Source organism: Streptomyces sp. MUM 2J (assembly GCF_022414535.1).
Taxonomy (GTDB): Bacteria; Actinomycetota; Actinomycetes; order Streptomycetales; family Streptomycetaceae; genus Streptomyces.
Window position 1 is genome coordinate 56,133 of record NZ_JADWYM010000010.1, and the last position, 56,766, is coordinate 112,898.

The following is a 56,766-nucleotide window of genomic DNA, read 5'->3' on the forward strand; positions in this document are numbered from 1 at the left end:
GCGGCGGGAGTGCGTGCCGGGCGCCGCGACGGGGCGGACGTCGCCTGTTGCGGCACTAGCGGCCGTGGTGGCACTGGCGGTGGTGTGCGGCTGCACCGTGCAGACGGCGGACCGGGACGGGGCGACGGACGCCGGCCACCGCCCACCGGTGCACATCGACACCACCGGCCGGCCGTCCGCGCCACCCCCGCCCAGTGCCGGCCGGGGATCGGGCGACGGCAAGTCCGGCGCCGCCGCTCCCTCGCCCGCCGCACCCCCACCCGCCCTGTGGGCGCCCGGCGACAGCGGCCGGGGCGTGCGCGAACTCCAGGCCCGGCTGCGGCAGGTGGCCTGGCTCCTCGACGGGCCCACGGGGACGTACAACGACCTGACCGAGCAGGCCGTGCGGGGCTTCCAGGGCAAGCGCGGGCTGCCGCGGACCGGTTCGGTGGACAGCGTCACCTGGCAGCGGCTGCTGCGCATGACACACGAGCCGGGCCGCTGGGAGCTGTACCTGATGGGCGGTCAGCCGGCCGCCGCGCCCGATCCCCGCTGCCTGACCGGGCGGGTGCTGTGCATCAGCAAGACCAGCCGGACGCTGCGCTGGATGATTGACGGGCGGACCGTCATGACGCTTCCGGTGCGCTTCGGCGCGCAGTACACGCCCACCCGCGAGGGGGTGTTCCGCGTCTACTGGAAGTCCCGGCACCACGTCTCGACGCTGTACGACTCGCCGATGCCGTACGCGCTGTTCTTCAGCGGCGGCCAGGCCGTGCACTACTCGTACGACTTCGCGGCCCGCGGGTACGCGGGTGGCTCGCACGGGTGCATCAACGTACGGGACGAGAAGGCGATCGCGCGGCTGTTCGACGAGGTGCGCACCGGCGACAAGGTCGTCGTGTACTGGTGAGACGCCGTCCGGCCGGGAGGAAGAGGAGAAGGGCGCGGGCGGGACCGGGGGAACGTGTCCCGCCCGCGCCTTGTGCACGTGCCGTAGGTACGGGGGGAACCCCGGCTCCGTGCTACGGCCGATGACCAGTCGGCTCACTCATTACTGCGCGTGCGGCCCGGAAAACGTCACACCCCACACGGAAGAATTTCAACGAGTTGCGTTTTCGCAGGTCAGAGACGCTATCCGGGGTGGCCGCCGCCGTGGCCGCCACCGCTGTGCCCGCCGCCCCGGCCGCCGTGGGCGCCGCTCGACGCGCCGTTGCCGGTGCCGTGGCCGCCGGAACCGTGGCCGGCGCCGCTGCCGCCTCCCGGGGAGCCGGAGGTGCCGCCGTGGCCGCCCCTGCGGCGGCCCGGGCCGTCATGGTCGTCGTGGTCGTCGTCGTGGTCGTCGTCGTCGCTCTTGCCGGCGCCGCCGTTGCCGTTGCCGTTGCCGTTGCCCTCGCCCCTGCCGTTGCCGTTGCCGCCGCCCCGGGCACCCGACCCGGTGCTCCCGGTGCCGCCCGCCTGGTCCGCCTTGCCCAGGACGTCCTTGCAGTACGTCCACACGCGCCGGGCGCTGCCTGCCGCCGACTCCAGGGAGCGGCGGCGTTCGTCGCTCAGATCCCGGCCCGCCCGCAGGTCCTGGCAGGCCGCCGTGGCGCCGGGCGGGACGGTGCCGCCCGGCGCCACGGCGGACCCGCTCGGCGTGGTGGTGGCGCCGCCGGCCGCGCCGCGGGCGGTGTCCGGGCCGGCGGAACCGGTCGCGCCGCCGTCGGGCGTGGTGGTGACGCCCCGCGACGGCGCGGCCGGCCCGCGTCCGGGGGTGTCGGCGGCCGACACGGAGGCGGCGGGGCCGGGGCCGGCGGGATCTCCGAAGGGCGACGGCAGGACTCCGGTTCCGGCCGCGACCGCCACTCCGCCGACCGTGCAGACGGCGAGCGCGGCGGCCAGGCTCAGGCGCACGGAGCGGCCCCAGCGGCCCCGCCCGGAGGTGCGGCCGGTGCCGCCGAGACGGATGAGGCCGGCGTCGGAGCGGGACGCGCCCAAGTGGTGGCCGCCGGTGTGCGGGGCGGTGCCGTGGTGCTCGGCGGACCCGGTGCGGGCGGCCCGGAAGGCTGCCAACGCGGCAGCCTCACCGGGGAGTTCCGTGCTGGTCGGGGCAGGTGCGGCGGACAGGGCACCCAGGGCCTCGGCGAGGCGTTCGGCCTCGTCCCGGGCATCGGCGTCGACTGCGTCGAGCGGCTCTCCGCGCAGCAAGCGCTCTGCTGTGTCGCGGTCCAGCCACCTGTACTGCTCGTCGGCCATCACATGTCCTTCTGCGTCCGCGCGCGGCGATGCGTCACACCGGCGGACGTCACCGCACGGGCGTGCGGTTCTCGCGGGGCGGGCAGTGCGTCGGCCGATTCCGGATCGCCGTCCGAGGCGGTGCCCAGGAGTTCGGCGAGTCGTCTCAGCCCGCGGTGGGCGGCCGTACGGACGGCCCCCGGCCGCTTGCCGAGTGTCTCGGCGGCGGTCTTGGCGTCGAGGCCCATGACCACGCGCAGGACGACGGCTTCGGCCTGATCCTGCGGCAGCCGCGCGATGAGGGAGAGGGTGCGGCCCGTGGCCAGCGCCTCGATGGCCTCGCCCGCGGTGTCGGACTCGGCGGGCCAGCCGGTCAGTTCCGTCTCGTCACCGCCGACGGCGGGACGGCGGCCGCGCATCCGGACGTGGTCCAGGGCGCGGTTGCGGGCTATGCGCGCGGCCCAGCCGCGGAAGCGGTCCGCGTCCCCGCTGAACCGTGCCAGGTCGCGGGCGATCTGGAGCCAGGCCTCGGAGGCCACGTCCTCGGCGTCGAGTTCGCCGACGAGTGTCCGTACGTATCCGAGCAGCCGTGGGTGCACCGCGCGATACACAGTCCGGAACGCGGTCTCGTCCCCGTCCTGTGCCGCAAGCACCGCGGCGGTCAGCTCCGCGTCGTCCCCCAGCACCTGGTTCCTCGATCGATGGTCGCGGTTTCGAGACCGCTGGCGTCTGCGCTGATCCGGGCCCCCCGCAGTCCGGCGCGAAAGGCACGTTACGACGCGAAACCACTGCCCGTCCACGTCCGTCCAAGATGCAACTATCTCGTGATGAGGGGCCGTGCACGCAGGGTGTGACAGAAAACGCACTCTCGGCGCTGTAGAGAGTACGGGTCGCCGCGCGGCCCGTGCCGCGCGACGGCCGGGGCCTCTCCTGTGGGGGGTGGCGGCCCCGGCCGTTGCCTTGGCGGTACGCACCAGCGGCGGGCCGGAGGGCCGCCCCGTCGAAGCCGGCGGGCCTGTTCGCCCGCGGTCACCGCCCTTGGGACACGGCGCCGGGATCCTCTTCCGGCCTCGCGGACCTCCCGGACCTCTTCAGGGGCGTGCAGGGCGCTGCCGCGCGATCCCTCCGGCCGCCTTCGCTCACGTGCTCGGCAGGCCGGTCGCTCCTTTCCGGGAAGCCCCGCGCGGGGCGCGCGACCCCGGGCGGCGGCCTGCGCCCGGCGGGCGGCACACACGGGCACCGCCGGTCACCGCCGAGGTACCACGGATTCACCGCCGGGAACGGCTGATCACGGCTGCGGCAGGCTGCGTCCGACGGGATCCGCGGGGCCGATCACGTCCGGCTCCCGGTACCGCCCCGGGTCGGGGCGGGGGTCGGCGCTCCGTCGGCGCCGTTCCCGTTCCCGGCGCCCGTGCCGTTCCCGCCCGCTTCGCCGGCTCCGTCGTCCGCGCCGGTGGCGGGCGGCGTGCGGTCCGGCCTCGCGGTGGCCCGGTCGGCACCCGCGGACGGCAGGGAGGCGCCCGGGCCTGCGGACGGTACGGCCGTGGCGGTCAGGCTCGCGCAGAAGGCGTCGACCTCGTCCGCGCCGCCCGCGGCGGCCACCAGACGCTGCCAGGCCGGCGTGTCCAGCACCTGGCCCTTGGCCCTGACCTGCTCGTAGGCGTGGCAGCGGGCCTCGACGTCCGGTGCGGGGTCCGGCTGGTCCGGTCCGGGGGCAGCGGCGGAGGCAGCGGCGGAGGCGGCGGGAGCGGCGGAGGCGGCTGCCGAGGGCGCGGCGGCGGACGGCTGCTGCGCGTGGTCCGGGGCGCTGGTGCCGGGGCGCGGCCCTCCCGTGCGACCGTCGCCGTCGCCGTCCGGTGAGGCGCCGGAGCCCATCGTGGCGTAGGCGACCCCGCCCAGGGTGAGCCCCGCCGCCAGCACCGAGAGGGTGGCCCGCACCGACAGCCGTGCACGTCGCCCGCGGGGCCGCCAGTCGTCGCGGCGCCGGGTACGGGCCCGGTGGGCGCCCGTGTCCCGGGCGGTGCGGAACGCCGCCACGGCCCGCTGTTCGGCCTCGGTGTCGATGACGTCCTGCCGCACGGCCGCTGCGATCAGCGCCTCCAGACCGGCGTCGCCGCCCGCGGACGGGTGCCCGGAAACGGCGCCAGGGTGCGCATGCCGGCGGCCGGAGGTGCCGCCGCCGCTCAGCCGTTCACCCATGTCGGTTTCCGTCCCTGTCCGTGTGCGGTGTCAGTGATCCAGGTGATCTGCGTGATCAGTGTCGTCCGTGTGTCACGGACGACGGAGCGGAGCCAACCGTTCCATTCGGGCTCGTGCCCTGCCGGCCGTTGGGCGCCCGACCCACTCGATCTGCTCGATCCGTACGTGCTGCGGGCGTCACCGTCGCCGCCGGCGCCGTTCACCTCGACTCCCCCAGCGTCCGGGACGCCTCATCCGTCACACCCTCGCCCGCCTCACCAGCGATGCCGAGGTCGCGGGCGAGCCGCTTCAGCCCGCGGTAGGCCGCGGTGCGCACCGCACCGGGGCGCTTGCCGAGGACGCGCGCGGAGGCCGGGCCGTCCAGGCCGACGACCACCCGCAGCAGTACCGCCTCGGCCTGGTCGCGCGGCAGCCCGCGCACCAGTTCCAGGGCCCGTTCGGTGGAGAGCGCCTCCAGCGCCTGCTCGTGGGTGCTCTGCGGGCCGGGCAGTTCCAGGACGTCCGCCTCCAGCACCGCCGGGCGCGGCCGCACCCGCTGGCGGCGCAGATGGTCCAGGGCCCGGTGCCGGGCGATCGTCGCCGTCCAGCCGCGGAAACCCGCCCCGTCGCCCTTGAAGCGCCCCAGGTCGCGGGCGATCTCCAGCCAGGCGTCGGAGGCCACGTCCTCGGCGTCCTCCCCGACCAGGCCCCGCAGATAGCCGAGCAGACCCGGCTGCACCATCCGGTACGCGACGGCGAACGCGGCCTCGTCCCCTTCCTGGGCCCGTGCCACCGCCGTGCCCAGTTCCCCGTCGTACGCCTGCGCGCGCCGGGGCTTGCCTCCCTGGCCCAAAGACTGTCCTCGTTCGTACCGGGTTGTGGCCGCTGTCGTGCGGCCGCCGCTCGGCGTGCCCTCCGCCGTCGCCGTCCGCCACGCTTCGACCGCGGTCACGCCTACACGCTCAACAGCGTCAGATTTCACGGAAGTGTCACAGGGCGTCAGGTCTCCTCCTCGGGCCGTCCCCCGCAACGATCAACATGTCCGCCGCGCGGCGGGCGGCCGTCCGCGCCTCCTCGCCGGCTGCGCTCGCCGGGACCGCCCCTTCCCGCTCGGCATCGGGGCCGGCCGCCGGTGCTCCTGATGTCCCAGCGCGCGGGACGCCCGGACCGTCACGGTCCCTGAGGTGCCACACGCCGCTCAGGCCCCTCGGGTCACGGACATGCGCACGTCTCCGCGGAGCGCGGGAGGGGCCGCGGGGGTGGCGGCGTGAGGCCGCGCGAAGGGGCCTGCGGCGGCCGAGTGACGTTTCCGGGTGCCCGTCCGCTGTGGAAGTGCTGTCCGAGTCACCCACCGCGCCGCCTCCACCTCCTCTGACGGGCAGCGCGGTGGGCCCCGCCGTCCGCCGCCCCCGCCCCCGCGCCTTCCGCGGGGCGCGGGGGCGGCGGACTCCGCTCCTCCCGCCGCGCCGTTCGTCTCCCCCCGGAACAGCGCGGCGGGAAACGGCCCTCCCCCCGTGCCGCACCCCCGCCCCAGCCGCGCGGCTCCGCCCCGGAGAAGCCGTAGACCACCGAGAGCATGCCGGCCGAGCCGAGCAGCGCGCCCGGTACGTCCAGGTGGGCGTCGGAGTGCCGTTGACCGGGTGCGAGCAGCACCACGGCGCCCGCGAAGGCGATCAGCGCGACGGGCACGTTGACGTACAGGCACCAGCGCCGGTTCAGGTACTCGGTGAGGAAGCCGCCCGCGAGCGGTCCGACCGCCGCGCCCGCGCCGACGATCGCGCCGAACGCCCTTCCGCGGTCCCGGGGACCGGTGGAGGCCGTCGCGAGCAGCGACAGCGCCGATGTCGCGAGCAGCGCGGCGAAGACGCCCCGGAGGGCGCCGTCGCCGGGGCGCGTGCCGCCGCGGAGCCGGATCCGCTCCGTCGAACCGCCCCCGGGGGACGGGGAGACGTCAGGAAGCCGCCCTCCTCCCCGGAGCCGTCGGGAAGCCGTCCCGGAGCGTCAGCGGGCGCTCGCCGTGGCGTCGCGGCACAGCAGCCGGAGGGATCCCTGCCCGGCGAAGCAGCGGCGGGCCTCCTCGACGGGGTCCCAGAGCCTGCCGTCCGGGGTGCGGATCCAGTGGTCGTCGCCGGCCGACCACCACTCGGCGCCGGTCTGCCGGGCGACGACCTCCCCGGCGTAGGCGCCGAAGCCGCGCAGCACGTGCTCCACGGCGGCGTACGGCGCGCCCTCGCGCCGTATCTCGTCGATCATCCGGTCCACCCGCCACAGGCTCTGCGCCGAGTAGTCGAGATACAGCCGTGCGCCCTCGCGCATGGCCGCCACCGTGTCCGCCGCCCACCGCGCGGGCTTCGCCGCGGCCGTGGGCCTGGTCTCCTGCAATGTCGCCTGCCGTGTCGTCACATGTCGAAGAGCGGCTGACCGTGGGCATTCGTCACCGCCCGCCCGAAGGCGTCCCCGGCCGGCGGCGACACGGCCCCGCCCCTCCGCCGGCGATCGCCGCCCCGGGCCACCTGCGGGGATCGTTTCCGAAGTGACGGATCCCGGCGCCCGCACGCTCTGCTGACAGTTGGCTTCCTCTCCCGCCCGGCGGCGGGAGGTTCCAGCGGTCGCCCGCTGGGGTTCCCGCTTCACCGACGACCGGCCCGTCCGGGAGGAGTCCCGCTTGAGGTCTCACACCGTCTCCACAGGCAGACGCCGCCGGCCCGGCGGCCAGGATGTCGCGTGCCGCGTTCACCTCACGGTCGTGCACGGCACCACACACGCGCCTCCGCTCCCGGACGTTCGGCGGCCCTGTCCCGCGGGCCGTGCCGCAGGCGGCCCCGCACGGCCCGCCGGACCGGAACCAGCGGCCGGTCGCCACGAGCTCACACCCACACCCGTACCGGCGGGGGTCGGCCGATGGACGGTGGACACCGGTCCACCCCGCAGGCGAACCCCCTTTCCCCGCTCCGCTGGACCTTCGCTTCGTCCCTGGCCCGAAGGCGGGAGTAGCCACGAAGGAGCGACCCGATGAGCGAGTACTTCCACCTCCGCGCGGTACCGCCGTCGGCGCTGCGCAACAGCACCACCTGGATGCAGCGGCTGTTCGAGGACGACTGGGAGACGGTGCGTGAGCGGATCGGCCGGCACCGCGAGGAGATGCTGGACGGCCGCTACCTCGACCACGCCCTGCTCTACGCAGGACCCGGCCGCCGCCGGGGCGACTTCCCCGGCGCACAGGTCGTCCTCGGCGGGCGGCCCCTGCCCCACCCCGCCCCGGGCAGGCCACCGTTCCGCGTGCTGACCGCGGCCCAGGCGCAACGGGTCGCCTCGTTCCTCGCGGCGGCGGACTTCGACGCGCTGTGGCACCCGGCGCGCGCCGCGCTGCTCCCCCGCTACGGCGGCAGCGATGCGGAGCCCTGGACCCGTGGTGTCTTCGCCTCGGCGCACCGGGACCTGAGGGCGTTCTACGAGCAGACGGCGCTGTCCGGCGACGCGGTGGTGAAGTGGGTGCTTGTCTAGGCTCCCCGACGGTCCTCAGCCGAGCCCGCGGGCCCGGCGGGACACCACGGCCCGCAGGACCCGGCGCCCCTCGGTGGACACCTCCAGGGCCCGGCGCAGTCCGGTCGGCCCGTGCCCGGCCAGCACCTCCAGGACGGTGACCTGGCGGCGCAGCTCGGCGGCGACGAGGGGGGACATGCCGTCCGTGCGGCCCTCGCGGCGGGCATCGACGCTGCCCGTGTCCTCGGCGGGGTCGAGCAGCCGGTGGATCTGGAGGGAGGCCACCGAGCAGGCGTCGGCCCACAGCCGCATCCCGTCGGCGAACGGCTCGTCGGGCGCGGCGGAGAGCATCCGCCGGGCCAGCTGGACGGGCTCGTCCGTGGCGGGCTCCTCCGATCCGGCGAGCTTCCCGCGCACCTGTTCCAGGGCGATGCCCCAGGCGTCGTCACCGACGCCCTCCGCGAGGCTGCCCCACAGCGGTCGCAGTGTCTCGTCGTCACCACCCAGCAGCGGCACGCACCGATCCAAACAAGCCAACCCGCTCGCGGCCAGCCCGCGGTCGTCGGCCTGAGAGATGAGGTCCACCAGGCTCATCCACGCCTCCCTAGACGGGGCGCCGTCCCTATACGGAGCCCGCACTTCCCCTTACTGCGTGCAACGCTCCCGTAGTGTCACACGACCACCACGCCGAGTCGGCCGATCCAGCGGAAGAATACGTTTTCGGCCAATCGTCCGGACCTGGCGTTCAGCACGGCGGAGAGGCGGTCCGGCCCGGACGCGGCGCACACCGGATCACCCCGGCGCACGCCGGTTCGCCGCACGCCGGGTCACCGCGCCGCGCATGACCCGGCCGGGGACCGGGTCACCGGCGCGCCGCCCACGGAGGGGCCGGGCCGGGCGCGACCGGCAGGGCGCTCAGCCCAGCCGGTCGGCGAGCGCCCGGAACTCCGCCCAGGTCAGCGCCGGTTTGTCCGGATTCCACAGCTTCTGCACGGTGGCCCGCAGCGGCATCCGGATACCGGCCGCGACCTGGGCCTGCGTCTGGCTGCCGGCCAGGTCGCACCAGACCGCGAAGGTCCCGCCGAGGATCTGGCCGTCGTAGGCGGCCGGCACGGCCGTCGTGCCCCGCAGCACCCGGGGCGTCCACTGCTCGTAGATCCGCTGCCCCGTCGGATAGACGAAGGTCTGCGGCTCCCCGAGCACGTAGTACAGGAACTCGTCGTTGTAGTTGATCACCTTCCGCCCGGCCCCCAGGTACTCCACCGGCTGCCGGGCCCCGATCTCCTTGCCGGTCCAGTAGGCGACCTGGATGTCCTCGGCCGGCCGCACGGACGTGTTCCGGAGGAAGCCGTCGTTCCACGCCCGCGGGGTGCGGCCGTGGGCGCGGACGGTGTCGGCACGGTCGTTGACCCACCCGGTGGCCAGGTCGGCGACGGTCGCGCCGGAGCCGTAGGCCTCGCGGGCGGCCGTGGCGAGCTGCGGGTAGGAGGCCGCGGGGTCGGACACGGTCAGCGCCCGGTACTCGTCGCCGCCGAGGTGCCAGTCCGCGCCGGGGAAGAGACCGGCGTACTCGTTCAGCAGGTCGTCGATGATCGTGGCCGACTTCTCCTTGGAGATGTCGATGGCCCCGCGCGCGGCCAGGCCCCGCACGTTGCGCAACTGGAGGTCGGGGTGGGCGGCGAGGACGGCGCCGAGGTGCCCCGGGGAGTCGATCTCCGGCACGACGGCCATGTGACGGGCCGCGGCGAGATCGACGATCTTCTTGACCTGCGCCTTGGTCAGATGGTCCTTGGACACGACCTCGGGGTGGGTGTCGGAGGCGATCCGGAAGCCCTGGTCGTCGGAGAAGTGCAGCCCCAGCTGGTTGAACTTCAGGTCGCCCAGCTCGCGCACCCGGTCCTCGATCCAGTCCGCGCTGAAGGGCTTGCGGGCGATGTCCAGCATGAACCCGCGCACCGGTTTCGCCGGCTCGTCCCGCACGACGCCCTCCGGGGCGCTGCCGCCGCCGTGCACCTCCTGCTTGAGGGTGCGCGTTCCGTAGAAGACGCCGGCCTCGCCCGGCCCGCTGATGACGACCCGCCCGTCGCGCACCGTCATGGTGTACGACTCCGGGTCGGCACCCTTGTCGCCGCCGAGCTCCAGCCGCACGTCCCCGGCGCGCGCGTCGTCCGACTCGCCCGCGTAGGCCAGCCCCAGCTCGCCCGCGACGAGCCGCCCCTCGTCGGCGAGCTTCGGGTCGCCGACGACCACCCGTTCCCCGCTCGCGGGCCGCCACCCCGGCCCGCGGGCCGGGGTGTGGGACCGTACGGCCGGGATCGTGCGGGGCGCCTTGGACAGCGGATAGGTCCGCGTGGGGCCCGGGGTCGGGGACGCCGCCGTCCCGTCGGCGCGCGGCGACGCGCCGTCGGACGGCTGCCGCGTGGCGGTCGCCGAGGACGTACCGCCGCCGGCGGCGGCCCACACGCCGATACCCACCCCGAGCGCGATCGTCCCGGCGGTCACCGCCGCGACGACCAGTCGCCTCTGCTTCACCTTGTTCGCCGGGGCCCGGCGCCTGTGCTGGCTCACGGCGTCAACCTACGTCCCTGGCGTTCGAGCGGTCGTCCACCACATGTTCCGAAACTCTCCTGTTCGAGTGAAATTCGGGCAGCCGTCGGAGACGGCATGAGCACGGTCTTATAACGTGAGACCTCGCGTCTCACACCATCCCCTGCCACACCACACGTGCCACGAGGACTCACGCTGCCAGCGCACCGTCTTCCCCATCCTCCGGGCCGCCTGGCCCTGCCGGGACTCCCCGAGCAGCCGCGCATCACCCCACCACCATCGCGGACCCCCCTCGACGTGTTCAACACGGCGCCCGCCGAGGAGGCCCGGCGGACCCTGTTCGCCTGCCTGCGGAGCAGCCGGTGGGTCCACCGGCTCGCCGCCCACCGCCCCTATCCGGACCTGGGCGCGCTCGTCGCGGCCTCCGACGAGGCGGCGTACGACCTGACCCCCGGCGACCTGGCCGAGGCACTGGCGGGCGAGTCGATGCCCACCCTGCCCGCGGACACCTACGAGGCGGCCCACACCGCCCTGAGCGCGGCGCACGCCGCCTACGAGGCCCGCTTCGGGCACGCCTTCGTCGTCTGTCTGGACGGCGTGACCCGGCAGGAGGCCCTCGACCACGTCCTGGCGGGCATCCGGTCACGCCTGGCGAACGACGCCGAGGAGGAGCGGGTGGTCGCGGCGGAGGAGCTGCGGCGCCTGGCGGGACAACGCCTGGTGAGGCGCCTCGGCGGCGGGGGGCGGTAGGAGCCTCCCGTCCGCGGGCGGAACGGCTCCGGACGGCCGGGCCGGCGGCGCGTCCCGCGCCGGACAGCCGCCCCCGCACACCCGGACGGCGGCCACTTCGCCCCGGGCGGTGACACCGGCCGCATCCGAACGGCGGCGAACCGTCGTATAACCGGACAGCCCCTTCCAGAAGCAGCCGCAGGATAGCCCGTCCGGTGCCAGTTTGATCACACAGGTAGGCCCGCTGTAAGCACCACAGGCACACGTCGCTACGATGCTGGGGGCCGGTGGACCGTACCCGGCCGGGCCCGACCGACACCGACGCCGGCGCGGCCCCCACCCCGCTCCCGGAGGAAACTTCCGTGCCGGCTGGAACGCTGTACCGCGGCCGGGAAGGAATGTGGTCCTGGGTGGCTCACCGAGTCACCGGCGTCCTCATTTTCTTCTTCCTGTTCGTTCACGTGCTGGACACCGCTCTCGTGCGTGTCTCCCCCGAGGACTACGACAAGGTCGTAGCCACCTACAAGACGCCGATCGTCGCCGTACTCGAGTACGGCCTCGTCGCCGCCATCCTCTTCCACGCGCTCAACGGCCTGCGTGTCATCGCCGTCGACTTCTGGTCGAAGGGCCCCCGCTACCAGAAGCAGATGCTCTGGTCCGTCGTGGGCCTGTGGGTCGTGCTGATGCTCGGGGCGATCTACCCCGTTCTCGGCCACGCCGCTCGTGAACTGTTCGGGAGCTGACGCCAATGTCCACGACTGAAACCACCGCTTCGGGGATCGGCCCGGTCGAGGGCGGGTCCGGCTACACCGTCGACAACCCGGCGCCCCTCATCGAGGCCCCGCGCAAGCGCACGAAGAAGACCCCGAAGTCCACCCGGGGCAACTTCGAGCTGGCGGCCTGGCTCTTCATGCGCCTGTCGGGTGTGGTGCTGGTCGTCCTCGTCATCGGGCACCTGCTGATCCAGCTGGTCCTCGACGGCGGCGTCAGCAAGATCGGCTTCGCCTTCGTGGCCGGGCGCTGGGCCTCGCCGTTCTGGCAGGTCTGGGACCTGTCGATGCTGTGGCTGGCGATGCTGCACGGCACCAACGGCCTGCGCACCGTCATCAACGACTACGCGGAGCGGGCGAACACCCGTCTGTGGCTGAAGGCCCTGCTCTACACCGCCGCGGTCTTCACCATCCTGCTGGGCACGCTGGTGATCTTCACCTTCGACCCGAACATCCGCTAGGCACGGGGCTGAGGTAAACCACTCATGAAGATCCACAAGTACGACACCGTCATCGTCGGCGCCGGCGGCGCCGGTATGCGGGCCGCCATCGAGGCGACCAAGCGCAGCCGCACCGCGGTGCTGACGAAGCTCTACCCCACCCGGTCCCACACGGGCGCCGCGCAGGGCGGCATGGCCGCCGCGCTGGCCAACGTGGAGGAGGACAACTGGGAGTGGCACACCTTCGACACGATCAAGGGCGGTGACTACCTGGTCGACCAGGACGCCGCCGAGATCCTGGCGAAGGAGGCCATCGACTCCGTCCTCGACCTGGAGAAGATGGGCCTGCCGTTCAACCGGACACCCAACGGGACGATCGACCAGCGCCGCTTCGGCGGGCACTCCCGCAACCACGGCGAGGCCCCCGTCCGCCGCTCCTGCTACGCGGCCGACCGCACCGGCCACATGATCCTCCAGACGCTGTACCAGAACTGCGTCAAGGAGGGCGTGGAGTTCTTCAACGAGTTCTACGTCCTCGACCAGCTGATCACCGAGGTCGACGGCGTCCGGACGTCCGCCGGTGTGGTGGCGTACGAGCTGGCGACCGGTGAGATCCACGTCTTCCAGGCGAAGTCCGTGATCTACGCCTCCGGTGGCTGCGGCAAGTTCTTCAAGGTGACGTCCAACGCGCACACGCTGACCGGTGACGGCCAGGCAGCGGTGTACCGGCGGGGCCTCCCGCTGGAGGACATGGAGTTCTTCCAGTTCCACCCGACCGGCATCTGGCGCATGGGCATCCTGCTGACGGAGGGCGCCCGCGGTGAGGGCGGAATCCTCCGCAACAAGGACGGCGAGCGCTTCATGGAGAAGTACGCGCCGGTCATGAAGGACCTCGCCTCCCGCGACGTCGTCTCCCGCTCCATCTACACGGAGATCCGCGAGGGCCGCGGCTGCGGCCCCGAGGGCGACCACGTCTACCTCGACCTGACCCACCTGCCGCCGGAGCAGCTGGACGCCAAGCTGCCCGACATCACCGAGTTCGCGCGCACGTACCTCGGCATCGAGCCCTACACGGACCCGATCCCGATCCAGCCGACCGCGCACTACGCCATGGGCGGCATCCCGACCAACGTCGAGGGTGAGGTCCTGGCGGACAACACCACCGTCGTCCCCGGCCTGTACGCGGCCGGCGAGGTCGCCTGCGTGTCCGTGCACGGCGCCAACCGCCTCGGCACCAACTCGCTTCTGGACATCAACGTGTTCGGCCGCCGGGCCGGCATCTCGGCCGCGGAGTACGCGCAGACGGCGGACTTCGTCGAGCTGCCGGAGAACCCCGCCGAGCAGGTCGTCGCGCAGATCGAGCAGCTGCGCGGCTCCACGGGCACCGAGCGGGTGGCGCAGCTGCGCCGCGAGCTCCAGGAGACCATGGACGCCAACGTCATGGTGTTCCGCACCGAGCAGACGATCAAGACGGCCGTCGACAAGATCGCCGAGCTGCGCGCGCGTTTCCGGAACGTGGCGATCCAGGACAAGGGCAAGCGGTTCAACACGGACCTGCTGGAGGCCATCGAGCTGGGCAACCTGCTCGACCTGGCCGAGGTCATGGCGGTGTCGGCACTGGCCCGCAAGGAGTCCCGCGGCGGTCACTACCGCGAGGACTACCCCAACCGCGACGACGTCAACTTCATGCGCCACACCATGGCGTACCGCGAGGTCGGCGCCGACGGAACCGATTCCATCCGTCTCGACTACAAGCCGGTCGTCCAGACCCGCTACCAGCCGATGGAGCGTAAGTACTGATGGCTACCCCTGTTCTGGACAAGGTCGAGGCGGAGTCCGCGGCCTCCCCGTACATCACGGTCACCTTCCGGATCCGCCGGTTCAACCCGGAGGTCTCGGGCGAGGCGACCTGGGAAGACTTCCAGCTGGAGATCGACCCGAAGGAGCGCGTCCTCGACGGCCTCCACAAGATCAAGTGGGACCTGGACGGCACGCTGACCTTCCGCCGGTCCTGCGCGCACGGCATCTGCGGTTCCGACGCGATGCGGATCAACGGCAAGAACCGCCTCGCGTGCAAGACGCTGATCAAGGACATCAACCCCGAGAAGCCGATCACGGTCGAGCCCATCAAGGGCCTGACGGTCCTGAAGGACCTGGTCGTCGACATGGAGCCGTTCTTCCAGGCGTACCGGGACGTGATGCCCTTCCTGATCGCGAAGGACACCAACGAGCCGACGCGCGAGCGGCTGCAGACGGCGGAGGACCGGGAGCGCTTCGACGACACCACGAAGTGCATCCTGTGCGCAGCCTGCACCTCCTCGTGCCCGGTCTTCTGGAACGACGGCCAGTACTTCGGCCCGGCCGCCATCGTCAACGCTCACCGCTTCATCTTCGACTCGCGTGACGATGCCGCCGAGCAGCGCCTGGAGATCCTCAACGACCGCGACGGCGTCTGGCGCTGCCGCACGACCTTCAACTGCACGGACGCCTGCCCGCGCGGTATCGAGGTCACGAAGGCGATCGCCGAGGTCAAGCGCGCGCTGATCACGCGCCGCTACTGACCTTCCGCGGCATGCGAGAGGGCCCCGCCCGGGTGGACGACACCGGGGCGGGGCCCTCTCGCATGCCGCGGAAGCCACGGTCACGTCCGGCCGGTTCGGGCGCTGTCCTGGGTGAACGCCCAAAGGACGCGTCAATCGTCGTCCCCCTTCCCGATGAGGAGTTCGTCCCCGGCAGGGAAGCGGGCGGTGCCGCCCTTCTCCTTGCGGTGACGGCAGGGTGCCGTGGTCGAGCATCGTCGCCGGCTTCCCGACCTGTGTCACGCGTCCTCGTCCCACCTGGGCGTCCGTGTGTCACCCGAGAGAACTCCCGCTGCGCGGAGCCGACTTGCACGGCTCATGCACAACGGCCGGGTACGGGAGGCGCGGAGCGGGACGATGGGGCGCAACGGACGTCGAGCGGGGAGGACGCACGGGATGAGCGCGTCCAGGATTCCCGGACCCGGTACGAACGTTGCCGTCTGCCGCACGGCGCGCGGCCTCGGACGCCCCGCCGCTGCGCCCTGAGGACCTGCCACGCGAACTGACGGCGCTGAACGAACACCGCTGCCGCCCCGGGCTGGGGGCGGTTCTTCAGAAGCCGCCCGGCACGCTGACGAGGTGGACCAGCTATGCGCACGCCACGCAGTCGGCGGCCGCCTGGACCCGCGTGGGTCACGACCTGTCCTCTGCCCCGGGTCTTGCCGGGGATCCTGGTGACCTGGATGCTCGCAGGCCCGAGCAATGCTCCTGGGGTTCCGAGCAGTTGTCATCGGTCGTCACGGGCCGCTGCCGAGCGGTCTCGGACGGTCCGGACGGGGGGACCTCCCGGCGGCGTGATTCTACGGCTCCCTCCTCAGGCTGTCCCCCGATGGGCGATCCGCCGGAAACGGGCTTACGGTCGAACGTAAGGGCTGCCCTGAGACGTAGCCCACACGCGTCGACCCCCTCACAGCACCAACAGGAGACGACTGCCATGGCCACAGCATCTGAGACCCCTGTCCTGGACACCATCGCCGCGATGACGGTCGACTCGATTGAGCGGTGCGGGCTAGCCCCGGAAACGCTCCTGCTGACCCGCATCGCGGCGCTCGCCGCTTCGGACGCCCCGCCGATCTCGTACGTTGCCCACATCGACCCCGCCATCCAGACCGGCCTGACCGCCGAGCAGGTGCAGGATGTCCTGGTCGCCATCGCTCCTGTCGTGGGTACGGCCCGCGTCATGGCGGCAGCCGGCAACCTCGCCAAAGCCCTCGGTATGACGATCGCAGTCGCCGACGCCGAGACCCAGGGCCCCGGGTAGAGGCCTCGCCCGAGGTCCACGGCCGACGGCCGCGCCGACCCCCGATGCCTGCTGCCCGGCCGACGGCCGGGCAGCACCGGCAGAAGCGCGTATCCGTCGCCCAGACGGACCGGCCAGCCCCCCCCTGATGCCGCCGAACTCCCGTCGCCGCCTGCCTCATGGCTCTCAAGCGGAGGCCGGAGAGGATTCGGTTCCGTGCAGACCTGCTCGCCGGGTGCCAGCCGAGACCGGCCTCGTGATCCGCCCCGGGTGTTCAGCCGAGCGAGCCGAACTGACACAGAGTGCGAGAAAGGTGCACCTGGGATGCGAGGGCGCGACCGCCGAGGTCGTGTCCCCGCAAGGAACAGGTGCACCTTTCTCGGTGCGCGGGCGCAAAAGGTGGGCGGTGGCGGGCCGGTGCGCGCACCGCACCGGCCGACATCACGACCGCAATCACCGGTTCCGGGCCGGTGCGCTTCTATTCTGACGGTATGTCAGATGACGAGTCGTACGAGCTGCTCGGGTTCGACAACGTGCTGCTGCCCGTCGGGGACCTGGGGCAGGCCGTCGGGTTCTACGAGCGGGCCGGGTTCACCGTCGGGTTCCGGTTCGACGAGGCGGGCATCGCGCTGCTGCGGGTCGGCGGGGAGGCGCCCGGCGTGCTGCTGCGGCAGGAGGACGGGCTGTGCCGCCGGCCGCCGCCGTGGGCCTCACCCCGGTTGTGGATCGAGGTGCCGGACGCGCGGGCGGCGGCGGGGCGGCTGGCCGCGACCGGGATCCCGCCACTGGAGGAACCGTTCTCCGCGGCGACCGGATGGACCGTCGAGATCGCGGATCCATGGGGCAACGTCCTCGGCTTCACGGACTACAGCAAGCGCCCGGAGCTGGGCCGCAGGGCCTGAGCCGGAAGGCGGGCCCCCTGCTCCGACATCGAGTTGAACGCGTTCAAAAACAGGTCTACAGTCACCGTGTCAGAGTTTTGAACGCGTTCAAGAAGGGGTGGGGCGCGTGGACCGCACTGTCATCGCCTATGTCATCTACCTGGCCGTCAGCATCGCCCTGACGGTCTGGGTGGCCCGGACACTCAGCCGCAACGGGCGGGTCTTCCTGGCCGACGTGCTGCACGGCAACGAGAAACTCGCCGAGGCGGTCAACCACCTGCTGGTGGTCGGCTTCTACCTCGTCAACCTCGGCTTCGTCGCGCTGTACCTGAGCGACGACGACACCATCGAGAACACCCGCGGCATCTTCGAGGCCCTGTCGGCCAAGCTCGGCGTGGTGCTGCTGGTCCTCGGCGTGATGCACCTGGGCAACGTGTACGTGCTCAACCGGATGCGGCGGCGCGGGGTGATGGAGCGGGAGCAGGTGCCGCCGGTCGCCCCGCAGCAGTGGGTCGCCCCGTCGCCCGGAGCGTGAGGCCCGTGACCACCACGGCGGCCCGCGCCCCCGTCCCGGTGCGCGGGCTCACCGTCCTCTACGACGCCGGGTGCGCCCTGTGCACGTTCCTGCGCGACTGGCTGGCCCGGCAGCCGCAGTTGGTGCCGCTGGAGCTGGTGCCCGCCGGATCGCAGGAGGCCCGTCGCCGCTTCGCGGACCTGGACCACCGGGCCACGCGGGAGGAGGTCACCGTCGTCGGCGACGCCGGGCAGGTCTACCGCGGCGCCGCCGCATGGATCGTCGTGCTGTGGGCGCTGCGGAGGCACCGCCCGCTGGCGCACCGGCTCGCCGCCGGCCCGGGGGCGCGGCTCGCCAGGGCGGCCGTGCTGACCGCGGCACGGTGGCGGGAGGTACAGCACGGCGGAGGGGCCCGCCGGAGCGGGGACGGGTGGGCCGGCACCCCCTCCGAAGGGGCGTACGCCCCCTCCGCCGGCCGGACGGGCGCCGGCCCCGCCACGGGCTGTTCGGGCGGGGGCTGCCCGACTGGTTAGGCTCTCTTCCCGTGCCCGCGAAATCCCTGCCCGCCAAGAACGACGGCCCCGACGAGACGGCCGGCCCCAGCAAGTCCGAACAGACCCGTGCGCTGATCCTGGAGACGGCCATGCGGCTGTTCCGCGAGCGGGGATACGACCGGACGACCATGCGGGCCATCGCCCAGGAGGCGGGGGTCTCCGTCGGCAACGCCTACTACTACTTCGCGGGCAAGGAGCACCTGATCCAGGGCTTCTACGACCGGATCGCCGCCGAGCACCGGGCCGCGGTCCGCGGGATCCTGGACCAGGAGACCGACCTGGAGACCCGGCTCGCGGGAGTGCTGCGGGCCTGGCTGGACGTGGCGGCGCCCTACCACGAGTTCGCCGTCCAGTTCTTCAAGAACGCCGCCGACCCCGACAGCCCGCTCAGCCCCTTCTCGCAGGAGTCGGAGCACGCGCGGCTGGAGGCCATCTCCGTCCACCGCGAGGTGCTGGCCGGGGCACGGCGGACGAAGGTCCCCGAGGAGCTGCGGGACGTCCTGCCCGAGCTGATGTGGCTGTCCCAGATGGGGCTCGTGCTGTACTGGATCTTCGACCGCACGGAGGGACGGGAACGCAGCTACCGGCTCGCGGAGCGGGGAGCGCGCCTGACCGCGCGCGGGGTGGCGCTGGCCCGGTTCCGGGTGCTGCGGCCCCTGGTGCAGGAGGTGCACGAGCTGTTCACGGACTTCCTGCCCGGCATGACGAGGGTCCTCCCGGACCCCGGGCGCGGGGGAACGGCCACCGGGTGACCGCCGCCTCGTCCGGGCCGCTCGCCCCGGCGGCGGACGGCACGCCGGGCGGGCGGTGCGCACGGGCGATGCGGATCGGCCCGACGGGTGACAGTGGGGAGCGCGGGTGTTCCGCGGTCAGCCCGGGGAGGAAGGGTGGCCCACGTGGTCGACGATGCTCGGGCGGTGGTCGTGATGGGTGTGCCCGGCGCCGGCACGCCCACCGCCGGCTCCAGGAGTGCCACCCCGGATCCACCGCACCCTGACGAACCGGCCGCCACGGTCGACGCGTCCGGTACCGCGGAGCAGGCCGTGCCGGCCGCGCGGGAAGCCGTGCTCGGGCCGGACGGGTGACCGTGCCGCCCCGGCCGGACGGGCCGAGCCCGGGGCCGCACCGCCGTGCCGCCCGGCCACCCCGCCGCTCCGCCACCGCGCCGCCCGTCCGCCGTACGGCGGAGGGCCCCGCCGTCGCACCGGCGGGCCCGCGCGGACGGCGACCGCGACGACACCCCGGCACAGGAGGTCCGGATGGATCTGGTCCACTTCCGCATGGTCGTGCCGCCCGAGCTCACCCGGCCGGCCGTCGACCTGCTCTCCCCCCACGAACTCGTCCTCAACCTCGTGGTCCTGAGGGCGGCCGGGGCCTCGGGCGCCGACGCGATCGAGTGCGACGTGGTCAAGGGCGCCGCGAACACCCTGCTGGACGGCCTGCGCGGGCTCGGCGTCGACCGGGCGGGGTCCATCGCCGTCGACGGCGTCGACCTGATGTTCTCGCACCGCGCCGAGGAGATCGAGGCCGGCCGGCCGAGCGTCCTCGTGCACTCCCCGCTGTGGGCCTCGGTCGAGGCCCACATCCGGGAGGAGGGGACCTATCCGCCGTCCTTCTACCTGTTCCTGGTGATCGCCGGGCTCATCGGTTCGGTCGGCATCATGACGAACTCACAGATCCTCATCGTGGCGGCCATGGTGGTCGGTCCCGAGTACCACGCGATCACCAGCATCGCCCTCGGCCTGGACCGCCGGGACCGGCGCCGGATCCAGGACGGGACGCGCGCGCTGACGGCCGGGTTCCTGCTGGCCATCACGGTCACGCTGGCCTTCGCCGCGGTGTCGCGCGCGATCGGCCTGCAGTCCCGTGCCTTCGATGCGGGACTGCGGCCCGTGTCCCACCTCATCGACACCCCCGACGCCTTCTCCCTGACCGTGGCCGTCCTCGCCGGCATCGTCGGGATCGTGTCGCTGACCGAGGCGCGCGCCAGCACCCTGCTCGGCGTGTTCATCTCCGTGACCACCATCCCCGCCGCCTCGGACGTCGCCGTCTCGCTCGCGTTCGCCGACTGGGGGGAGGCCCGGGGCTCGCTGGTCCAGCTGCTGGCCAACGTGGTCGTGCTCGTGGTGGTCGGAGTTCTCACGCTGCGTCTGCAACGCCGGCTGTGGCACCGGGCGGCCCGCCGCGCCGACGGGCGGACGCGGCGGTAGCCGCCGGCGTGCGGCGGCGCGGACTCTGCCGGGGGCGCGCCGCCTCGGCGGGAGCGGCCATCACGGTGGGGCGGCGGCCGTCCGGCTGCCCGCCGGGCGCGCCGCGGGGCGGAACCTTCGCGAGGGAGCCCCGAGCCCCAGCAGGTCGGGCGAAGCCCACGGCGGTGCGGTCGGCCCCGGGCAGGGTGCGGGCCGGTCAGCCGGCGGGCGGGGCGGGGCCGAGGAGGACCAGCGTGTCGCCGGGCGCCGCGCCGCCGGGCTGCGCGTCGGTGACGGGCTCCAGCCGGCCGTCGCGGTACACCAGGAACAGGGCGTCGTGTCCCGGAGGGCGGGGCGCCGACGCGGGCTGCACGTGGAACCGGGCGCCGCGCCCGTGACGGTCCACCAGCGCCTCGCGGGCCAGGCCGGGGCCGAACAGGGTGGTGCCGCCGGTGTAGGGGGCGACGACGCCCTGGCTGCCGGGCGGCGGGCCGACCCGGTAGATGGGGCCGTCGACGCTGTCCGCCATGACGACGGAGGCGAGGGCGTTGAAGTCGTCGTCGTCCGTGAGCAGATAGACGGCGGTCACGCCCTCCAGCACGGCCTGCGGATCCGTGGCGGTGGTCATCAGCTCTCCGGCGGCCGACTCGATGCCCGCCTCCTCGACCCTGGCCCGCTCCTCGGCCAGGCCCGCCCACATCAGCACGTCGACTCCGGCGCCGTGCAGCGCCCGTGCGAGATCGACGGCCCACGGCGCACCGCCCACCAGGAGCGGGCGGGCGCGCGTGGGCCCGGCGACGCCGAGCCGGACGGACAGGGGTCTCGCGGTCAGGCCGTAGACGACGACGGTTCCGACGATCACCAGGAAGACCACGGGGAGGATCTTGTCGGCGCCGCGCAGTCCCGCGGAGACGAGCGAGCCGGAGAAGGTCGTGGCGGTGGACGCGGCGACGATGCCGCGGGGGGCCATCCAGCCGACGAAGGCGCGTTCGGGCAGGGAGAGGTCCGTGCGGGCGCAGGACACCACGGTCGCCAGGGGGCGGACCACGGCGACGAGCAGGGCGACGAGGACGAGCGTGGGCAGCAGGACCGGGACGAGGGACTCCGGCGTCACGGTGGCCGAGATGGTGAGGAACAGCAGGCCGATGATCAGCTGGACGAGGGTCTCGAAGAAGGGTCTGCGGGCGGGCATGTCGAATCGGGGCAGGTTCGCGACGGTCAGCCCGGTGACGATCGCCGCGATGAGTCCGGTGTCGTCGAACGCGATGTCGCAGCCGGCGGCGACCACGACGACGGTGGCGAGCTGGGCGAGGGTGCCGAGGGTCTCGCCGAGCCGCAGCCACCGCAGGGCGAACCACAACAGGGCGACGCCGACGGCACCGCCGACGAGCCCGACGGCGATGCCGGCGAGGAACGACCCGAACCGGAAGTGGCCGCTGCGCAGCCCGCCGGAGACGATGGAGTGGAAGGCGACGGCGCCGAGGATGCCCCCGACGGGGTCGATGAGGGTGCCCTCCCACATCAGCACCCGCCGCACCCGGACCGAGGGCCTCACGTGCTCCAGCAGCGGTCCGACGACGGTCGGCCCGGACACCACGAGAATGACGCCGATCATGCTCGCCACGGCCACCGGGACGTCGAACAGCATCGGGCCCAGGCCCAGCACGGTCCCCCAGGTGAGGATCACGCCGAGGGCCATGAGCCGGACGACGACCCTGCGGGTCGCGCGCTTGAGACCGCGCAGGTCCAGGCCCAGTGCGGCGTCGTAGAGGATGAGTGCCACGGACACCGACACCACGGGCGAGAAGGTGTCCCCCAGCAGTTCGTCGGGGTGGACGACGTCGGTGAGGGCACCGACGGTGAAGCCGGCGGGCAGCAGCAGGATCAGGGCCGGGATTCGGAGCCTGGTCGCGAGGATCTGGCATCCGACGGCGAGGCCCACGGTCAGCCCGATGCCCAGCAGGATGTCGTTGTCGCTCACCCGCGCCTCGCCTCCCGGTGCGCGCCCGCACGATCCGGGTCCTCGGCCGGGCCGGACGGCGCCGTCGCCGGTGGGTCCGTGCGCGGGGGGACGCGAGTTCCCCGGCGGGAGGCGGCGGCCCGGGCGGGGCCGGTCATCCGCCGGTGGCGTGAGCGGGGAAGGCGTGGGCGGGGCCGATTCCGCGCGGTGCGCCCTCGGTGGAACTCACGATGTGCTGCTCCTCCACTACGTGCCGGCTCGGCCGGGACCTGGCCCGGAGGGTTCAGCCGTCAGACAAGCATCGTGGTGGGGTGCGGGCATCCCGGGCGGGACCGCGTTGCGCCGCCCGGCCGAGCAACTTCGCCCGGGCGGGAGCGAGCGGCGGGCGCGCGGCCCGGGGACGCGGTGGCGGGACGTGCGTTGCCGGGGCCCCGGCAACGGGAAGCGCGGTGCCGGAAAGCCGCCGTGCCGGGGACCACGAGGCCACAGGACGGGGTGCCGAGGGCCGCGGTGCCGGGAAGCGCGCTGGTCCCGCACCAGGGGTGCGGGACCAGTGTGGCCGGCGGGGTGCCGGCGAAGGCATGATCCGCCGTCAGATCCAGTTCAGGGTCCACAGCCGGAACACGCCGCTGCCGTCCGTCAGGTACTGGCCGCCACCGACGTCCTCGCTGGTGACGACGTACTCCTTGCTCTGCCAGAGCGGGATGGCCGGGACGTCCTCGGCGATGTCCTCCTGCAGCGTGCGGAAGTCGTCGGCGGCCCGGCCGCGGTCGGCGTACTGCTGAGAGGACTTGATCAGCCGGTCGACGGCCTTGCTGCTGTATCCGGTGTTCATCGTGCCGTCGGTACCGACAAGGGGCCCGGCGAAGGTGTCCGGGTCCGGGTAGTCGGCGACCCAGCCGACGGCGTAGGCGTCGAGTTTGCCGGTGGCCCAGCGCTTCTGGAAGTCGGTCCACTTGTAGCCCTTGACCGTCACCCTGAACAGTCCGGACTCCTCCAGCTGGCGCTTGATCTCCTTCGCCTCCTGCGCGACGGTGCCGCTGCCGGTGCCGTAGCCGTAGGTGAACCGGACGGGCAGCTCGACGCCGGCCTCGGTGAGCAGCTCGCGCGCCTTGTCCGCGTCCCGCTTCGGGTAGGCGTCGAAGAACGACGTGGTGTGGCCGACCAGTCCGGTCGGGATCAGCGAGTAGAGCGGATCCACGGTGCCGTCGTACACGGTGGCGGCCAGGCGCTCCCGGTCGATCAGCCAGGCGATGGCCCGGCGGACGCGGGTGTCGTGCAGCGGGGAGTCCTTGCGGGTGTTGAAGTACAGGTTGCGGATGTCGGAGCTGTCGGCCTCGGAGACCCGCTTGCCCGGGTCGCTCGGGTTGAGGCCGGCCAGGATGTCCGGCGGGAGCTGCCGGGTGGCGACCTGGACCTCCTTGGCCTCCCAGGCCGTGTTCAGCGCCTTGGGGTCCGCGTAGTACCGCAGCTCCACGGGGTTGCCGGCTGTCTTGGCGGCGCCCTTGTAGTGCGAGTTGGGCGACAGCTGCGCCGAGGAGCCCTTGTCGTACGACGTGAGCGTGTACGGCCCGGTGCCGTCGACGCCCGAGTCGGTGCGCAGTACGCCGGCCGGGTAGCGCTCGGAGTCCACGATGGAGCCGGCGCCGGTGGCCACCTTGAACGGCCAGGTCGCGTCCGGCGATGCCAGGTGGAAGGTCACCTTCAGCCCCTTGGCGTCCACCGAGGCGAGGGTGGAGAGCAGGGCGGCCGGACCGACGTCGGAGTTGATCTTCTTGACCCGGTCGAAGGAGAACTTCACGTCCTGCGCCGTCACTTGACGCCCGCTGGGGAAGGTCAGCCCCTCCCGCAGGGTGCAGCGGTACGTCGTCAGGCTGCCGGCGTCGAAGGAGCAGCTCGTGGCCGCGTCCGGGACCGGCTGGATGCCGCCGGGCTCGTAGGTCAGCAGCGACTGGTAGACGTTGCTGAACAGGGCCCATGAGCCGGCGTCGTAGGCGCCGGCCGGGTCGAGCGACGTGATGCTGTCCGTCGTACCGACCACGATGGTCTTGCCGTTGCCCTGTTCGGACGGCAGCAGTTGCCAGCCGCCCACGGCGGCGGCCGTCAGGACCAGTACCGCCAACAGGATCCGCATGCGAAGCGATCGCATGAGTAGTTGTCCTCCCCGGCCCGGAACGGGCCCCGCGTGCGTGCCACTCCCCCGTGGCGGCCACCTCCCCTGGTGGCGTCGCTCACCCAATCACGCAGCCTTCACATACAGGAAAGCAGGTCTGTTGAAACAAAAAATACCGTTTCGGCGGGGCATCACCCCCCGCCGCCGGCCGGGCCCTTGGCGCAGCGACAGCGCGTGAAGGAGCCCTTCCCCGGTGCCGTTCCCGTCAGTTGTGCGAGAGGGGTTGCCCGCCGATGCAGGTGTTCATCAGTGCCGTCGCCCCGAGAAGGTGCGGCCGCCCGGCCTGTTCGCAACCGCCGCAGCGCCGCTTGCACCGGTGACGCGCCATCAGTTCGTCTGCGCCGGGAGCGGGTCCGCGACCGGGCCGGTGGAGGGCTGTCGCTCGTTCCCGGCGACGCGGGCTGCGCCGCGGGCACGGGCGTGGACCTGGCGGCCGTCCGGCGGGACGGCGGCGCGGGGCCCCTCTCAGGCGCGGCGCGAGGCCAGCTCGATCACGGTGATGTCGGACGGCGCCCCCACCCGGGTCGGCGGCCCCCAGGCACCCGCGCCGCGGGAGACGTACAGCTGCGTGTCGCCGTAGCGTTCCAGGCCCGCGACGGTGGGGTTGGCCGCCCGGGCGATCAGACTGCCGGGCCACAGCTGGCCGCCGTGGGTGTGGCCGGACAGCTGGAGGTCGACGCCGTGCCGGACGGCCTCGTGGATCTGCACGGGCTGGTGGGCGAGCAGCACGCACGCGCGCGCGGTGTCGCGGTCGCCGAGGGCGCGGGCGAAGTCGGGCCCGTGGCCCTCGCTCTCGCCCTGCACGTCGTTGACGCCGGCCAGATCGAACCAGGGCAGTTCGGTGCGGGCGTTCTCCAACGGGCGCAGACCGAGACGCCGCACCTCCTCCACCCACTGTTCGGCGCCGGAGAAGTACTCGTGGTTGCCGGTGACGAAGAAGCTGCCATGACGTGCCGTCAGCTGCGTGAGCGGGGCGGCCGCCGGGCCGAGGTCCTTGACGCTGCCGTCGACCAGGTCGCCGACGACGGCGATCAGGTCGGGCCGGGTGGCGTTGATCGTGTCGACGACCTTCTGCGCGAAGCCGCGGCCCAGCACCGGGCTGAGGTGGATGTCGCTGACCACGGCGATGCGGTACCCGTGGGCGGCCCGCGGCAGTTTGGCCAGCGGTACGGTGACCCGCTTCACGGACGGTCCGCGCAGCACGCCGTAGGTACCGTAGCCGACCGTGCCGACGGCCGCGGCGGCCGCGGTGCCGGCGACCACGCGGGAGACGAACAGCCGGCGGGTGGGGTCGGCCGGGGGCTGCGGGGGCGGCGGCTGCGGCGCCGGTTCCCTCGGTGCGGACTCCCTCGGTGCGGACTCCCTCGGCGGCACTCCCGCCGGGACGGGCGCCGCGCTCGGCAGGACCGCCCCGGCGGTACGGGCCTGCCGAGCCGGCAGGCGCCGCAGCAGCGGCCGGAGGGCCTCACCGGCCAGGACGGCCAGCAGCAGGTACAGCGACAGGGCCAGCCACAGGAAGCCCGGCCAGGCCAGGACCCGCTGGAGGAGGAAGGGGGCGCCGGTGCGTTCGGCGACCAGCGCGCCGACGGCGGACGCCCAGCCGGCCGCGAGGACCAGCGCGCCCGCGCGGCGCACCGGGCCCGGACCGCGGGTGGTGTCCCGGACCAGGCGCCGCCACAGGTAGAGGTTGGCCGTCCCGAGGACGGCCAGGACGAGCAGCGCGGCCAGCAGGAAGACGATGATCACTGTGACGTCCGCCCCGTTCCCCTGTCCTTGCGTGCCTTTCCTGCGCCTGCCGTCGAGCCGGCGCTATGACGCGCGGCGCAGTGCGCGCAGTCCGCGCAACCCGATGACCCCGATGGCCGTCCCCAATACGAAGGAAACGACGGCGAGCAGCAGGTGCACCCAGAAGTACGCCGTGGGGTGGCCGTCGTCGAACGCGAGCCCGCTGCTGTCCTTGACGAGGTTTTTGACGAAAGTGACCCAGATGACCCAGCTCCACACCCCGAAGGCGAGCAGGAACCAGGAGACGGGGCGGCTGAGCTTCATACGTTCAGTATCACCGCCGGGTCTGCGCCGCCGTCCCCGGGGTGGGGCGCGCGGGGCCGATCGGGGCGGGGTGCCTGGGACCGCGCGGGGCGCGGCGGGTACGTTCTCGGTCGTGCCCGCACCCACGAAGAGCCTCGGGCGATCCCTGCTGGTCGCCTCCGCCGCCCTGCTGTCCCTGCCGCTGACCGCCCCGGCGGCCCTGGCGGCCCCGAGCCCGAGCCCGAGCTCTTCGGCAAGCCCTTCGGCGACTCCGCCGGCCGGCATGTCGACCGTGGGCGGTGTGCGTCTGGGACGGCCGGGCACCCAGGTCGACCCGGCCGCCGGTGTGCCGGTCATCCCCAAGGACATCAGCGCCCGTTCGTGGATCGTCGCCGACGCCGAGTCCGGCGAGGTGCTCGGCTCCCACAACGCGCACTGGCGGCTGGCCCCGGCGAGCACGCTGAAGATGCTGTTCGCCGACACGGTGCTGCCGAAGTTCCCGAGCACCGTGAAGCACCGGGTGACCGCCGACGACCTGGCGGGCATCGGCGCCGGCTCCAGCATGGTCGGGATAAAGGAGAACGAGACCTACACCGTCCACGACCTGTGGCTCGGGGTGTTCCTGCGGTCCGGCAACGACGCCGTGCACGTGCTGTCGGCGATGAACGGGGGCGTCACCGAGACCGTCCGGGAGATGAACGAGCACGCCGAGGAGCTCCAGGCCCTCGACACGCACGTGGTCACCCCCGACGGCTACGACGCCGAGAAGCAGGTCTCCTCCGCCTACGACCTGACCCTGTTCGCCCGTTCCGGGCTGCAGAAGAAGGACTTCCGCGAGTACTGCTCGACGGTGCGCGCCCAGTTCCCCGGGGAGACGAAGAAGGACGAGGAGGGCAGGGAGTCCCGCAAGTCCTTCGAGATCCAGAACACCAACCGGCTGCTGAGCGGCACGGATTCCGACACCCCGGTCTACCAGGGCATCGCGGGGGTGAAGAACGGCTACACCACCAACGCGGGCAACACGTTCACCGGCGTCGCCGAACGGAACGGCCATGTGCTGCTCGTCACGGTGATGCACCCGGAGAAGCACGACCACAACGAGGCCTACAAGGAGACCGCCCAGCTCTTCGACTGGGGCTTCCAGGCGGTCGGCAAGGTGAAGCCGGTGGGCGAGCTGGTGGCGCCGAGGGGTGCGCAGTCCGGCGCCCGGGCCGGCGCGGACGCCTCCCCCGGCACGACGGGCGACGCCGGCGACGGGTCGGCGGCGCCCGCGCACGCCGGCACCGCCACGGGCCGCGGCGCCGGCGGTGCCGGGATCGCGATGGCGATCACCGGCGGGGTGCTGGTGCTGCTCGCGGGCGGCGTGTTCCTGGTCAACCGTCGTTGGCCGCTGCCGGATCTGGTACGTCGCCACCGGTGACGGCGTCCGCTGCGATCTCGGGAGCCTCTGCGTTCTCGGCGTCTTCGGCGTCTTCGGCCTCCCCGGCGCCGCCGGCGTCCTCGGCCGTCCTGCTCGGCGTGGCCGTCCAGGAGGCGGAGTACAGCACCAGTCTCGAGGTGAAGTTGATCCACAGCAGCAGCGCCACGGGCACGCCGAACGCGCCGTACATGCTCTTCGCCGCCACACCCTGGATGTAGCTGCTGAGCAGCAGCTTGAGCAGTTCGAACCCGACCGCGCCGATCAGCGCCGCCACGACCAGGCGCCGCCGCGGCGGTTCGACACCGGGCAGCAGCGTCAGCACGTACAGCAGGAGCAGGAAGTCGGCGAGCACGGCGACGGCGAACGCGGCGATGTGCAGCAGGATGCCGCCCCAGCCGGACCGGTCGATGCCGAGCTGGTCGGTGATCCAGCCGATCAGCGCCGAGGCGACGGTGGAGGCGGCGAGGGTGACCAGGACGGCGCCGCCGAAGCCGAGCAGGACACCCATGTCCTTGGCCTTGCCCAGGAACACGTTCTGCTCCTCGTCCGGCAGCTCCCACACCGCGCGCAGGCAGTCCCGCATCTGGCCGACCCAGCCGATACCGGTGAGCAGCAGCAGGACGCCGGCGATGAGGCCGACGGTACCGGCGTTGTCGACGAGGCCGCCGATGTCGAGCTGGTCGGAGATGCCGGGCACCTGATCGGCGATCTTGTCCTGGAGGTCCTGCGTCTGGGCGTCGCTGAGCGTGGCGGCGGCGATCGCGGCGGCCAGGGTGAGCAGCGGGAAGAGCGCCACGAAGCTGATGAACGTCATCGCCGCGGCCAGTCGCGTCCACTTCACCCGGCTCAGGCGCTCGTACGAGCGCCACGCGTGCGTGGCCATCGCGCGCGGCACGTAGGGCCCGATGACGGGGAGCTTCTTCAGCCAGTCCATGATCCGCTTCTCCCCTGCTCATGTCCCACCCATGTCCCTGTTCCCCCGGATCCCGCCCCGCCTCAGTCTCCCCGAATCCCGCCCCCGCCCCATTTCTCCCCGAATCCCGCCCCGCCCCAGTTCCCCCCGAATCCCGCCGGTGGCCGAGTTCCGCCGACCCCCGCCCGTGGCCCGGGCGGCAGCCAATGAATCGCCCATTTCGGGGAGGCGGCGAACAAGTCACTACGCAAGTGAACCAAACCCCCTCAAACGGACGATACCGTCGGTCCATGTCTGCACCTCACACCGTCCCCGTCACCGGGTGGGGCCGCACCGCTCCCACGGCCGCCCGGCTGATCCGCCCGCGCAGCTACGAAGAGGCGGTCACCGCCGTACGGCAGTGCGGGGTCCGGGGCGGCATCGCGCGAGGGCTGGGGAGGGCGTACGGGGACGCGGCCCAGAACGCGGGCGGCGCGGTACTGGACATGACGGGCCTGGACCGCATCCACGCCATCGATGCCGACGACGGCGCCGTCCTGTGCGACGCGGGCGTCTCCCTGCACCGGCTGATGGAGGTGCTGCTGCCGCTCGGCTGGTTCGTGCCGGTCACCCCCGGCACCCGCCAGGTCACCGTCGGCGGCGCGGTCGGCGCGGACGTCCACGGCCGGAACCACCACGTCTCGGGATCCTTCTCCCGCCATGTGCTGTCCTTCGAACTGCTCACGGCCGACGGCGGCGTCCACAACGTCACCCGCGACACCCCGCTGTTCGACGCCACGTGCGGCGGCATGGGCCTGACCGGCGTCATCCTGACCGTCACCCTCCGGCTCCAGCCGGTTCAGACGGCACTGATGTCCGTCGACACGGAGCGCGCCGCCGACCTCGACGACCTGATGGCCCGGATGACCGCCACCGACCACCGCTACCGCTACTCCGTGGCCTGGATCGACCTGCTGGCGCGCGGCGCGGCCCTGGGGCGCGCGGTCCTCACCCGCGGCGACCACGCGGCCCTGGACGCCCTGCCCGAGGGCACGCACGCCCGGCGGCACCCCCTGGCCTTCCGCATCTCACGGCTGCCCGCACCGCCCCCGGTGCTGCCGGACGGGCTGCTGACCCGCCGGGCCGTGAGCTGGTTCAACGAGCTGTGGTACCGCAAGGCGCCCCGCGCGCGCACCGGCGAGCTGCAGAGGATCTCCACCTATTTCCATCCGCTCGACGGGGTGCCGCACTGGAACCGGGTCTACGGCAGAGGCGGTCTGGTGCCGTACCAGTTCGTCGTCGGGGACGGCCGGGAGGACGCCCTGCGCCGCATCGTGGGCCGTATCGCGCAGCGCCGTTTCCCGTCCTTCCCCGCCGTCCTCAAACGCTTCGGCCAGGGCGACCCGGGCTGGCTGTCCTTCCCCGTGCCCGGGTGGACGCTGGCGCTGGACGTCCCGGCCGGGCTGCCGGGCCTCGGCACGTTCCTCGACGAGCTGGACGAGGAGGTCGCCTCGGCCGGGGGGAGGGTCTACCTGGCCCGGGACTCCCGGCTGCGCCCCGATCTGCTCGCCGCGATGTATCCGAGGCTCGACGACTTCCGGCAGCTGCGCGCGCAGCTGGACCCGCGCGGCGTGTTCGTCTCCGACCTGGCCCGCCGCCTCGCCCTGTAGGCGGCCGGCCGGCTCCCCCGACCAGTCCGATCCGCCCCGCCGGCCGCCGCGGCACGCGGCAGCCGCCGGGCACCCGGCACCACCCCAGAACCCTCCCTCACCCTCCGGGCCCTCCGGAGACGCCTCAGGAGCTGTCGTGAAGGACGCCTTCGGTCTCCCCCAGTCCCTGCTCGTCCTCGGCGGCACGTCCAGGATCGCGCTGGCCACCACGCGCCGCCTGGTCGCGCGCCGCACCCGCACGGTGTGGCTGGCGGGCCGCCCCTCCCCCGCCCTGGACCGGGCCGCCGGGGAGCTGCGCGCCCTCGGCGCGGACGTGCGGACCGTCGACTTCGACGCGCTCGACCCCGACTCCCACGAGACGGTGCTCGGCAAGGTCTTCGCCGAGGGCGACATCGACCTGGTACTGCTCGCCTTCGGCGTCCTCGGCGACCAGGCGCACGACGAACGCGATCCGTCCGCGGCCGCGCGCGTCGCGCAGACCAACTACACCGGCGCGGTGGCGGCGGGCCTGGTGAGCGCGCAGGCTCTCCAGGCGCAGGGCCACGGCTCCCTGGTGGTGCTCTCGTCGGTCGCCGGGGAGCGGGCCCGCCGCGGCGACTTCATCTACGGCTCCAGCAAGGCGGGCCTGGACGCCTTCGCGCAGGGTCTGGGCGACGCGCTGCACGGCACCGGCGTGCACGTGATGGTCGTACGCCCCGGGTCCGTGCGCGCCGGGAGCGCGGCGGGCGGCCGCCGGACGCCGCTGGACAGCACGCCCGAGGAGATCGCCGCGGCGATCGAGCTGGGGCTGCGACGGCGGGCGGAGACGGTGTGGGTGCCGGGCGCCCTGCGGGCGGTCACGGCGGCGCTGCGCCACCTGCCGCGGGGGGTGTTCAGGCGACTGCCGCTCCCGCTGTGACGGACGGGGACGCGGCCCGTCGCCCTCGCCCGCGTCACGACCGGACGGGAGCGTGCCGGTGGGCGGCGGCGCGGGCGGGCGGCCCGCCCTCGCTCCGTCCTGCGGGGCGCTCAGCGGCTGGGGATCGTGCCCCGGTCCATGCAGCCGCCCTGGGGCGGCACCACCGAGCCGCCGAAGGGGAACTCACGCAGCTTGCGCCAGACGCCGTCGGCCCCCTGCTCGTACAGGGCGAACCCGGTGCACGGCCAGTCGGCCTCGTAGCCGGCGAGCTCGGCGTGGGCGCGGTCCATCGCCGCCTCGTCGATGCCGTGCGCCACGGTGACGTGCGGGTGGTAGGGGAACTGCAGCTCGCGGGCGACGGGACCGGAGGCCTCGCGGATCCGCGTCTGGAGCCGGGCGCACTCCTCGCCGCCCTCGACGACCCGCACGAACACCACCGGCGACAGCGGACGGAAGGTGCCGGTACCGCACAGCCGCATGGGAAAGGGCCGCCCCGCCGCCGCGACCTTCGTCAGATGCGCCTCGGCGGCCGGGAGCAGGACCTCGTCGATCTCCGTCGGCGGCAGCAGGGTGACGTGCGTGGGGATACCGAAGGCAGCGGCGTCGCCGAAGCCCGCGCGCAGCTGTTGGAGCAGGCTGCCGTGAGGCTCCGGGACCGCGATCGACACACCGATCGTTACGGTCCCCACGTCGTCTCCTGTCGTCAGATCGCCCGGCCGCCCCGGGCAGGGGTGGCTGCCGGGGCAGCTTCGGCTATCGACTGTACGGCGCGCGCCGCCCTGTGGGACGGTCCGGGCCGTGTGCTGTACAGCTCAGTGGGGGTCAGTGCTTGGCGGGCAGGAAGCCCACCTTGTCGTAGGCCTGCGCCAGCGTCTCCGCGGCGACGGCGCGCGCCTTCTCCGCCCCCTTGGCCAGGATCGAGTCCAGCGACTCGGGGTCGTCCAGGTACTGCTGGGTGCGCTCCCTGAACGGCGTCACGAACTCGACCATGATCTCGGCGAGGTCCGTCTTGAGCGCACCGTACATCTTGCCCTCGTACGCCCGCTCCAGCTCGGCGACCGATGTGCCGGTGAGGGTGGAGTAGATGGTGAGCAGGTTCGACACGCCGGGCTTGGCGTCCACGTCGTAGCGGATGACCGTGTCGGTGTCGGTGACGGCGCTCTTGACCTTCTTCGCCGTCGTCTTCGGCTCGTCGAGCAGGTTGATCAGGCCCTTCGGCGTGGACGCCGACTTGCTCATCTTGATCGACGGGTCCTGGAGGTCGTAGATCTTCGCCGTCTCCCTGAGGATGTACGGCTTCGGCACGGTGAAGGTGGCGCCGAAGCGGCCGTTGAAGCGCTCGGCGAGGTCGCGGGTGAGTTCGATGTGCTGGCGCTGGTCCTCGCCGACGGGCACCTCGTGGGCCTGGTACAGCAGGATGTCGGCGACCTGGAGGATCGGATAGGTGAACAGGCCGACGGAGGCGCGGTCGGCGCCCTGCTTGGCGGACTTGTCCTTGAACTGGGTCATGCGGGAGGCTTCGCCGAACCCGGTGAGGCAGTTCATGACCCAGGCGAGCTGGGCGTGCTCGGGGACGTGGCTCTGGACGAAGAGCGTGCAGCGCTCCGGGTCGAGTCCGGCGGCCAGCAGCTGGGCGGCGGCCAGGCGCGTGTTGGCGCGCAGCTCCCGCGGGTCCTGCGGGACCGTGATGGCGTGCAGGTCGACCACCATGTAGAACGCGTCGTGGGACTCCTGCAGCGCCACCCACTGGCGGACGGCGCCGAGGTAGTTGCCGAGGTGGAACGAGCCTGCGGTGGGCTGGATCCCGGACAGCACGCGGGGACGATCAGAGGCCATGCCGTCCATTCTCGCAGAGAGCGGGTGCCGGTCCGGAACTGGTCGGGAACAGCTGGGAACCGAATCGTCTCCGGCGGTGTAACAAGGGCGTGAGGCCGCGGGAGGGGCACGAGAGGCAGGAGGGTGTGCCGTATGCGTGAGTGGCGACGCGGGGGCGGACGGGACCGGGGGCGCGGGCGGTGGTGCGGCGGGCGCTCCGGGAGGCAGGGCGCAGGCGCCCGCGGGCGCGCCGTCTTACGCGGGGTGCTGCCGGCGTCGGCGGCCGTGGCACTGTGCCTCGGTCCGGCGGCGGCGAGCGCACTCGCCCGGGAGCCCGACGGGCGCACGATGCCCGGCCCGGCCCGGGTGACGGGGGCCGGGACGGGGCGGACGACGGCGCCACGGGCCGCGGAGCCGGGGGGCGCCGGGCTGCGCGATCTGCTGAAGCCGCCGTACTCGGGCACGGAGCCGGTCCCCGCGCCCTGGGCGGACGGCCGCCGCCCGGCGGTGCGGGTGATCGTGCTGCGGGAGTGGAGCGGAGTCGGCGCCCGGCCGCAGCGCGGCCGGGCCCCGGGCGAGGAGCTGACGGGGCTGCTCGGCCGGGCGCCCGCCGCCACGGGTGCCGGGGGCGACGGGGCGCCGGACGGAGCGTGGTGTGCCCTGCCGGGGCTGGCCCTGGGCCTGGCGCTGGGCGCGGGCGGCACGGCGCTGGTGCGCCGGGCGGCGAGCCGCCCGGGGGCCCGGCCGCCGGGGTACGAGGGGCCGGGGCAGGAGCTGATCGATCTGTGAGGTCCGGGGTGCGCGCGCCCCGGACCGGGCCCCCGGTTCCCCGGCCCGGTGCGTGCGGGATCCGGGGACCGAGGGCGGCCGGGACCGGTCAGCCCAGGTCGATCTCCGGGTAGAGGGGGAAGCCGGCGACGAGGTCGCCGGCCCGGCGGGAGATCTCGTCGGCGATCTTGGCATCGAGGACGTGGGACGCCTTGGAGGGGGCGCCGGACCTGGTGGTGCCGGGCTCGGCGGCCGCCAGGACGCGGTCGATGAGCGCGGCGACCTCGTCCATCTCGGCGGTGCCCAGGCCGCGGGTGGTCAGGGCGGGGGTGCCGACGCGGATGCCGGAGGTGTACCAGGCGCCGTTGGGGTCGGCCGGGATGGCGTTGCGGTTGGTGACGATGCCGGAGTCGAGGAGCGCCTGCTCGGCCTGGCGGCCGGTGAGGCCGTAGGAGGAGGCGACGTCGATCAGGTTGAGGTGGTTGTCCGTGCCCCCGGTGACCAGGGTCGCTCCGCGCCGCATCAGTCCCTCGGCCAGGGCGCGGGAGTTGACGACGATGCGCTGGGCGTAGTCGCGGAAGGAGGGCCGGCGGGCCTCGGCGAGGGCGACGGCCTTGGCGGCCATGACGTGCGGGAGGGGACCGCCGAGGACCATCGGGCAGCCGCGGTCGACCTGGTCCCTGAGGGAGTCGTCGCACAGGACCATGCCGCCGCGCGGGCCGCGCAGCGACTTGTGGGTGGTGGTCGTGACGATCTGGGCGTGCGGGACCGGGTCGAAGTCCCCGGTGAGGACCTTGCCCGCGACCAGGCCGGCGAAGTGGGCCATGTCGACCATGAGCGTGGCGCCGACCTCGTCGGCGATCTCCCGCATGATCCGGAAGTTCACCAGGCGCGGGTAGGCCGAGTAGCCGGCGACGACGATCAGCGGCTTGAACGCGCGGGCCTGGGCGCGCAGCGCCTCGTAGTCGATGAGACCGGTGGCCGGGTCGGTGCCGTAGGAGCGCTGGTCGAACATCTTGCCGGAGATGTTCGGGCGGAAGCCGTGGGTGAGGTGGCCGCCGGCGTCCAGGGACATGCCGAGCATGCGCTGGTTGCCGAACGCCTGCCGCAGTTCGGCCCAGTCGGCGTCGGTGAGGTCGTTGATCTGGCGGACGCCGGTCCGCTCCAGGAAGGGCACCTCGACGCGGTCGGCGAGGATCGCCCAGAAGGCGACGAGGTTGGCGTCGATGCCGGAGTGCGGCTGGACGTAGGCGTGCCGGGCGCCGAAGAGTTCGCGGGCGTGCTCGGCGGCGAGGGACTCGACGGTGTCCACGTTGCGGCAGCCGGCGTAGAAGCGACGGCCGACGGTGCCCTCGGCGTACTTGTCGCTGAACCAGTTGCCCATCGCCAGCAGGGTGGCCGGGGAGGCGTAGTTCTCGGAGGCGATCAGCTTGAGCATCTCGCGCTGGTCACCGACCTCCTGGCGGATCGCGTCGGCGACCCGGGGCTCGACGGCGCCGATGACGTCGAGGGCGGCACGGTAGGCGGTGGACTCGGTGGAGAGAGGTTCGGCTGGCATGGAGGACCTCCGGACGTCGGCGTTCAGCGTTCACGGTACGGCCCAGGCGCACGGCACTGTGTCACTCGGGCCGCTCCCCGATGGTCCGTCCCATCCCAGCGCGCCAGTCACGACCCGGCCGCCAGCCTACCGGGGGCCGCACGGGCAAAGATCCCCCGTCCACCATGCGGGCGAGGCGCCGGACATGCGGAAGGTCCCCCGGCCGCGACGGGCCGGGGGACCTTCGGTGGAGCGCTGGGCAGGCCTTGCACCTGCATCTCCCCGCAGGAAGCGGGGCGTCTTTCCTTGGACCACCAACGCAGCATCAGCCGCCACCCGATCGGGTGACCGGCTCAAGATCCAGTGTAGCGCACACTCCGTCAGAGGATCACGTGCGGCAGGAACCGGGCGTACGCGTCCGTCACCAGACCGGAGGACTCGCGGATGCCGAGGCCGGCCGGCTCCTCCCCGACCACCCAGGCGCCGAGGACGACGTGGTGGCCGTCGAAGGCGGGCAGCGGGGCCAGTTGCTGGTAGCAGCAGGCCTCCTCCCGTGCGACCGGTGCGGTGCCGGGGGCGTGCACGGTGACGCCCGCGCCCTCGCGGCCCAGCAGCGGCTTGGCCACGTACCCCTGGCGGGCGGCGAGTCCGCGGGGGCCGTCCAGGTGCGCGGGCAGGAGGTTGGGGTGGCCGGGGTAGAGGTCCCACAGGATCGCCAGCAGGGCCTTGTTGCTCAGGAGCATCTTCCAGGCCGGCTCGATCCACAGGGTGCTGCCCGTGCCGCCGCCGTTGTCGAGGGTGGAGAGGACGTGGTCGGCGAAGCGGTCCTCGGTCATCCACTCCCACGGGTACAGCTTGAAGCAGCTGCGGATGAAGCGGAGCCGCCGGTCGACGAAACGGCCGGACAGCGGGTCCCAGCCGATCTCCTCCATGGAGATCCAGTCGGTGTCCAGGCCGGCCTGCTCGGCGGTCTCCTTGAGGTAGGCGACCGTCATGAGGTCCTCGCCGAGTTCGTCGGCACTGGAGTGCGCGAAGTGCAGCGGTCCGCCCGGCGGAAGGAGGGTGCCCTGCTCCTTCCAGGCGGCGACGAGGCGCTCGTGGAGGGAGTTCCACTGGTCGGCGTCCGGGAAGCGGTCCTCCATCCAGAACCACTGCGGGGACGCGGCCTCCACCAGGGAGGTGGGGGTGTCGGCGTTGTACTCCAGGAGCTTCGCCGGCTCGGTGCCGTCGTAGCGCAGGTCGAACCGGCCGTAGACGGAGGGGAGTTCGGCGCGCCGGTGCCAGGCCTCGGCGACCGCGGCGGCGAGGCGGGGGTCGGTGATGCCGAGGTCGGCGAAACGGTTCTCCGTGACGATGTGGTCCGCCGCGGCCAGGCACATCCGGTGCAGTTCCCCGACGGTCCGCTCCAGCGCCTCGACCTCGGCGAGGGAGAAGGAGTAGTAGGCGCTCTCGTCCCAGTAGGGGCGCAGGGAGTCGTCGGGGTGGCGGGTCAGGGGATAGATCAGGCCCTGTTCCTCGACGATCCGCTGCCAGCCGGGGCGCGGGGTGATGGTGTGTCGCCTCACGGGTCGGCGCCCTCAGCCGCCGGAGCCGGACTTGCCGCCGCCGAAACCGCCGCGGTCGACACGGCTGCTGCCGCCGGAGCCGCCCTTGCCGGGCCTGACGAAGGAACCGCCGCTCACGAAGCCGTTCTTCTTGCTGCCGCCGTAGTACCAGGAACCGGTGGACTTCGCCCCGCTCGACGAGCAGTTCTTGTCGGAGACGACCCGGTAGCCGTTGGAGAGGGTGTAACTGCCCGGATCCACACAGCGCTTGTCCGGATCGGAGGAACACGCGGTGAGCGCGGCGGCGAGCAGGCCCATGCCCCCGAGCGCGACCGTGGTCGACCGTAGTTGCCGGCGTGCGTCCGCCATGTTCGTCTCCCCGTCGGTGTGCCGTGACGCGCCGCGGGCGCGTCCCGCGCGGCACGTTGCGGTGCGGTGCCGACGGGCGCGGTCACCGCGGCGGTGCGCCGTTCTCGGCGGCCCAGCCTAGGGCAACACCCGGCACAGGGCCTCCAGAGCCCCGTTCCACGTGTGGTCGGGCGGCGTCCCGTAGCCGACGACGAGGGCGTCCGTACGGGGGCCGGCGCCGGCCAGCGGGTGGCGGAAGCGGGCGAGACCGGGTACGGCGAGGCCCTGCCAGGCGGCGGCCCGGACGACCGACTGCTCGGTGCCGGGTGGGAGGCGCAGCACTGCGTGCAGCCCGGCCGCGATGCCGGTGACCGCCACCCGGGGCGCCCGTTCGGCGAGGGCGGCGACGAGGGCGTCCCGGCGGCGCCGGTAGCGCAGCCGGGCGGCGCGGACGTGGCGGTCGTAGGCACCCGAGGAGAGGAACTCGGCGAGGGTCAGCTGGTCGAGGACGCCGACCGAGCCGGCACCGCCGCGTTCGAGCACCTCCGCTACCAGCGACGGCGGCAGCACCATCCAGCCCAGGCGCAGTCCCGGGGCGAGGGACTTGCTGGCGGTGCCGAGGTAGACCACGTGGTCGGGATCGAGGTCCTGGAGCGCGCCGACGGGCTGGCGGTCGTAGCGGAACTCGCCGTCGTAGTCGTCTTCCAGGATCAGTCCGCCCGTCCGCCGTGCCCAGTCGACGGCGGCGGCGCGGTGCCCGGGGTGCAGGGCGCCGCCGAGCGGGAACTGGTGGGAGGGGTTCAGCAGGACCGCGCGGGCGTCGCCGAGACCGTCGACGCGGGTGCCGCGGTCGTCGTGCGGCAGCGGGGTGGTGGCCAGGCCGGAGCGGGCCACCAGGTCCCAGTGGATGTCCAGGCCGTACGGCTCGACGGCGAGGGTGCGCAGGCCGCGCGCGAGCAGCACCTCGGTCAGCAGCATCAGGCCGCCCGCGAAGCCGTTGCAGACGACGATGCGGTCGGGGTCGGCGCGCACGCCCCGGGCGCGGGCGAGGTAGCCGGCGAGCGCGGTGCGCAGTTCGACGCGCCCACGGGGGTCGCCGTAGCCGAGGGCGTCGCCGGGGGCGGCCGAGAGGGCGCGGCGCGCGGCGCGCAGCCACTCGGCGCGCGGGAACGAGGCCAGGTCGGGGGTGCCGGGGTAGAGGTTGTACGCCGGCCGGCCCGGCTCGCGGCGCCGTGGGGCGGACCGCTGCGGGCGGCGGGGCGCGGCCGCCCGCTCCGCCACGCGGGTGCCGGAGCCCTGACGGGCGGTCAGCCAGCCCTCGGCGACCAGGTCGGCGTAGGCGTCGGCGACCGTGTTGCGGGCGATGCCCAGGTCGGCGGCGAGGGAGCGGGAGGACGGCAGCCGGGTGCCGGGGGCGAGGCGCCCGGTGCGGACCGCCTCGCGCAGGGCGTCGGTCAGGCCGCGCCGCACGCCCGGTCCGGCCGGTGCCACATGGAGGTCGATGCCGAAAGCGGCCCATGGTTTCGCCATGGAAATGGACCATACTCCTGGGCTTCTTGCCTCCTAGGGTCGAGGACATGACGACGACCACGCAGAACGCACGGACCACGCAGACCTCGCGGACCGCAGGGGCCCCGGCCGGCACGGCGGCAGACGCGTACGCCCCCGAGGCCGCCCCCCGCCTGAACTGGGCCGAGCACGCCCCGCAGGTCTACAAGGCGATGGTCCGCCTGGACGGCGCCGCCAGGCAGGACCTGGACCCCAAACTGCACGAGCTGGTGAAGATCCGCGCCTCGCAGATCAACCACTGCGCCTTCTGCCTCGACATGCACACCAAGGACGCGCTGGCGGCCGGCGAGAGCATCGAGCGGATCGTGCAGCTCGACGCCTGGGAGGAGTCCCGGCACTTCTACACGGTCAAGGAGCTCGCCGCCCTGGAACTGACCGAGGCCGTCACGGTGCTGACCGACGGCTCCGTGCCGGACGAGGTGTACGCCCGCGCCGCCGCGCACTTCGAGGAGGCGGAGCTGGCCCAGCTGATCGCCGCGATCACGGTGATCAACGCCTGGAACCGGTTCGCGGTGACGTGCCGGATGACCCCCGGTCACTACCGGCCGGGCCAGTACGCGTGACGGCCGGCCACCGGGACGGGGAGCAGAACGTGACGACGGGGACCGAGACGTTCCGGGCCCTGCACCGAAGCCGGCCGCCGGGCGACCCGCTCGTGCTGCCCGGCCCCTGGGACGCCGCCTCCGCCCAGGTCTTCGTGGCGGCCGGGTTCCCGGCACTGGCGACGCCCAGCGCCGGCATCGCCGCCGCCCTCGGGTACGAGGACGGGCGGACCCCGGCCGACGAGATGTTCGCGGCGGTGGCCAGGATCGCGCGGGCCGTGGACGTGCCGGTGTCCGCGGACGTGGAGGGCGGCTACGGGTTCGCGCCGAAGGAGCTGGTGGAACGGCTGCTGGAGGCCGGCGCGGTGGGCTGCAACCTGGAGGATTCCGAGGGCGGGGTCCTCAAGGACCCCCGGCGGCACGCCGAGTGGCTCGCCGAGGTGCGGGGGGCGGCCGGTGACCGGCTGTTCGTCAACGCCCGCATCGACACGTTCCTGCACGGGGCCGGCGACCCGGACCGCACCATCGAGCGGGCCGCCCTGTACGTCGCGGCGGGCGCCGACTGCGTCTACCCGATCCTCGCCCCGGTGGGCCTGCTGCCGCTGCTGCGGGCCGGGATCGAGGGCCCCCTCAACGTCTTCGCCCGGTACGGCGAAGGCCCCTCCCCCGCCGAGCTGGGCGAGGGAGGGGCCACGCGGGTCACCTTCGGGCCGGGGCTGCTGCACGCCGCGTCGGACGCGCTGCGGGTGGCCGCCGCCCGGATCCGGGGATGACGGCGGCCCGGGACCGGGGCGCGAACGCCCGGTCCCGGGCACGGGTCCGCCCGGGACCGGGCGGGGGAGCCGGAACACCGCGGGCGAGCCCGCACCACCGCCGGGGCGACGGCCACCGGGATCCGGGGCCGCCCGCGGCGTTCCCGCCGGCTGCTACTTCGGCAGCCAGGCCTTCCAGACGTCCGGGTTGGCCTTGACCCACTGCTCGGCGGCCTTCTCGGAGCTCAGCTTCTTGTCCGCGATCAGCGCCGCGACCTCGTTCTGCTGCTCGTTGGTCCAGTTGAAGTTCTTGAGGAACTCCGCGGCCTTCTCGTTGTTCTTGGCGAAGTCCGCGCCCAGGTACTTCTGCAGCGGGGTCTTGGCGTAGCCGCAGGCCACCTTGGCGGCGTCGGCGTCGCAGCCGTCGGTGTACTCCGGCAGCTTCACCTCCACCAGGTCGATCTGCGAGTTGAGCCACTGCGGCGTCCACCAGTAGCTGATGAACGGCTTCTTGGCCTTGTAGTCCTCGCGGATCTGGGTGATCTGCGCGGCCTCGGAACCGGCGTAGACCGTCTTGAGGTCCAGCTTCAGGTTCTTGATGAGGGCGTCGTCGTTGGTGGTGTAGGACGGCGAGCCCTCCAGCAGCTGGCCCTTGTCGCCGCTCTCCGCGGTCTTGAACAGGCTCGCGTACTTGTTGAGGTTCTTGGAGTCGACGATGTCCGGGTGCTGCTCGGCGAGGTACTTCGGTATGAACCAGCCGATGTGACCGGTGACGCCGAGGTCGCCGCCCTTGACGACGGACTTCTTGTCGTCGACGTACAGCTTGACCTTCTTCGGCGCGCCGCCCCAGTCCTCCAGGATCGCGTCGGCCTTGCCGCTGTTCAGCGCGTCGAACGCGACCGACTCGTCGAGCTGGGTCAGCTTGACCTTGGTGTCGAGCTCGTTCTCCAGGATGTACTTGGCGACGGCCGCGTTGGCCTCGGCACCGACCCACGACGGCACCGCGATGGTCACCGAGTCGGAGCCGCCGCTGCTGGAGGAACCGCCGGTCTTGGCGGCGCCGCAGGCGCTCACCGAAGCGACGCCGAGGACGAGGACGGACGCGGTGGCCGCGCGCAGGAGGGTCTTTCTGTTCATCATGTGCGTGTTTCTCTACTTTCCGACGGGCAGGTGGGGTCCTGCTGAACGGTTTGGTACGGGGTATGTGGGGGGCGGCTGGGCGCGCCGGCTAGCGGCCGGCGGCACGCTTGCCCGAACGCTGGGTGGCGCGGTCCAGGACCAGGCCGAGCAGCACGATCGCCACACCGGCGGTCAGGCCGAGGCCGAGCTGGCTCTTCTGCAAGCCCTTGACGACGTCGTAGCCGAGGGCGCCTGAGCCGACGAAACCGCCGACGATGACCATGGCCAGCACCAGCACGACGCCCTGGTTGAGCGCGAGCATCAGTGAGGGCCGGGCCAGCGGTACCTGCACCTGGCGGATCTGCTGGAAGGTGCTCGCGCCCATGGAGCGGGCGGCCTCCAGCGTGGCGCCGTCGACCTGGCGCAGGCCCTGCGTGGTGATCCGGACGACGGCGGGCAGCGCGTACAGCACGGCCGCGGCGACGGCGGCGGAGCGGCCCACGTTGAACAGGGCCACCACCGGGATCAGGTAGATGAACTGCGGCAGGGTCTGCATGGTGTCCAGCAGGGGGCGCAGCATGCGCTCCAGCAACGGCACCCGCGCCGCGACCACACCGATGGCGAAGCCGAGCACGAGGGTGACGACGACGCCCGCGATCGCCTGCGACAGGGTGTCCAGGGAGTGGTTCCACACACCGATGACACCGACGCCGGCCATCGCGGCGGCGGCCGTGCACATCGCCCCCCAGCCGCCCGCGACCAGGGCGAAGCCGGCGGCCAGCAGCACCAGCAGCCACCACGGGGTGGCGGTCAGGGTGTCACGGATCGGGTCGAGCACCCAGGTGGTGAAGTTCGCCGCCCAGGTACGGGTGCCGCCCACGACGGGCACACCCTCGGCAAGGTGGTCGGTGAACCAGCCGACGGCCTGGTTCACCGGCTGCGCGATGTCCACGATCCAGGCCTCGGGCCACTCGGCGATCAGCGACAGCCACCCGGCCGTGCCCAGGACGACGCCGGTGGCGGCCGCCACGACCCAGCCCCGCGCACCGTGCAGCCAGGGGGAGCCGGCCGGGGCGGAGCCCCCGCCCAGGCGCTCACCGGCGACGGCGGTGATGCGGTCCAGCCACACGGCCAGCAGCACGATCGGGATGCCCGCGGCGAGCGCCGAGCCGACGTCGACGGTGGACAGCGCGCGGAAGACCTCTTCACCCAGGCCGCCGGCACCGATCACCGACGCGATGGTGACCATGGACAGCGCCATCATGATGGTCTGGTTCAGGCCGAGGAGGATCTCCTTGCGGGCCAGCGGCAGCCGCGCGGTCAGCAGCCGCTGCACCGGGCTGGTGCCCAGCGACTCGGCCGCCTCCATCACGCCGGTGTCCGCACCGCGCAGGCCGAGCGAGGTGAGCCGCGCCATCGGCGGGGCGGCGTAGATGATCGTCGCGATCAGCGCGGACGGCACGCCGATGTCGAACAGCAGCACCAGCGGCAGCAGGTAGGCGAACGCCGGCATGATCTGCATGGTGTCCAGGACCGGCCGCAGGATCCGCTCGAAGCGGTCCGACAGTCCGGCGCCCAGTCCGAGCAGCGCGCCGATGACGGCGGAGACGGCGACCGCGACCGACATCAGGGCCAGGGTCTCCATGGTGGCTTCCCACATGCCCAGCAGGCCGCACGCGGCGAAAGCGATGAAGGTGATCCCGGCGAGCTTCAGCCCGCGCCGGTCCCTCAGACCGCCGATGCGCCAGGACAGCAGGACGGCGACGACGATCACCGGGGCCCAGCCGGCGGTCTCCAGCAGGTCGGTCATCCAGGTGACCGAGCTGTCGGCCCAGTTGCTCAGGTGCAGCAGGAAGTACAGGAAGACCGGGTTGGTGTCCCTGTTGTGCACGACCCAGGTGTAGGCGTCGTCGAGCGGCGTCTTGACGTCGACGGTGAGCGCCTTGGGCCAGTCCCCGCTGCCCCACAGCAGGGCGGCGAGCGGCACCAGTACGGCCGCGGCGACCAGCAGCGGCAGCAGCCGGCGCACCACCGGACGGGTCAGCGGCGATCTGCGCACGGCCCCGGTGGATTCCTTGGCCGGTTCGACCGGCGTCGGCGGCGGGACGGAGGTGGCGACGGCACTCATGCGCTCCACCCCCGGCCATGGCTGTCGGTGTGCTGCGGGTGGATGCGCATCAGGCGGCCACCTCCTCGCGGTCCAGACCGGCGACGACACGCAGCAGGGCGACGTGGTCCACCTGGCCCAGGCAGTGGCCGTCCTCGACCACGCAGGCGGCGCGGCCGCTGCGGGCGACGGTCTCGATGGCGTCCGCGACGACCGTGCCGGGGGTGAGGGCACCGGGGTGCTCCGGGTCCTCGCAGCCGCCGGGGCGCATGGCCGTGCGGACGGTGATGACCTGCTCGCGCGGCACGTCACGGACGAAGTCGCGCACGTAGTCGTCGGCGGGCGAGCCGACGATCTGCTCGGGGGTGCCGAGCTGCACGATCTGGCCGTCGCGCATCAGGGCGATACGGTCGCCGACGCGCAGTGCCTCGCTGAGGTCGTGGGTGATGAAGACCATGGTGCGGCCCTCCTCGTGGTGCAGGCGGATGACCTCCTCCTGCATGTCGCGCCGGATCAGCGGGTCGAGCGCGCTGAACGGCTCGTCGAAGAGCAGCACCTCGGGGTCGGCGGCGAGCGCGCGGGCCAGGCCGACGCGCTGCTGCTGGCCGCCGGAGAGCTGGCCGGGGCGGCGCTGCTCCAGGCCTTCGAGACCGACCTTCGCGACCATCTCGGCGGCCCGCTCGCGCCGCTCGGCCTTGGGCATGCCCTGGATCTCCAGGCCGTAGGCGACGTTGTCCAGGACGGAGCGGTGCGGCAGCAGACCGAAGTGCTGGAACACCATGGCCGCGCGGTGCCGGCGCAGCTCGCGCAGCCGGTTCCTGTCCATGGCGAGGACGTCCTCGCCGTCGATCTCCAGCGTGCCGGAGGTCGGTTCGATGAGCCGCGTCAGGCAGCGCACGAGGGTGGACTTGCCGGAGCCGGACAGGCCCATGACGACGAAGACCTCGCCCTTGTGGACGTCGAAGGAGACGTCCCGGACGGCGGCGGTGCAGCCGGTGGCGGCGCGCAGCTCGGACTGGGACATGTCCTGGTACTCGGCATTGCCGGGGACGCGGTCGGCCTTCGGCCCGAACACCTTCCACAGGTTGCGGACGCCGAAGACGGGGGGCGTTCCGGCCGTGTCCGCGGGGGCGGTGTCCTTGTCGAGGACGGTCTTGGCGGGGTGGGGTATGCCGCTCATCAGGCCTGGTTCCCTTCGCTGGTGTCGGCCAGTAGTTCGGCTGCCTTCTCGCCGACCATGAGTACGCCGATCATCGGATTCACCGCGGGCAGGGTGGGGAAGACGGACGCGTCCACGACGCGGATGCCCTCCAGCCCTCGGACCTTCAACTCGGGGTCCACGACGGCGAGTTCATCGTCGGCGGCGCCCATTCGGCAAGTGCCCGCCGGGTGGTAGACGGTGTGGTGCGCCTTGCGCAGCACCTCGCTGAGCTGTTCGTCGTCGGTGATGTCGGGACCGGGGAAGACCTCCCGCTCCAGCCAGCCGGCGAAGGGCTCCGTCTTCGCGATCTCCCGGGCGATCCTCACGCCGTCGACGAGGGTCTGCGCGTCGTGGCCGTCCTCGTCGGTGAAGTAGCGGAAGTCCAGCGCGGGCTTGACCTCCGGGTCGGCGCTGGTCAGGTAGACCCGGCCGCGGGCGCGGGACCTGGGGATGTTCGGGGTCATCGACACGCCGTGCGCGGGGCGTTCGTAGCCCAGTCGCTCGGGGTTGTCGGTGAACGGGTTCTGGTAGAAGTGGAACATCAGGTCGGGCAGGTCCTGCCCGACGTCCCGGCGCACGAACAGCGCGGCGTCGGAGTCCATCGCGGAGTTCTCCGGCAGCGGCCGGTTCGTCTCCCACACGATCACCGACTCGGGGTGGTCCTGGAGGTTCTCACCCACGCCCGGCAGGTCGTGCACGACCGGGATGCCCAGCTCCTGGAGGTCCTTCTGCGGGCCGATGCCGGACAGCAGCAGCAGTCGCGGCGAGTCGACGGCCCCGGCGCAGACGACGACCTCGCGGCGGGCGGTGACGAGCTGCTCGGTGCCGTCCGCGGTGCGCACCCGCACGCCGGTGGCGCGCTTGCCGTCCATCTCCAGCTTGTACGCCCAGGTCTCCAGCATCAGCGTGAGGTGGGGGCGGTCGCCGGCCTCCATGTGCGGGTGGAGGTAGGCGACGGAAGCGGAGGAGCGTTTGTTGTTCTCCGGGTGGTAGGCGACGTCCAGGAAGCCGACGCCGTCGTGGAAGGGCTTGTCGTTGAAGCCGACCACCTCGGGGACGCCGGTGACGGTCTTCGACGCCTCGATCCAGTCCTTGGCGATGTCGTTCTGGTCCTGGTCGGCGACGCGCACGATGTTGTTGCGCAGCCGCGCGTAGTAGGCCTCCATCTGCACGGCACCCCAGCCGGTGGCACCCGCGGCCTCCCACTCGTCCCAGTCGGACGGCAGCGGCTTGAAGGCGATCAGGGTGTTGTGCGAGGAGCAGCCGCCGAGCACCTTGGCGCGGCTGTGCAGGATGTGGGAGTTGCCGTGGGGCTGCTCGACGGCCGTGTACTCGTAGTCGAGGTCGCCACCGAGCAGGCCCGTCCAGCGTCGCAGGGTGAGGACGTCCTCGCGGTCGATGTCGGTGGGGCCGCCCTCGATGACGGCGACGGTGACGTCGGCGTTCTCGGTCAGCCGGGAGGCGATGACGGAGCCGGCGGTGCCGCCGCCCACGATGACGTAGTCGTACTCCAGTGCGTTCTGCGGGTTCTGTGGGTTCTGCTGCATGTGGTGGTACTCCAGAGGGACGTGGGGTGACGGCGGGCTCCGGCGGCCGGCGTCAACCCGCGAACCACCGCACCGGCTGCGGCGCGAGGTTCTGATAGACGTGCTTGGCCTCGCGGTACTCGGCGAGGCCCGCAGGGCCGAGTTCGCGGCCCGTGCCGCTCTTGCCGAAGCCGCCCCACTCCGCCTGCGGGAGGTAGGGATGGAAGTCGTTGATCCAGACGGTGCCGTGGCGCAGACGTCCGGCGACCCGGCGGGCCCGGCCCGGGTCGGTCGTCCACACGGCTCCCGCCAGGCCGTACTCGGTGTCGTTGGCGAGGGCCACGGCCTCGTCCTCGGTGCGGAAGGTCTCGACGGTGAGGACCGGACCGAAGACCTCCTCGCGGACGGCCTTCATCTCGCGGTGGCAGTGGTCGAGGACGGTCGGCTCGTAGAAGTAGCCGCCGGCCGGCCGCTCGGGGGCGGGATCCGGGCGCTTGCCTCCGCAGCGCAGGACGGCGCCCTCGGCGAGTGCGGAGGCGACGTACGCCTCGGTCCTCGCCCGCTGCTGCTCCGAGACCATCGGGCCGACCTCTACGCCGTCCTCGGTGCCGCGGCCGAGCCGGATCCGCTCGGCGCGGCGGGCGAGTTCGGCGACGAAGCGGTCGCGGACCGACTCCTCGACGATGAGCCGGCCGCCGGCGGAGCAGACCTGACCGCTGTGGATGAAGGCGGCGTTGAGGGCCTGGTCGACGGCGGTGTCGAAACCTTCCTTCGTCGCGCAGGCGTCGGCGAAGACGACGTTGGGGTTCTTGCCGCCGAGTTCGAGGGCGACCTTCTTGACGGTCGGGGCCGCGGCCTGGGCGACCTTGACGCCGCTGACCAGGCCGCCGGTGAAGGAGACCAGGTCGACGCCGGGGTGCTCGGAGAGCCGGGCGCCGACCGAATGGCCCGGACCGGTCACGATGTTGGCGACACCGGCGGGCAGACCGGCCTCGGCGAGCAGGCCGATGAGGGCGACCGTCGTCAGGGGCGTGATCTCGCTCGGCTTGATGACGAAGGTGTTGCCGGCGGCCAGGGCCGGGGCGATCTTCCAGCTGGCCTGGAGCAGGGGGTAGTTCCAGGGCGTGATCAGCGCGCAGACACCGACGGGCTCGTGCACGACGACGCTGTGGACGTCCGGGGAGCCGGCGTCGACGACCCGGCCGGGAGCCTCGGCGGCCACGAGGTCGGCGAAGTAGCGGAAGGCGTCGGCGACGCAGTCGATGTCGATGCGGCCCTCTTCGAGGGTCTTGCCCGCGTCGCGGCTCTCCAGCAGCCCGAGTTCCTCGCGGTCGCGGACCAGGAGGTCGGCGACGAGACGGAGCAGCGCGGCGCGCTCACCGGCGGGCGTGCGCGGCCAGTCGCCCTCGTCGAAGGCGCGACGGGCTGCCTCGACCGCGAGGTCGGCGTCCTTCTCGCCGCCCTCGGCGACCACGGCGAACGGCTCGCCGTCCGCGGGGTCGAGGATCTCGCGCGTGGCGCCGGAGGCGGCGGCCAGCCACTGACCTGCCACGTGGATGCTCTGCCGCGCCTGATGTTCCGTTGAACCCACCATGCTGGGTATTGCCTTCCGTTGCTGTTCCGTGCCCATGAGCCACAGACCTGTGTCCACGGAGCCGGGAGCGCCTTCCCGGGAATCGGCGGTGCATGCGTCATCGGCGGCGACTTTTTTTCGCTCGGCCGGACATATGGGCATGTGTCCGCCGGACACCCGGACAAAGGTACGCAATTGACTCTGCGTGTCGGCGGCATCACCAGAACGTCACAAAGGCCACTTCAGCGGGGCCAGAGTCACCTGCCCCACCCCCTCGATCGCATGCGCGATCGGCGTCCGAAAGTGCGCAGCATCACTCCGCGCTCGGACAAATGGGGCAAAACGTACGCCGGTTTGGTGAGATGCGCCACGGAGGACGACGGAATGCCCGACCTGGAGCCGGTCGGCGCGGTCCCGGGCGGGGTCCCGCTGCAGCGGCCGCCGCCCTCCTGCCGTTCCCCCGGGGCTACGGTGCGCAGACCGATCCCGTCGGGCAGAAGGACCTCAGGGCCTCGGTGAGCGGGGCGCGCACCGCGGCGGCGGCGAGGCTCTCCGGACCGCTGGCGCGGATGGCGTACAGGGTGCCGTCGACGGCCTGGAAGCGGTGGTCGACGACGTGCCGGGCACCGAGGCCGGCATCGTCGTAGCGGTAGGTGAGTTCGGCCCAGGTGGCGCCCGAGGTCCGCTCCAGCGGACGGTAGCCGGGCTGCCGGGAGAAGCCGTATCCGGGGTCGTTCTCGGCGAGGTCCAGCGACTGCGCCGGGGTCGGCTCCGACAGGGCGAAGATCTGGAGCTGGCGGCCGTCGCCCGGGGAGTCGTAGAACACCACCGGCGCCTTCTCGCCCTGCTTCTGCCGACGGGTCCAGCCCTCGGGCACGTCGAGGGCGTAGCCCACGGGGTCGAGGGCACGGCGGTATCCGGCGGGCGGCTCGTCGGGCCCGTCCGGGCCCGCGGCCCGCGGGGTCTGCGGCGTGGCATCCCCGGCTCCGGAACCGGTTCCGGGGTCCGCCCCGGCTCCGGCACCGGGGGCGGTCCCGTCCGCGGTCCTGGTGGCGGTCACGGGCGCGGTCGCCGGGGGCGTGGCGATGGTGCCGGGCGCGTCGGCGCGGGTCAGGTACCAGACGCCGGCGCCCGCCCCCGCACCGACCACGGCCGTCATCACCAGCCCCAGCAGCATCGCCCGCATCCGGCGCGGGGAGGCACCGGCGGGACCGTACGCCGCCGGGGGCCGGGGCTGCCCCGGTACGCCTCCGGCCGGTGGGGCGGGGGGCGGCCACGGCGGAGGCGGCGCTTCGGCCGACCGGGTCTCGGCGTACGGCCACGGCGGGGGCGGGGCCCCGCCGGTCTGCGTCTCGGCGGACGCCCACGGCGGCGGTGCCGGTTCCTGCGGGTGCCAGGGCGCACGGCCCTGCTCCTCGCTCGGTCCGTGTTCCGCCCCGGACCCGGACGTCCCGGATCCCTGACCGCCGTACCCGTCCCATCCACTCATCACGCGCCCCCCGGATCACCCTGCGTACTCCGACGGTAGCGGCGAAAAAGGCCACGGGCCCCGTTCCGGCGGAAACCGGAACGGGGCCCGTGCAGGCTCGTGACACAAGCCGTGCGGAAACGAACGCGGTCGGCTCAGATCAGGCCGAGGGCGCGGACCGCCTCACGCTCCTCCGCGAGCTCCTGGACGGAGGCGTCGATGCGGGTGCGGGAGAACTCGTTGATCTCCAGGCCCTGGACGATCTCGTACCGGCCGTCCTTGCAGGTGACCGGGAAGGAGGAGATCAGGCCCTCGGGCACGCCGTAGGAGCCGTCCGACGGGATGCCCATGGAGACCCAGTCGCCCTCGGCGGTGCCGTTGACCCAGGTGTGGACGTGGTCGATGGCCGCGTTGGCGGCGGAGGCGGCGGAGGAGGCGCCGCGGGCCTCGATGATCGCCGCACCGCGCTTGGCGACGGTCGGGATGAAGTCCTCGGCCAGCCACTTCTCGTCGTTGACGACCTCGGCGGCGTTCTTGCCCGCGATCGTGGCGTGGAAGATGTCCGGGTACTGCGTGGCGGAGTGGTTGCCCCAGATCGTCAGGCGCTTGATGTCGGCGACCGTGGAGCCGGTCCTCTTCGCCAGCTGGGTCAGCGCGCGGTTGTGGTCCAGACGGGTCATCGCGGTGAAGCGCTCCGCCGGTACGTCCGGCGCGGCGGCCTGCGCGATGAGCGCGTTGGTGTTGGCCGGGTTGCCGACGACGAGGACCTTGACGTCGTCCGCGGCGTGGTCGTTGATGGCCTTGCCCTGCGGCTTGAAGATGCCGCCGTTGGCCTCCAGCAGGTCGCCGCGCTCCATGCCCTTGGTGCGGGGGCGGGCACCGACGAGGAGGGCGACGTTGGCGCCGTCGAAGGCGACGTTCGGGTCGTCGCTGATCTCGATGCCCTTCAGGAGCGGGAACGCGCAGTCGTCCAGCTCCATCGCCGTGCCCTCGGCGGCCTTCAGCGCCGGGGTGATCTCCAGGAGGCGCAGCCTGACCGGCACGTCCGCGCCGAGCAGCTGGCCGGAGGCGATGCGGAAGAGCAGGGCGTAACCGATCTGGCCGGCCGCGCCGGTGACGGTGACGTTCACGGGAGTGCGGGTCATGGCGTTCTCCGTATGACAGCTGGCGGTGGGGCGTCCCTGCCCCGGGGGTTCGGATGATCGATCTCTTGGCGTCAAGAGATATCCGCGGGTCAGGCTATCGCGCATCGGGTATGGCGGTCGGCCGGGTCCCTGTGGCCCACCCCACAGCCCGCACCACCGGGTGACGTCCTTTCGGACACGCCGCAGGAGCGGCCGCCGGTCCGGAGGCGGAGGGGACACCGCGGGCGCCCGGCGGACACGCCGTTGCGCTCCCGCCGCGGGGTACGGGTCGCAGGGGCACGGGCACGGGTCGCCTGCCCGCGATCGCCGTGGTCATGAGGACCGCAGCGGGCGGCGTCCCCGGCCTGGCGGTCCGCGGGCCTGCCCGCGGTACGCCCGCCCCCACCCGGGCGGTCTCCGCGCCCGGGTGCCAGTGCCGCACCAGGCGACGTTCGCCCCCCGTCGCGGCGCTAGTGCCGCAACAGGCAACGTCCGCCCCGTCGCGGCACTAGGGAGTGCACCCCTTCTGCCCGGAGGCCAGGGTCGCGCACGCCGTGGCGTCGCCCGCGTCCCGCACGGCCACCATCGGCGTGTACGCGATCGTGTCCCCGGCGACGGTGATGGCGTCCCTCTGACTGGCGCTGCCCGCGGTGACCTCGACCGAGTCGCCCTGCACCGCACGGGTGACACGGCCCCAGGCCGCACCGCAGGTCCTGCTGTAGCGGACCTCCAGGACGGTCGTGCCGACGGTCACCGTCTTGGCGGTGGTGACCAGGTCGCCGCTGCACCCCATGAGTTCGGCGTCCTGGCCGCTGCACGTGTCGCCGCTGCACTTGACCCCGGGCGGCAGGGTCGCGTTCGTGGCGGCGGTCGGGGACGGCGGGGCGTTCTCGGCCCGGTCCTTCGCACCACTCCCGCCACCGGTCAGGAAGAACACCCCACCCGCCACGACGAGCACGCCGACGAGACCGGCGAGGAACATCACCAGCCGCCGCTTGACGGGTCCGGAACCGCCGTCCACCGAGCGTGCGTCGCGCGGGGGTTCGCCGTACGGACCCGGTGGCACCGGTGTCCCGGCCGGCCCCTCCGGGTGTCCGCCGGCCCGGGACGGGCCCCCGTACCCGGCCAGACCCCACGAGTTGCCGCCCGGGGAAGCCGGGGAGCCCGCGGGGCCGCCGTACGGGTCCGGCGTGCCCGGCACCGCGTCCCGCACGTCCGCGTCGGGTGCCATCGGCCGCGGCGGCATCGTCGGGGCGACGCCCGCCGGTCCCGCCACGCCGGGCGTGACGGTCGTGCCGCCGCCCGCGCGGGCCACCCTGCCGTTGCGCCCGCCGGCCGCCGGAGCGCCGTCCGCCTCGCCGAGCGCCGCACGCGCCTGGGAGATGCGGATGGCCTCCATGGTCATGTCGTGGCGCATCTCCGAGCGGCTCCAGGCGCGCTCGGCGAGCTCCCACATCGTGGTCAGATGCACCGGATTGGTCCCGGTGACCTCGGCCAGCGCGACGATCGCGCCCTTGGGCGCGAGGAGCCGGCCGTTGAGGTAGCGATCCCAGGACGTCTTGCTGTAGCCCGTGCGGTCGGCGATCGCCGCGACGCTCAGGCCGCTGCGGTCCACGAGCCGCCGCAACTGGCCCGCGAACTCCCTGACCTGCGGATCCAGTCCATCCGGCAAGGCCCTCCAACGAGGCATTACTTCCCCCTCTTCCCCCCCATGTGTGCTGAATCGTCCCCCGTGCGGGGCGCCCGCTGCCGAGTTCCCGTTCCGGCTACCCGCAGGGATGCGCGTACCAAGGATCTCAGTTCCCGGGGCGGGGGCGCACAAGAGCGCCCGGGCCGCGGGCATGCGCCGTCGTACGCCGGGCGGGGCGCGTCCAGTCCGACGGCCCGCGGGTTCCCGGCCGTGTGCACCGCGTCGCGGGGGAACCGGACGGCACCGCCGCACGAACCGGCCGGGATGGCGGCGCCGCCGTCGCCCCGCCCGCCCGGGCCGCCCCGCTCATCCGGCCGCCACGGCGCCGACGACAGCGGTCAGCAGCAGTGCGAGCAGCAGCAGGACCGCCCAGAGCAACAGGCTTACGGACGGCGGTTGCTGTTCCGGACGGGGCGGTGGCGGTTCCGGCCGCTCCCACCACGGGACAGTGGGGTCCTCCTGGTAGTCGCCCTCCGCCCCGGGCCGCAGCGGTTCGGGCCGCGGCCAGTCCTCCATGGCCAGTTCCCAGCGCACGGCGAGGCGTTCGGCGTCCGCGGGGTCCAGTCCGGCCACCTCGGCGAGTGCGGCGACGGCCTGGCGGGGCGGGGGCTGGACGGCGTTGAGGTAGCGCTGCCACGACGACTTGCTGTAGGCGGTGCGCGCGCCGAGGGCGGCCAGGCTCAGCCCGGTGCCGTCCTTGAGGTCCCGCAACCGTGTGACGAGGTGCCGCGCCTGGGGCGGCAGCCCGTCCGGCAGTTGCTGCCAGCCGCCCATCGCCCACCTCCACGGCGTCGCCCGCCACTCCGCGCTCCGTTCGAGGGACGCGGCGGCGCACAGAAGCGGTTCCCCGGCCGGGTGTGCGCACCTGTGGCAGGGTGAGGACACCGTAGCGGAATAGTCACTTCCGCGTCACAGCCCTCTGACAGCCGTTGAACAGGCCCTTCACGCTTTGCGAGCGTGGCAGTGGGCGCGGCCCGCCCCCCTCGGGGGAGGGGACGGCCCGCTCCCCGCCCGGCCGGCCGCCCGTGCCGGGAGCGCCCGGATCGGCAGCCGGGTCCGGGAGCCCCGGCCCGCACGGAAACGGCCCGCACGCCCCACGACGGGGGGTGCGGGCCGGCGCCACGCGGTGGTTCAGCTCTCCACCGTGAAGTGCAGCGTGTCCTTCAGGAACGGGATTTCCAGCCACGGGTGGGGCTGCGCCATCATCGCCAGCAGGGTGATGGCCAGGCCCAGCACACCGTAGGTGACGATGTCGGTGAAACGGGACCGCACCGCGAGCATGCCCACGCTGGGCAGTGTCCAGCGCATCGCGGCCCCGGCGAGCAGCGCGAGCCCGATCAGCAGGGTGCCGACGCGGAACACGTCCACCGCGGTCAGCAGCAGGCCCACCCCGACCGCGCCCAGCACGGCCAGCACCGGCCACTGCCTGGCCGGTGCCGGGGCGTCCTTGGGCGCGGCCCGCCCGCCGCCCTCGGGGCGGGCGGTGTCCCGTGTGAACCTGGGGAACCGGCGGCTGGTGCGCCTCGGTGCCGGGCCGGCCGCCGTCCGCCCCGCGGGCTGTTCCTCAGCCGACACTGCGCTCCGCCGCCTCGACCACGTTGACGAGCAGCTGCGCCCGGGTCATCGGACCGACACCGCCGGGATTCGGGGAGAGGAAGCCGGCCACCTCGGCGACGTCCGGGTGGACATCACCGACGATCCTGCCGTCGGCGTTGCGGGAGACACCGACGTCGAGGACGGCCGCACCGGGCTTGACGTCCTCGGGGCGGACCAGGTGCGCGGAGCCGGCCGCGGCGATGACGATGTCGGCGCGCCTGAGGTGGGCCGACAGGTCCCGGGTGCCGGTGTGACACTGGGTCACGGTCGCGTTCTCGCTGCGCCGGGTCAGCAGCAGCGGCATCGGGCGGCCGATGGTCACACCGCGGCCGACGACGACGACCTCGGCGCCCTTGAGCTCCACGCCGTAGCGGCGCAGCAGGGTGAGGATGCCGTTGGGCGTGCAGGGCAGCGGCGCCGGCTCGCCCAGGACGAGGCGGCCGAGGTTCATCGGGTGCAGGCCGTCGGCGTCCTTGGCCGGGTCCATCAGCTCCAGGATGCGGTTCTCGTCGATGCCCTTCGGCAGCGGCAGCTGGACGATGTAGCCCGTGCAGGCCGGGTCCTCGTTCAGCTCGCGGACGACCGCCTCGATCTCCTCCTGGGTGGCCGTGGCGGGCAGTTCGCGCTGGATGGAGGCGATGCCGACCTGGGCGCAGTCGCGGTGCTTGCCCGCGACGTACTTCTGGCTGCCGGGGTCGTCCCCGACGAGGATCGTGCCGAGGCCGGGCGTGACCCCCTTCTCCTTCAGCGCCGCCACGCGGGCGGTCAGATCGGACTTGATCGCGGCTGCGGTGGCCTTGCCATCGAGAATCTGGGCGGTCATGGCCCCATCCTCCCGGATGACCGCCTCCCGGTTCCAATCCGGGGTACCGCCAGGACTGCCCGACTTGATCGCTGATGTTGCACTTGCACAACACATACGGAATGCCGCTGGACAAGTAATGCGTGGCTAAAGAACGATGAGTCCACAGTGCCGCGGGCAGTACCGGGGGGACGGACCGCATCTGTAGTACTTCCTCCGACCTTGCCGCGCGTCCCCGCACTCGGGCAAACGGAGGAAGGACCGCCCATGAGTTTCGGCGACCCGAACAACCCCTACGGGCAGCCGCCCCAGCAGCCACCGGCCGCTCCCGGCTACGGCTACCCCCAGCAACCGCCGCCCGCCCCCGGTGTACCTCCGCAGGGCTACGGCTACCCGCAGCAGCCGGCCTACCCGGGCTTCCCCGGTGCGAACACGGTCCCGCAGACCATGCCGGGCCTGATGGTCACCGCGCGGGTGATGCTGTACATCGTGGCCGCCGTGCAGATCCTCATCGGCCTCTTCGCCGTGTACTTCGCCGCGACGATCAACGACGTGTCCAACGCGGGCGAGGACAGCTTCGGCAGCAACCCCCTGTCCGACCTCGGGCACGACGGCGCGGGCATCGTCTTCGTCATCGCACTGCTCTTCCTCGGGCTCGCCACCCTGTCGATCACGCTGGGCGTGAAGTTCACCCGCGGCGGGCAGGGCATCCGCATCACGACGATGATCTACGGCATCCTGGGCGCGCTCGTCGGCGTGCTGATCCTGATCGGCGCGGCGAACCAGGGCTCCAGCAGCGGCCTGGTCTCCGCGCTGCTGTGGATGAGCTTCGGCGGCATCATGGCCGCGGCGATGATCGCCCCGTCGGGTTCCGCCTGGTTCGCCCGGCCGCGCTACTGACCGCGCACCGGCGGCCGTACGGTTCGCGCCGTCCGTCCCACAGGGCCGTGTCTCACCCGTTCGAGGGGGACACGGCCCTGGGACGTCGCCCTGGTCCGGCAGCGGTGGCTGCCGGGAGCGCCGCTGCGGCTCAGTGGAAGAAGTGGCGCGTCCCGGTGAAGTACATCGTGACGCCGGCCTTCCTGGCGGCCTCCACCACCAGCTCGTCGCGGATCGATCCGCCCGGCTGGACGATGGCGCGGACACCGGCGGCGATCAGGATCTCCGGACCGTCGGGGAACGGGAAGAACGCGTCCGACGCGGCGTAGGAGCCGCGGGCCCGCTCCTCCCCGGCCCGCTCGACGGCCAGCTTGCAGGAGTCGACCCGGTTGACCTGGCCCATGCCGACACCGACCGAGGCGCCGTCCTTGGCGAGCAGGATGGCGTTGGACTTCACCGCGCGGCAGGCCTTCCAGGCGAAGGCCAGGTCCTTCAGCTCCTCGGCGGAGAGGGCCTCGCCGCTGGCCAGCGTCCAGGTGGCCGGGTCGTCGCCGTCGGCCTGGAGGCGGTCGGCGACCTGGAGCAGCACACCGCCGTCGACCGGCTTGGACTCCAGCCGGCCGGACGGCCCGTGCGGGGTGCGCAGCACCCGGATGTTCTTCTTCTTGGTGAGGGCCTCCAGGGCCCCTTCCTCGTAGTCCGGGGCGACGATGACCTCGGTGAAGATCTCCGCGACCTGCGCCGCCATCTCCTTGCTGACCGGGCGGTTGACGGCGATGACGCCGCCGAACGCGGACAGCGGGTCGCAGGCGTGCGCCTTGCGGTGGGCCTCGGCGACGTCCGCACCGACGGCGATGCCGCACGGGTTGGCGTGCTTGATGACGGCGACGGCCGGCTCGGCGTGGTCGTACGCGGCACGGAGCGCGGCGTCCGTGTCCGTGTAGTTGTTGTACGACATCTCCTTGCCGTGCAGTTGCTCGGCGTCCGCGAGGCCGCCGGTGCCGTCCACGTAGAGGGCGGCCTGCTGGTGCGGGTTCTCGCCGTAGCGCAGGGTGGAGCGGCGCTCGTGGGTCGCTCCCAGGAAGTCCGGGAAGCCGGACTCGTCGACCGGGGCGTAGGAGGAGGCGAACCAGCCCGCCACGGCCACGTCGTAGGCCGCCGTGTGCTGGAAGGCCTCCGCGGCCAGGCGCTTGCGGGCCGCGAGGTCGAAGCCGCCGTCCTGCACGGCCGCCAGGACGTCGGCGTAGCGGGCGGGGCTGGTGACGACCGCGACGGACGGGTGGTTCTTGGCGGCGGCGCGCACCATCGACGGGCCACCGATGTCGATCTGCTCGACGCACTCGTCGTCCGAGGCGCCCGAGGCGACGGTCTCGCGGAACGGGTAGAGGTTGACGACGACGAGGTCGAAGGGGGCCACGCCCAGTTCGTCCAGCTGCTGCCGGTGGCTGTCGAGGCGCAGGTCGGCGAG

General features: G+C 73.1%; 52 protein-coding genes, 1 pseudogene and 1 riboswitch (1 of these 54 cut by a window edge). Of the genes and pseudogenes, 21 read left to right on the plus strand and 32 right to left on the minus strand.

Annotated elements, in window-relative coordinates; translation table 11 throughout:
• The first annotated feature begins 64 nt into the window (after positions 1 to 64).
• Complete coding sequence (locus I3F54_RS11975) at positions 65 to 889, plus strand: L,D-transpeptidase family protein (protein WP_308373413.1); 825 nt, start codon at positions 65 to 67, stop codon at positions 887 to 889.
• Between the two features lie 221 nt (positions 890 to 1,110).
• Here I3F54_RS11975 and I3F54_RS11980 read toward each other — a convergent pair whose 3' ends face one another.
• The 7 genes and pseudogenes from I3F54_RS11980 to I3F54_RS12010 all read right to left on the minus strand — a co-directional run.
• Positions 1,111 to 2,214: a hypothetical protein gene (locus tag I3F54_RS11980; RefSeq protein WP_240118672.1), complete on the minus strand. Its 1,104-nt coding sequence runs from the start codon at positions 2,212 to 2,214 to the stop codon at positions 1,111 to 1,113.
• Positions 2,214 to 2,879, minus strand: coding sequence for an RNA polymerase sigma factor (locus I3F54_RS11985; RefSeq protein WP_240118673.1), 666 nt, complete (start codon positions 2,877 to 2,879; stop codon positions 2,214 to 2,216). Before I3F54_RS11985 ends, I3F54_RS11980 begins: the two co-directional genes overlap by 1 nt.
• A gap of 646 nt (positions 2,880 to 3,525) precedes the next feature.
• Entirely contained in the window at positions 3,526 to 4,392 is an 867-nt protein-coding gene (locus tag I3F54_RS11990) for a hypothetical protein (protein ID WP_240118674.1), read from the minus strand.
• A 199-nt stretch (positions 4,393 to 4,591) separates the two neighbouring features.
• A complete protein-coding gene (locus I3F54_RS11995) occupies positions 4,592 to 5,224 on the minus strand; it encodes an RNA polymerase sigma factor (protein WP_240118675.1) in 633 nt (210 codons plus the stop codon).
• Between the two features lie 491 nt (positions 5,225 to 5,715).
• Positions 5,716 to 6,285, minus strand: coding sequence for an MFS transporter (locus I3F54_RS32520; RefSeq protein WP_374205915.1), 570 nt, complete (start codon positions 6,283 to 6,285; stop codon positions 5,716 to 5,718).
• Positions 6,286 to 6,372: 87 nt separating this feature from the next.
• The gene (locus tag I3F54_RS12005) at positions 6,373 to 6,774 is read right to left on the minus strand and encodes a hypothetical protein (protein WP_240118757.1); all 402 of its coding nucleotides are present in this window, start codon (positions 6,772 to 6,774) and stop codon (positions 6,373 to 6,375) included.
• A 189-nt stretch (positions 6,775 to 6,963) separates the two neighbouring features.
• A pseudogene (locus I3F54_RS12010) lies at positions 6,964 to 7,306 on the minus strand (RNA-guided endonuclease TnpB family protein); the annotation flags it as partial.
• Positions 7,307 to 7,383: 77 nt separating this feature from the next.
• Between I3F54_RS12010 and I3F54_RS12015 the strand changes: the two are divergent.
• Entirely contained in the window at positions 7,384 to 7,875 is a 492-nt protein-coding gene (locus I3F54_RS12015) for a DUF1877 family protein (RefSeq protein WP_240118676.1), read from the plus strand.
• A 15-nt stretch (positions 7,876 to 7,890) separates the two neighbouring features.
• Here I3F54_RS12015 and I3F54_RS12020 read toward each other — a convergent pair whose 3' ends face one another.
• Complete coding sequence (locus I3F54_RS12020; RefSeq protein ID WP_240118677.1) at positions 7,891 to 8,448, minus strand: hypothetical protein; 558 nt, start codon at positions 8,446 to 8,448, stop codon at positions 7,891 to 7,893.
• 321 nt (positions 8,449 to 8,769) lie between these two features.
• Positions 8,770 to 10,422, minus strand: coding sequence for a glycoside hydrolase family 20 protein (locus tag I3F54_RS12025; RefSeq protein ID WP_240118678.1), 1,653 nt, complete (start codon positions 10,420 to 10,422; stop codon positions 8,770 to 8,772).
• A gap of 156 nt (positions 10,423 to 10,578) precedes the next feature.
• Here I3F54_RS12025 and I3F54_RS12030 point away from each other — a divergent pair, with 156 nt between their 5' ends.
• From I3F54_RS12030 to I3F54_RS12085, 12 genes are all read left to right on the plus strand, one after another.
• Positions 10,579 to 11,151 carry a 2-oxo-4-hydroxy-4-carboxy-5-ureidoimidazoline decarboxylase gene (locus tag I3F54_RS12030; RefSeq protein ID WP_240118679.1) on the plus strand — a complete coding sequence of 191 codons (573 nt, stop codon included), beginning with the start codon at positions 10,579 to 10,581 and terminating at the stop codon, positions 11,149 to 11,151.
• 341 nt (positions 11,152 to 11,492) lie between these two features.
• The gene (gene sdhC / locus I3F54_RS12035; RefSeq protein ID WP_037884595.1) at positions 11,493 to 11,873 is read left to right on the plus strand and encodes a succinate dehydrogenase, cytochrome b556 subunit; all 381 of its coding nucleotides are present in this window, start codon (positions 11,493 to 11,495) and stop codon (positions 11,871 to 11,873) included.
• A 5-nt stretch (positions 11,874 to 11,878) separates the two neighbouring features.
• Positions 11,879 to 12,361, plus strand: a complete 483-nt coding sequence (locus tag I3F54_RS12040) for a succinate dehydrogenase hydrophobic membrane anchor subunit (protein ID WP_240118680.1) — start codon at positions 11,879 to 11,881, stop codon at positions 12,359 to 12,361.
• Between the two features lie 24 nt (positions 12,362 to 12,385).
• Positions 12,386 to 14,140 carry a succinate dehydrogenase flavoprotein subunit gene (gene sdhA, locus I3F54_RS12045; protein ID WP_240118681.1) on the plus strand — a complete coding sequence of 585 codons (1,755 nt, stop codon included), beginning with the start codon at positions 12,386 to 12,388 and terminating at the stop codon, positions 14,138 to 14,140.
• A complete protein-coding gene (locus I3F54_RS12050; RefSeq protein ID WP_240118682.1) occupies positions 14,140 to 14,901 on the plus strand; it encodes a succinate dehydrogenase iron-sulfur subunit in 762 nt (253 codons plus the stop codon). The genes sdhA and I3F54_RS12050 overlap by 1 nt, the downstream gene beginning before the upstream one ends.
• 952 nt (positions 14,902 to 15,853) lie before the next feature.
• Positions 15,854 to 16,180 (plus strand): carboxymuconolactone decarboxylase family protein, encoded by a 327-nt coding sequence (locus I3F54_RS12055; protein WP_240118683.1) that lies wholly within the window; start codon positions 15,854 to 15,856, stop codon positions 16,178 to 16,180.
• Positions 16,181 to 16,650: 470 nt separating this feature from the next.
• Positions 16,651 to 17,061, plus strand: a complete 411-nt coding sequence (locus I3F54_RS12060) for a VOC family protein (RefSeq protein WP_240118684.1) — start codon at positions 16,651 to 16,653, stop codon at positions 17,059 to 17,061.
• A 106-nt stretch (positions 17,062 to 17,167) separates the two neighbouring features.
• Entirely contained in the window at positions 17,168 to 17,575 is a 408-nt protein-coding gene (locus I3F54_RS12065; RefSeq protein WP_240118685.1) for a hypothetical protein, read from the plus strand.
• Complete coding sequence (locus I3F54_RS12070; RefSeq protein ID WP_374205911.1) at positions 17,572 to 18,087, plus strand: thiol-disulfide oxidoreductase DCC family protein; 516 nt, start codon at positions 17,572 to 17,574, stop codon at positions 18,085 to 18,087. The genes I3F54_RS12065 and I3F54_RS12070 overlap by 4 nt, the downstream gene beginning before the upstream one ends.
• Before the next feature lie 26 nt (positions 18,088 to 18,113).
• Positions 18,114 to 18,860 (plus strand): TetR/AcrR family transcriptional regulator, encoded by a 747-nt coding sequence (locus I3F54_RS12075; protein ID WP_240118758.1) that lies wholly within the window; start codon positions 18,114 to 18,116, stop codon positions 18,858 to 18,860.
• A 144-nt stretch (positions 18,861 to 19,004) separates the two neighbouring features.
• Positions 19,005 to 19,193, plus strand: coding sequence for a hypothetical protein (locus tag I3F54_RS12080; protein WP_240118687.1), 189 nt, complete (start codon positions 19,005 to 19,007; stop codon positions 19,191 to 19,193).
• 174 nt (positions 19,194 to 19,367) lie between these two features.
• A complete protein-coding gene (locus I3F54_RS12085; protein ID WP_240118688.1) occupies positions 19,368 to 20,318 on the plus strand; it encodes a DUF389 domain-containing protein in 951 nt (316 codons plus the stop codon).
• Positions 20,319 to 20,514: 196 nt separating this feature from the next.
• Here I3F54_RS12085 and I3F54_RS12090 read toward each other — a convergent pair whose 3' ends face one another.
• The 4 genes from I3F54_RS12090 to I3F54_RS12105 all read right to left on the minus strand — a co-directional run bounded on the left by I3F54_RS12090 (position 20,515) and on the right by I3F54_RS12105 (position 26,479).
• Positions 20,515 to 22,278: a sodium:proton antiporter gene (locus I3F54_RS12090; protein ID WP_240118689.1), complete on the minus strand. Its 1,764-nt coding sequence runs from the start codon at positions 22,276 to 22,278 to the stop codon at positions 20,515 to 20,517.
• 571 nt (positions 22,279 to 22,849) lie between these two features.
• On the minus strand, positions 22,850 to 24,406 hold the full coding sequence (locus I3F54_RS12095; protein ID WP_240118690.1) for an ABC transporter substrate-binding protein: 1,557 nt from the start codon (positions 24,404 to 24,406) through the stop codon (positions 22,850 to 22,852).
• A gap of 489 nt (positions 24,407 to 24,895) precedes the next feature.
• Entirely contained in the window at positions 24,896 to 26,176 is a 1,281-nt protein-coding gene (locus I3F54_RS12100) for a metallophosphoesterase (RefSeq protein ID WP_240118691.1), read from the minus strand.
• 63 nt (positions 26,177 to 26,239) lie between these two features.
• On the minus strand, positions 26,240 to 26,479 hold the full coding sequence (locus I3F54_RS12105) for an SCO4848 family membrane protein (protein ID WP_240118692.1): 240 nt from the start codon (positions 26,477 to 26,479) through the stop codon (positions 26,240 to 26,242).
• A gap of 112 nt (positions 26,480 to 26,591) precedes the next feature.
• Here I3F54_RS12105 and I3F54_RS12110 point away from each other — a divergent pair, with 112 nt between their 5' ends.
• Positions 26,592 to 27,878 (plus strand): D-alanyl-D-alanine carboxypeptidase family protein, encoded by a 1,287-nt coding sequence (locus tag I3F54_RS12110; protein WP_374205912.1) that lies wholly within the window; start codon positions 26,592 to 26,594, stop codon positions 27,876 to 27,878.
• On the opposite strand, the gene I3F54_RS12115 is transcribed toward I3F54_RS12110, so the two are convergent.
• Positions 27,832 to 28,812: a YihY/virulence factor BrkB family protein gene (locus I3F54_RS12115; protein WP_240118694.1), complete on the minus strand. Its 981-nt coding sequence runs from the start codon at positions 28,810 to 28,812 to the stop codon at positions 27,832 to 27,834. The two genes, I3F54_RS12110 and I3F54_RS12115, sit on opposite strands and share 47 nt — an antisense overlap.
• Before the next feature lie 269 nt (positions 28,813 to 29,081).
• Here I3F54_RS12115 and I3F54_RS12120 point away from each other — a divergent pair, with 269 nt between their 5' ends.
• Both I3F54_RS12120 and I3F54_RS12125 read left to right on the plus strand, forming a co-directional pair.
• Positions 29,082 to 30,440 (plus strand): FAD-binding protein, encoded by a 1,359-nt coding sequence (locus I3F54_RS12120; protein ID WP_240118695.1) that lies wholly within the window; start codon positions 29,082 to 29,084, stop codon positions 30,438 to 30,440.
• A 136-nt stretch (positions 30,441 to 30,576) separates the two neighbouring features.
• Positions 30,577 to 31,338 (plus strand): decaprenylphospho-beta-D-erythro-pentofuranosid-2-ulose 2-reductase, encoded by a 762-nt coding sequence (locus I3F54_RS12125; protein WP_240118696.1) that lies wholly within the window; start codon positions 30,577 to 30,579, stop codon positions 31,336 to 31,338.
• Positions 31,339 to 31,448: 110 nt separating this feature from the next.
• On the opposite strand, the gene I3F54_RS12130 is transcribed toward I3F54_RS12125, so the two are convergent.
• Positions 31,449 to 32,027, minus strand: a complete 579-nt coding sequence (locus I3F54_RS12130; RefSeq protein WP_240118697.1) for a 2'-5' RNA ligase family protein — start codon at positions 32,025 to 32,027, stop codon at positions 31,449 to 31,451.
• A 133-nt stretch (positions 32,028 to 32,160) separates the two neighbouring features.
• Positions 32,161 to 33,174, minus strand: coding sequence for a tryptophan--tRNA ligase (gene trpS / locus I3F54_RS12135; protein ID WP_240118698.1), 1,014 nt, complete (start codon positions 33,172 to 33,174; stop codon positions 32,161 to 32,163).
• A 264-nt stretch (positions 33,175 to 33,438) separates the two neighbouring features.
• Here trpS and I3F54_RS12140 point away from each other — a divergent pair, with 264 nt between their 5' ends.
• Positions 33,439 to 33,942: a hypothetical protein gene (locus I3F54_RS12140; RefSeq protein WP_240118699.1), complete on the plus strand. Its 504-nt coding sequence runs from the start codon at positions 33,439 to 33,441 to the stop codon at positions 33,940 to 33,942.
• Positions 33,943 to 34,030: 88 nt separating this feature from the next.
• Here I3F54_RS12140 and I3F54_RS12145 read toward each other — a convergent pair whose 3' ends face one another.
• The 4 genes from I3F54_RS12145 to I3F54_RS12160 form a co-directional block, all read right to left on the minus strand.
• Positions 34,031 to 35,479 carry a glycine hydroxymethyltransferase gene (locus I3F54_RS12145; protein ID WP_240118700.1) on the minus strand — a complete coding sequence of 483 codons (1,449 nt, stop codon included), beginning with the start codon at positions 35,477 to 35,479 and terminating at the stop codon, positions 34,031 to 34,033.
• A gap of 33 nt (positions 35,480 to 35,512) precedes the next feature.
• Positions 35,513 to 35,600: riboswitch (ZMP/ZTP riboswitch) on the minus strand.
• A 238-nt stretch (positions 35,601 to 35,838) separates the two neighbouring features.
• Positions 35,839 to 37,023, minus strand: coding sequence for a glutathionylspermidine synthase family protein (locus I3F54_RS12150; protein ID WP_240118701.1), 1,185 nt, complete (start codon positions 37,021 to 37,023; stop codon positions 35,839 to 35,841).
• Positions 37,024 to 37,035: 12 nt separating this feature from the next.
• Entirely contained in the window at positions 37,036 to 37,371 is a 336-nt protein-coding gene (locus I3F54_RS12155; RefSeq protein ID WP_240118702.1) for a hypothetical protein, read from the minus strand.
• A 117-nt stretch (positions 37,372 to 37,488) separates the two neighbouring features.
• The gene (locus I3F54_RS12160; RefSeq protein WP_240118703.1) at positions 37,489 to 38,880 is read right to left on the minus strand and encodes a PLP-dependent aminotransferase family protein; all 1,392 of its coding nucleotides are present in this window, start codon (positions 38,878 to 38,880) and stop codon (positions 37,489 to 37,491) included.
• Positions 38,881 to 38,927: 47 nt separating this feature from the next.
• Between I3F54_RS12160 and I3F54_RS12165 the strand changes: the two genes are divergently transcribed.
• Positions 38,928 to 39,482: a carboxymuconolactone decarboxylase family protein gene (locus I3F54_RS12165; protein ID WP_240118704.1), complete on the plus strand. Its 555-nt coding sequence runs from the start codon at positions 38,928 to 38,930 to the stop codon at positions 39,480 to 39,482.
• A 29-nt stretch (positions 39,483 to 39,511) separates the two neighbouring features.
• Positions 39,512 to 40,234 (plus strand): isocitrate lyase/phosphoenolpyruvate mutase family protein, encoded by a 723-nt coding sequence (locus tag I3F54_RS12170; RefSeq protein WP_240118705.1) that lies wholly within the window; start codon positions 39,512 to 39,514, stop codon positions 40,232 to 40,234.
• A gap of 153 nt (positions 40,235 to 40,387) precedes the next feature.
• Here the strand turns inward: I3F54_RS12170 and I3F54_RS12175 are convergent, their stop codons facing one another.
• The 11 genes from I3F54_RS12175 to I3F54_RS12225 form a co-directional block, all read right to left on the minus strand.
• Positions 40,388 to 41,350: an ABC transporter substrate-binding protein gene (locus tag I3F54_RS12175; protein WP_240118759.1), complete on the minus strand. Its 963-nt coding sequence runs from the start codon at positions 41,348 to 41,350 to the stop codon at positions 40,388 to 40,390.
• A gap of 91 nt (positions 41,351 to 41,441) precedes the next feature.
• Positions 41,442 to 43,460, minus strand: coding sequence for a proline/glycine betaine ABC transporter permease (locus I3F54_RS12180; protein WP_240118706.1), 2,019 nt, complete (start codon positions 43,458 to 43,460; stop codon positions 41,442 to 41,444).
• A gap of 49 nt (positions 43,461 to 43,509) precedes the next feature.
• The gene (locus I3F54_RS12185) at positions 43,510 to 44,619 is read right to left on the minus strand and encodes a glycine betaine/L-proline ABC transporter ATP-binding protein (RefSeq protein WP_240118707.1); all 1,110 of its coding nucleotides are present in this window, start codon (positions 44,617 to 44,619) and stop codon (positions 43,510 to 43,512) included.
• Positions 44,619 to 46,187: a GMC family oxidoreductase gene (locus I3F54_RS12190; protein ID WP_240118708.1), complete on the minus strand. Its 1,569-nt coding sequence runs from the start codon at positions 46,185 to 46,187 to the stop codon at positions 44,619 to 44,621. Before I3F54_RS12190 ends, I3F54_RS12185 begins: the two co-directional genes overlap by 1 nt.
• 52 nt (positions 46,188 to 46,239) lie before the next feature.
• On the minus strand, positions 46,240 to 47,760 hold the full coding sequence (locus I3F54_RS12195; RefSeq protein ID WP_240118709.1) for an aldehyde dehydrogenase family protein: 1,521 nt from the start codon (positions 47,758 to 47,760) through the stop codon (positions 46,240 to 46,242).
• Between the two features lie 445 nt (positions 47,761 to 48,205).
• Positions 48,206 to 48,916: a hypothetical protein gene (locus I3F54_RS12200; protein WP_240118710.1), complete on the minus strand. Its 711-nt coding sequence runs from the start codon at positions 48,914 to 48,916 to the stop codon at positions 48,206 to 48,208.
• 446 nt (positions 48,917 to 49,362) lie between these two features.
• Positions 49,363 to 50,352, minus strand: a complete 990-nt coding sequence (locus I3F54_RS12205; RefSeq protein WP_240118711.1) for a malate dehydrogenase — start codon at positions 50,350 to 50,352, stop codon at positions 49,363 to 49,365.
• A gap of 487 nt (positions 50,353 to 50,839) precedes the next feature.
• A complete protein-coding gene (locus I3F54_RS12210; RefSeq protein WP_240118712.1) occupies positions 50,840 to 52,003 on the minus strand; it encodes an XRE family transcriptional regulator in 1,164 nt (387 codons plus the stop codon).
• A 324-nt stretch (positions 52,004 to 52,327) separates the two neighbouring features.
• A complete protein-coding gene (locus I3F54_RS12215) occupies positions 52,328 to 52,795 on the minus strand; it encodes a helix-turn-helix transcriptional regulator (protein ID WP_240118713.1) in 468 nt (155 codons plus the stop codon).
• Between the two features lie 357 nt (positions 52,796 to 53,152).
• Positions 53,153 to 53,596 (minus strand): DUF3017 domain-containing protein, encoded by a 444-nt coding sequence (locus I3F54_RS12220; protein ID WP_240118714.1) that lies wholly within the window; start codon positions 53,594 to 53,596, stop codon positions 53,153 to 53,155.
• Entirely contained in the window at positions 53,586 to 54,440 is an 855-nt protein-coding gene (locus I3F54_RS12225) for a bifunctional methylenetetrahydrofolate dehydrogenase/methenyltetrahydrofolate cyclohydrolase (RefSeq protein WP_240118715.1), read from the minus strand. Before I3F54_RS12225 ends, I3F54_RS12220 begins: the two co-directional genes overlap by 11 nt.
• A 246-nt stretch (positions 54,441 to 54,686) precedes the next feature.
• On the opposite strand from I3F54_RS12225, the gene I3F54_RS12230 reads away from it, so the two are divergent.
• Positions 54,687 to 55,319, plus strand: a complete 633-nt coding sequence (locus I3F54_RS12230; RefSeq protein WP_240118716.1) for a hypothetical protein — start codon at positions 54,687 to 54,689, stop codon at positions 55,317 to 55,319.
• 130 nt (positions 55,320 to 55,449) lie between these two features.
• Here the strand turns inward: I3F54_RS12230 and purH are convergent, their stop codons facing one another.
• On the minus strand, positions 55,450 to 56,766 hold the 3' portion of the coding sequence (gene purH / locus I3F54_RS12235; RefSeq protein ID WP_240118717.1) for a bifunctional phosphoribosylaminoimidazolecarboxamide formyltransferase/IMP cyclohydrolase. It continues 246 nt past the right edge of the window; the window shows 1,317 of its 1,563 coding nt (coding positions 247-1,563); its start codon lies beyond the right edge, outside the window; its stop codon occupies positions 55,450 to 55,452.

Bases quoted from the DNA above. Each gene is read 5' to 3' on its own strand.
- I3F54_RS12230 (WP_240118716.1), top strand. From the start codon at position 54,687: ATGAGTTTCGGCGACCCGAACAACCCCTACGGGCAGCCGCCCCAGCAG.
- I3F54_RS12060 (WP_240118684.1), top strand. From the start codon at position 16,651: ATGTCAGATGACGAGTCGTACGAGCTGCTCGGGTTCGACAACGTGCTG.
- I3F54_RS12050 (WP_240118682.1), top strand. From the start codon at position 14,140: ATGGCTACCCCTGTTCTGGACAAGGTCGAGGCGGAGTCCGCGGCCTCC.
- I3F54_RS12165 (WP_240118704.1), top strand. From the start codon at position 38,928: ATGACGACGACCACGCAGAACGCACGGACCACGCAGACCTCGCGGACC.
- I3F54_RS12040 (WP_240118680.1), top strand. From the start codon at position 11,879: ATGTCCACGACTGAAACCACCGCTTCGGGGATCGGCCCGGTCGAGGGC.
- sdhA (WP_240118681.1), top strand. From the start codon at position 12,386: ATGAAGATCCACAAGTACGACACCGTCATCGTCGGCGCCGGCGGCGCC.
- I3F54_RS11990 (WP_240118674.1), bottom strand. From the start codon at position 4,392: ATGGGTGAACGGCTGAGCGGCGGCGGCACCTCCGGCCGCCGGCATGCG.
- I3F54_RS12160 (WP_240118703.1), bottom strand. From the start codon at position 38,880: ATGGCGAAACCATGGGCCGCTTTCGGCATCGACCTCCATGTGGCACCG.
- I3F54_RS12195 (WP_240118709.1), bottom strand. From the start codon at position 47,760: ATGGTGGGTTCAACGGAACATCAGGCGCGGCAGAGCATCCACGTGGCA.
- I3F54_RS12175 (WP_240118759.1), bottom strand. From the start codon at position 41,350: ATGAACAGAAAGACCCTCCTGCGCGCGGCCACCGCGTCCGTCCTCGTC.
- I3F54_RS12105 (WP_240118692.1), bottom strand. From the start codon at position 26,479: ATGAAGCTCAGCCGCCCCGTCTCCTGGTTCCTGCTCGCCTTCGGGGTG.
- I3F54_RS12215 (WP_240118713.1), bottom strand. From the start codon at position 52,795: ATGGGCGGCTGGCAGCAACTGCCGGACGGGCTGCCGCCCCAGGCGCGG.
- I3F54_RS12115 (WP_240118694.1), bottom strand. From the start codon at position 28,812: ATGGACTGGCTGAAGAAGCTCCCCGTCATCGGGCCCTACGTGCCGCGC.
- I3F54_RS12145 (WP_240118700.1), bottom strand. From the start codon at position 35,479: ATGCCAGCCGAACCTCTCTCCACCGAGTCCACCGCCTACCGTGCCGCC.
- I3F54_RS12205 (WP_240118711.1), bottom strand. From the start codon at position 50,352: ATGACCCGCACTCCCGTGAACGTCACCGTCACCGGCGCGGCCGGCCAG.
- I3F54_RS11980 (WP_240118672.1), bottom strand. From the start codon at position 2,214: ATGGCCGACGAGCAGTACAGGTGGCTGGACCGCGACACAGCAGAGCGC.
- I3F54_RS12190 (WP_240118708.1), bottom strand. From the start codon at position 46,187: ATGCAGCAGAACCCACAGAACCCGCAGAACGCACTGGAGTACGACTAC.
- I3F54_RS12085 (WP_240118688.1), top strand. From the start codon at position 19,368: ATGGATCTGGTCCACTTCCGCATGGTCGTGCCGCCCGAGCTCACCCGG.
- I3F54_RS12055 (WP_240118683.1), top strand. From the start codon at position 15,854: ATGGCCACAGCATCTGAGACCCCTGTCCTGGACACCATCGCCGCGATG.
- I3F54_RS12155 (WP_240118702.1), bottom strand. From the start codon at position 37,371: ATGGCGGACGCACGCCGGCAACTACGGTCGACCACGGTCGCGCTCGGG.
- I3F54_RS12120 (WP_240118695.1), top strand. From the start codon at position 29,082: ATGTCTGCACCTCACACCGTCCCCGTCACCGGGTGGGGCCGCACCGCT.
- I3F54_RS12185 (WP_240118707.1), bottom strand. From the start codon at position 44,619: ATGAGCGGCATACCCCACCCCGCCAAGACCGTCCTCGACAAGGACACC.
- I3F54_RS12095 (WP_240118690.1), bottom strand. From the start codon at position 24,406: ATGCGATCGCTTCGCATGCGGATCCTGTTGGCGGTACTGGTCCTGACG.
- I3F54_RS12020 (WP_240118677.1), bottom strand. From the start codon at position 8,448: ATGAGCCTGGTGGACCTCATCTCTCAGGCCGACGACCGCGGGCTGGCC.
- trpS (WP_240118698.1), bottom strand. From the start codon at position 33,174: ATGGCCTCTGATCGTCCCCGCGTGCTGTCCGGGATCCAGCCCACCGCA.
- I3F54_RS12180 (WP_240118706.1), bottom strand. From the start codon at position 43,460: ATGAGTGCCGTCGCCACCTCCGTCCCGCCGCCGACGCCGGTCGAACCG.
- I3F54_RS12200 (WP_240118710.1), bottom strand. From the start codon at position 48,916: ATGCTGCTGGGGCTGGTGATGACGGCCGTGGTCGGTGCGGGGGCGGGC.
- I3F54_RS12015 (WP_240118676.1), top strand. From the start codon at position 7,384: ATGAGCGAGTACTTCCACCTCCGCGCGGTACCGCCGTCGGCGCTGCGC.
- I3F54_RS12225 (WP_240118715.1), bottom strand. From the start codon at position 54,440: ATGACCGCCCAGATTCTCGATGGCAAGGCCACCGCAGCCGCGATCAAG.